Origin of the sequence: Streptomyces sp. NRRL B-24484 (assembly GCF_000717715.1) — a bacterium.
Taxonomy (GTDB): Bacteria; Actinomycetota; Actinomycetes; order Streptomycetales; family Streptomycetaceae; genus Kitasatospora.
The window spans coordinates 1-41882 of sequence record NZ_JOAI01000061.1; the positions used below are offsets into that span (position 1 = coordinate 1).

Annotated in this window: 36 protein-coding genes; 20 read left to right on the top strand and 16 right to left on the bottom strand. The window is 74.8% G+C overall.

The window, feature by feature from the left end:
- The 3 genes from IE98_RS48595 to ddaH all read right to left on the bottom strand — a co-directional run.
- On the bottom strand, positions 1-395 hold a 395-nt coding region (locus tag IE98_RS48595; RefSeq protein ID WP_030276425.1), incomplete at its 3' end, for a hypothetical protein.
- Positions 396-547: 152 nt separating this feature from the next.
- On the bottom strand, positions 548-1957 hold the full coding sequence (locus IE98_RS0136890) for a family 2B encapsulin nanocompartment shell protein (protein WP_030276427.1): 1410 nt from the start codon (positions 1955-1957) through the stop codon (positions 548-550).
- 376 nt (positions 1958-2333) lie between these two features.
- A complete protein-coding gene (gene ddaH / locus IE98_RS0136895) occupies positions 2334-3158 on the bottom strand; it encodes a dimethylargininase (RefSeq protein ID WP_420706260.1) in 825 nt (274 codons plus the stop codon).
- Positions 3159-3411: 253 nt separating this feature from the next.
- On the opposite strand from ddaH, the gene IE98_RS0136900 reads away from it, so the two are divergent.
- Together IE98_RS0136900 and IE98_RS0136905 are read left to right on the top strand one after the other, a co-directional pair.
- Positions 3412-4629, top strand: a complete 1218-nt coding sequence (locus tag IE98_RS0136900) for a 4-hydroxybenzoate 3-monooxygenase (protein ID WP_234443823.1) — start codon at positions 3412-3414, stop codon at positions 4627-4629.
- A gap of 59 nt (positions 4630-4688) precedes the next feature.
- Entirely contained in the window at positions 4689-6380 is a 1692-nt protein-coding gene (locus IE98_RS0136905) for a methyltransferase (RefSeq protein ID WP_030276433.1), read from the top strand.
- A gap of 63 nt (positions 6381-6443) precedes the next feature.
- Here IE98_RS0136905 and IE98_RS0136910 read toward each other — a convergent pair whose 3' ends face one another.
- A complete protein-coding gene (locus tag IE98_RS0136910; RefSeq protein ID WP_043176007.1) occupies positions 6444-7040 on the bottom strand; it encodes an HdeD family acid-resistance protein in 597 nt (198 codons plus the stop codon).
- A 191-nt stretch (positions 7041-7231) separates the two neighbouring features.
- On the opposite strand from IE98_RS0136910, the gene IE98_RS0136915 reads away from it, so the two are divergent.
- The gene (locus IE98_RS0136915; protein ID WP_030276438.1) at positions 7232-7633 is read left to right on the top strand and encodes an SHOCT domain-containing protein; all 402 of its coding nucleotides are present in this window, start codon (positions 7232-7234) and stop codon (positions 7631-7633) included.
- Positions 7634-7937: 304 nt separating this feature from the next.
- On the opposite strand, the gene IE98_RS0136920 is transcribed toward IE98_RS0136915, so the two are convergent.
- The gene (locus IE98_RS0136920; RefSeq protein WP_052391462.1) at positions 7938-10544 is read right to left on the bottom strand and encodes a helix-turn-helix transcriptional regulator; all 2607 of its coding nucleotides are present in this window, start codon (positions 10542-10544) and stop codon (positions 7938-7940) included.
- 317 nt (positions 10545-10861) lie between these two features.
- On the opposite strand from IE98_RS0136920, the gene IE98_RS45425 reads away from it, so the two are divergent.
- The 7 genes from IE98_RS45425 to IE98_RS0136955 all read left to right on the top strand — a co-directional run bounded on the left by IE98_RS45425 (position 10862) and on the right by IE98_RS0136955 (position 19376).
- Entirely contained in the window at positions 10862-11305 is a 444-nt protein-coding gene (locus tag IE98_RS45425; protein ID WP_052391463.1) for a DUF7144 family membrane protein, read from the top strand.
- A 55-nt stretch (positions 11306-11360) separates the two neighbouring features.
- On the top strand, positions 11361-11783 hold the full coding sequence (locus IE98_RS0136930; RefSeq protein ID WP_043176011.1) for a DUF6325 family protein: 423 nt from the start codon (positions 11361-11363) through the stop codon (positions 11781-11783).
- A 40-nt stretch (positions 11784-11823) separates the two neighbouring features.
- A complete protein-coding gene (locus IE98_RS0136935; RefSeq protein WP_030276446.1) occupies positions 11824-12126 on the top strand; it encodes an SHOCT domain-containing protein in 303 nt (100 codons plus the stop codon).
- Positions 12127-12157: 31 nt separating this feature from the next.
- Positions 12158-13795, top strand: a complete 1638-nt coding sequence (locus IE98_RS0136940; RefSeq protein ID WP_106976814.1) for an MFS transporter — start codon at positions 12158-12160, stop codon at positions 13793-13795.
- A gap of 39 nt (positions 13796-13834) precedes the next feature.
- Positions 13835-14659, top strand: a complete 825-nt coding sequence (locus tag IE98_RS0136945; RefSeq protein WP_234443824.1) for an IclR family transcriptional regulator — start codon at positions 13835-13837, stop codon at positions 14657-14659.
- Between the two features lie 46 nt (positions 14660-14705).
- Positions 14706-15032 (top strand): putative quinol monooxygenase, encoded by a 327-nt coding sequence (locus IE98_RS0136950; RefSeq protein ID WP_030276451.1) that lies wholly within the window; start codon positions 14706-14708, stop codon positions 15030-15032.
- A gap of 213 nt (positions 15033-15245) precedes the next feature.
- Positions 15246-19376, top strand: a complete 4131-nt coding sequence (locus IE98_RS0136955; RefSeq protein ID WP_052391464.1) for a bifunctional nitrate reductase/sulfite reductase flavoprotein subunit alpha — start codon at positions 15246-15248, stop codon at positions 19374-19376.
- A gap of 22 nt (positions 19377-19398) precedes the next feature.
- Here the strand turns inward: IE98_RS0136955 and IE98_RS0136960 are convergent, their stop codons facing one another.
- Positions 19399-20208, bottom strand: a complete 810-nt coding sequence (locus IE98_RS0136960; protein WP_030276453.1) for a hypothetical protein — start codon at positions 20206-20208, stop codon at positions 19399-19401.
- 56 nt (positions 20209-20264) lie between these two features.
- Positions 20265-21197: a hypothetical protein gene (locus IE98_RS48600; RefSeq protein WP_159401172.1), complete on the bottom strand. Its 933-nt coding sequence runs from the start codon at positions 21195-21197 to the stop codon at positions 20265-20267.
- Between the two features lie 245 nt (positions 21198-21442).
- Between IE98_RS48600 and IE98_RS0136970 the strand changes: the two genes are divergently transcribed.
- Entirely contained in the window at positions 21443-22210 is a 768-nt protein-coding gene (locus IE98_RS0136970) for a crotonase/enoyl-CoA hydratase family protein (RefSeq protein WP_030276459.1), read from the top strand.
- Positions 22211-22258: 48 nt separating this feature from the next.
- Here IE98_RS0136970 and IE98_RS0136975 read toward each other — a convergent pair whose 3' ends face one another.
- On the bottom strand, positions 22259-23809 hold the full coding sequence (locus IE98_RS0136975) for a PucR family transcriptional regulator (RefSeq protein ID WP_030276460.1): 1551 nt from the start codon (positions 23807-23809) through the stop codon (positions 22259-22261).
- A 242-nt stretch (positions 23810-24051) separates the two neighbouring features.
- On the opposite strand from IE98_RS0136975, the gene IE98_RS0136980 reads away from it, so the two are divergent.
- The 4 genes from IE98_RS0136980 (at position 24052) to IE98_RS0136995 (ending at position 28641) form a co-directional block, all read left to right on the top strand.
- Positions 24052-25518: a sodium:solute symporter gene (locus IE98_RS0136980; RefSeq protein ID WP_030276463.1), complete on the top strand. Its 1467-nt coding sequence runs from the start codon at positions 24052-24054 to the stop codon at positions 25516-25518.
- A 41-nt stretch (positions 25519-25559) separates the two neighbouring features.
- Positions 25560-26522 carry an agmatinase gene (gene speB, locus IE98_RS0136985; protein WP_030276465.1) on the top strand — a complete coding sequence of 321 codons (963 nt, stop codon included), beginning with the start codon at positions 25560-25562 and terminating at the stop codon, positions 26520-26522.
- Positions 26519-28147, top strand: a complete 1629-nt coding sequence (locus IE98_RS0136990; protein WP_030276468.1) for a thiamine pyrophosphate-binding protein — start codon at positions 26519-26521, stop codon at positions 28145-28147. The genes speB and IE98_RS0136990 overlap by 4 nt, the downstream gene beginning before the upstream one ends.
- A gap of 74 nt (positions 28148-28221) precedes the next feature.
- Positions 28222-28641, top strand: a complete 420-nt coding sequence (locus IE98_RS0136995; protein ID WP_030276469.1) for an acyl-CoA thioesterase — start codon at positions 28222-28224, stop codon at positions 28639-28641.
- An 18-nt stretch (positions 28642-28659) separates the two neighbouring features.
- Here IE98_RS0136995 and IE98_RS0137000 read toward each other — a convergent pair whose 3' ends face one another.
- The 3 genes from IE98_RS0137000 to IE98_RS0137010 form a co-directional block, all read right to left on the bottom strand.
- Positions 28660-29583, bottom strand: a complete 924-nt coding sequence (locus tag IE98_RS0137000) for a LysR family transcriptional regulator (protein WP_030276471.1) — start codon at positions 29581-29583, stop codon at positions 28660-28662.
- An 85-nt stretch (positions 29584-29668) separates the two neighbouring features.
- A complete protein-coding gene (locus IE98_RS0137005) occupies positions 29669-30097 on the bottom strand; it encodes a DUF7144 family membrane protein (protein ID WP_030276472.1) in 429 nt (142 codons plus the stop codon).
- A gap of 275 nt (positions 30098-30372) precedes the next feature.
- Positions 30373-30801, bottom strand: coding sequence for a DUF7144 family membrane protein (locus IE98_RS0137010; RefSeq protein ID WP_030276473.1), 429 nt, complete (start codon positions 30799-30801; stop codon positions 30373-30375).
- A 206-nt stretch (positions 30802-31007) separates the two neighbouring features.
- On the opposite strand from IE98_RS0137010, the gene IE98_RS0137015 reads away from it, so the two are divergent.
- Both IE98_RS0137015 and IE98_RS0137020 read left to right on the top strand, forming a co-directional pair.
- Positions 31008-32396 carry a glutamate decarboxylase gene (locus IE98_RS0137015; RefSeq protein ID WP_030276474.1) on the top strand — a complete coding sequence of 463 codons (1389 nt, stop codon included), beginning with the start codon at positions 31008-31010 and terminating at the stop codon, positions 32394-32396.
- 42 nt (positions 32397-32438) lie between these two features.
- Positions 32439-33149: a pyridoxine/pyridoxamine 5'-phosphate oxidase gene (locus IE98_RS0137020; RefSeq protein ID WP_078661606.1), complete on the top strand. Its 711-nt coding sequence runs from the start codon at positions 32439-32441 to the stop codon at positions 33147-33149.
- 95 nt (positions 33150-33244) lie between these two features.
- Here IE98_RS0137020 and IE98_RS0137025 read toward each other — a convergent pair whose 3' ends face one another.
- The 3 genes from IE98_RS0137025 to IE98_RS0137035 all read right to left on the bottom strand — a co-directional run bounded on the left by IE98_RS0137025 (position 33245) and on the right by IE98_RS0137035 (position 37086).
- A complete protein-coding gene (locus IE98_RS0137025; RefSeq protein ID WP_030276476.1) occupies positions 33245-35260 on the bottom strand; it encodes a PTS fructose transporter subunit IIABC in 2016 nt (671 codons plus the stop codon).
- A 123-nt stretch (positions 35261-35383) separates the two neighbouring features.
- On the bottom strand, positions 35384-36328 hold the full coding sequence (gene pfkB, locus IE98_RS0137030) for a 1-phosphofructokinase (RefSeq protein WP_030276477.1): 945 nt from the start codon (positions 36326-36328) through the stop codon (positions 35384-35386).
- Positions 36325-37086, bottom strand: coding sequence for a DeoR/GlpR family DNA-binding transcription regulator (locus tag IE98_RS0137035; protein WP_030276478.1), 762 nt, complete (start codon positions 37084-37086; stop codon positions 36325-36327). Before IE98_RS0137035 ends, pfkB begins: the two co-directional genes overlap by 4 nt.
- 293 nt (positions 37087-37379) lie before the next feature.
- Here IE98_RS0137035 and IE98_RS0137040 point away from each other — a divergent pair, with 293 nt between their 5' ends.
- Both IE98_RS0137040 and ptsP read left to right on the top strand, forming a co-directional pair.
- Positions 37380-37658, top strand: coding sequence for an HPr family phosphocarrier protein (locus tag IE98_RS0137040; protein WP_030276479.1), 279 nt, complete (start codon positions 37380-37382; stop codon positions 37656-37658).
- On the top strand, positions 37655-39322 hold the full coding sequence (gene ptsP / locus IE98_RS0137045) for a phosphoenolpyruvate--protein phosphotransferase (protein ID WP_030276480.1): 1668 nt from the start codon (positions 37655-37657) through the stop codon (positions 39320-39322). The genes IE98_RS0137040 and ptsP overlap by 4 nt, the downstream gene beginning before the upstream one ends.
- 32 nt (positions 39323-39354) lie before the next feature.
- Here the strand turns inward: ptsP and IE98_RS0137050 are convergent, their stop codons facing one another.
- Together IE98_RS0137050 and IE98_RS0137055 are read right to left on the bottom strand one after the other, a co-directional pair.
- A complete protein-coding gene (locus IE98_RS0137050) occupies positions 39355-40542 on the bottom strand; it encodes a hypothetical protein (protein ID WP_030276482.1) in 1188 nt (395 codons plus the stop codon).
- Between the two features lie 38 nt (positions 40543-40580).
- Positions 40581-41111 carry a SigE family RNA polymerase sigma factor gene (locus tag IE98_RS0137055; RefSeq protein WP_030276484.1) on the bottom strand — a complete coding sequence of 177 codons (531 nt, stop codon included), beginning with the start codon at positions 41109-41111 and terminating at the stop codon, positions 40581-40583.
- Between the two features lie 109 nt (positions 41112-41220).
- Here IE98_RS0137055 and IE98_RS0137060 point away from each other — a divergent pair, with 109 nt between their 5' ends.
- Positions 41221-41781 (top strand): SLATT domain-containing protein, encoded by a 561-nt coding sequence (locus IE98_RS0137060; protein WP_030276486.1) that lies wholly within the window; start codon positions 41221-41223, stop codon positions 41779-41781.
- Positions 41782-41882 lie beyond the last annotated feature (101 nt).

The following is a 41882-nucleotide window of genomic DNA, read 5'->3' on the forward strand; positions in this document are numbered from 1 at the left end:
GGGTGTGCCGGATGGGTCGGGTGCGGCGGATGGGCCGGGTGCGTGGGGTGCGCCGGGTGTGCGGGGTGCGTGGGGTGCAGCACCGGGTGCCCGGGGTGGGGCTGGCCCGGATGGGCGGGCAGGGACGGCTGCCCGGGGTGGTGGACGGCGGCCGTCACCGCGTCCATGTCCACGTCGATCCAGACGTCCGTCCGGACGTCCACCTCGATGTCGACCGCGCCGCCGCCGGTCACCGACACGGAGACCCGGGCGCAGGACTCGACGTCCGTGTCGACCCCGGGGGCGGCGGACCGTCCGCACGCCGCACCGGTCAGCAGGGCGCAGGCGGCGGTCGCGCCCAGCACGGTGCCGGCCAGTCGGACGCCGCGGGCCTGCGGGGTGATCGGTCCCGGCATGGTGGATCTGGTGCCTTTCGTTCCGGCGACGGCGCATCGGCGGTGGTTCGGTGACGATCGGAGGGCGGACACGAGGCGGTGCCGGGCACCCGAACGGGGCCCGACACCGTGTCAACTCGATCTTGTACAGCCGGGTTACGGCCGTCACCCGGTCAGCCGCGGCCACCCGCGATCTCGACGTTCTCCAGTACGCCGACCGCGTCCGGTACCAGGATCGCCGCCGAGTAGTAGGCGGTGACCAGGTACGAGATGAGGGCCTTGTCGTCGATGCCCATGAAGCGCACGGACAGGCTCGGCTGGTACTCGTCCGGGATGCCGGTCTGGTGCAGGCCGATCACGCCCTGGTTGTCCTCGCCGGTCCGCATCACCAGGATCGAGCTGGTGTGCTCCCTGGTGATCGGGATCTTGTTGCAGGGCAGGATCGGCACCCCGCGCCAGGCCGGCACCTTCTGCCCGCCCAGGTCGACGTGGTCCGGGTACAGCCCGCGGGAGTTGAGCTCCCGGCCGATCGCGGCGATGGTCTTCGGGTGGGCGAGGAAGTACTCCGAGTCGCGGCGGCGGCTCAGCAGCTCGTCCAGGTCGTCCGGGGTGGGCGGGCCGGAGTGGGTCTGGATCCGCTGGTCGAAGTCGGCGTTGTGCAGCAGGCCGAACTCCGGGTTGTTGACCAGCTCGTGCTCCTGGCGCTCGCGCAGCGCCTCGATCGTCAGCCGCAGCTGCTGCTCGATCTGGTTCATCGGCTGGTTGTAGAGGTCGGCGACCCGGGTGTGCACCTTGAGCACGGTCTGCGCGACGCTCAGCTCGTACTCGCGGGGGCGCAGCTCGTAGTCCACGAAGGCGCCGGGCAGCTGGTGCTCGCCGGTGTGGCCGGCCGACATGGCGATCTCGGCCTCGCCGCGCTCGTTCTGCCGCTGCGCGGGCAGCGAGCGGAACTCGTGGATGTGCGCCTGCAGCGCGGGGGAGCCGGCCAGCACGGCCTCGAACTCGGTGCGGGAGAGCGAGAGCATGGTGCCGGCGGTGAGGGACTTCGCGGTGTACTCCCAGACGGCGTCCGGGTCGAGCAGCGCGGACTCGCCGAAGCGGTCGCCGTCGCCGATCACACCGAGCTCGGTCTCGTCGCCGTACCGGCCGCTGCCGACCCGGCTGACCTTGCCGTGCGCGATCAGGTGGATCCGGTCGGACGGGGTGTCCCGCTCGGCCAGCACCTCGCCCGGACCGAAGTCCCGCTGGACGCAGCGGTCGGCCAGCACGGTGAGCACGTCGACGTCCTCGAAGCCGCGGAGCAGGGCGAGTTCGCCGAGCTCCCGGGGGATCACCCGGACCTGGGAGCCGGTCTTGACGAACTCGATCCGGCCGTCGCCGACCGTGTAGGTCAGGCGGCGGTTCACCCGGTAGGCGCCGCCGGAGGTCTGCACCCAGGGCAGGACCCGCAGCAGCCAGCGGGAGGTGATCTCCTGCATCTGCGGGACGGACTTGGTGGTCGTGGCGAGATTTCGGGCGGCAGCCGTGGTCAGGCTGGACTGCTGCTGCACCTGCGGTGCCTCCGGGCTCGCGTCCACGGACATCGGCAGGGTTCTCCTTCGTATGGGTGCGCCACCTGCACACGGGCATGGCGGAGCGTCAGATCCTGTTCAGGGAAGGGAAGGCGGCGCCTGTCGCGTGCGGCGGACGGGTGCCCGGAACGGAACACTAGATCGTCACGCACCCTTGATCCGTCCGGAGGGCCGACAGCCACCCCATCAGGTGAAATCACGTGCAGAAAGGATTGATCGGTGATCGACACGGCCGGACGGCGGCGGACAGAACCGGGCGCGCGGAGCCGGTGCGGGGCGCGCCGGGAGGCCCGGGCGACGCCGGACGCGCCGGGGCCCGCCGCCTGCTCCGCGAGCCGTCCGGCGGGCCCCGGCTGCCCCGCTGCCTGCTGCTTCTCCCCGGGCGGGATCAGGCCGTCCGCAGTTCCAGGGTGCAGCACTTGACGCTGCCGCCGGCCTTCAGCAGCTCCGACAGATCGAGACCGATCGGCTGGAAGCCGCGCTCGCGCAGCCGTTCGGCGAGCGCCGTCGCGTTCTGCGGCAGCACGACGTGGCGGCCGTCCGAGGTCGCGTTGAGGCCGAAGACGGCGGCGTCCTCGGCGGTGGCGACCACCGCGTCCGGGAAGAGCCGCCGCAGCACCGCCCGGCTGCCCGGGGTGAACGCCCCCGGGTAGTAGGCGACGGTCCGCTCGTCGAGTACCGCGAGCGCGGTGTCCAAGTGGTAGAAGCGCGGGTCGACCAGGGTCAGCCCGATCACCGGACGGCCGAAGAACTCCTGCGCCTCGGCGTGCGAGCGCGGGTCGCTGCGGAAGCCCGTGCCGGCCAGCAGCAGGTCCCCGCAGAGCAGGTAGTCGCCCTCGCCCTCGTTCACGAAGCCGGCGGTGGCGACCTCGGCCAGGCCGAGACCGAGCAGCTTCTCGCGGTGGGCCGGGGCCTCGTCCGCCCGCTCGCGGTCGCGGAACCGCGCGACCAGCGCCCGCCCGTCCAGCACCGTGGCGCCGTTGGCGGCGAAGACCATGTCCGGCAGGCCGGGCACCGGGTCGATCGTGTCCACGGTGTGCCCGAGGTCCAGGTACGTCCGGCGGAGCTGCTCCCACTGGGCGACGGCGAGCGCGGTGTCGACGGGCTTGCCCGGGTCCATCCACGGGTTGATGGAGTAGACGACGTCGAAGTGCGTGGGACGGCACATCAGGTAGTGCCGGGGCTGGGCGAGGCGCATGGTGGTGACCCCCAGGACGTGGCGGCGGGCCGTCGGGTGTGCGGCCGCGCCGCGAACGCTACGCGCCGTCCGCCGAACGGCGGGTGAACCGGCGGCGGCAGTGCGGTGACATCCGGCCACCTGGGTAAACCTTTCTCCGCCACCCGAAACCCGTCGGCGCCCCCGGCCGTTGGAGGGATGTTCGGCGGCTCGGGGGCCGCCGGTCACCGGCTGCGGGGCCGCACCTGACAGCCTGTCGGAGGAACACGTACGGGGGGAACACACCACCATGTCCGGAACCACCATGCCCGGAACCGCCGCGGCCGAGGACACCGCCGAGGTCGTGATCGTCGGCGCGGGGCCGGCCGGGCTGGTCCTCGGCAACCTGCTGCTCGCCGCCGGGGTGCGGTGCACCGTCCTGGAGCGGCAGAGCCGCGCCCACGTCGAACAGCGCGCCCGGGCCGGGTTCCTGGCCGCCAACACCGTCCGGGTGCTCACCGGGAACGGTCTCGCCGACGGCCTGCTGAAGGACGGCAGACAGCACGGCACCTGTGCCTTCCGCACCGACCGCGGCGAGTTCCACCTCGACTACGGCAGCCTCGGCCGCGGCGAGGCGCACACCGTCTACCCGCAGCAGCACCTCGTCCGGGACCTGATCGCAGAGTTCCTCGCCCGCGGCGGCGACCTGCGCTTCGAGACCCCGGTGGTCGGCATCACCGGCCTCACCGGCGACCGCCCCGCGGTCACCGCGCAATCGGCGGACGGCACCCTGCACCGCCTCTCCGCCCGGTTCGTCGCGGGCTGCGACGGCCGCCACGGCACCGCCCGGACGGCCGTCCCGGCCGGTGCCGTCCGCCGCTACCGCCGCGACCACGGGGTCACCTGGCTGGCCCTGCTCGCCGCCGCCCCGCAGAGCACGGCCGCCGTGGCCTACGCCGTCCACGAGGACGGCTTCGCCGGCCACATGGCCCGCACCCCCGACATCACCCGCTACTACCTGCAGGTGCCGCGCGGCGAGTCCCCGGACGCCCGGTCGGACGACCGGATCTGGGCCGATCTCGCCCACCGGATGCGCGCCGACCGGCACGGTCCGCTGAACGAGGGACCGATCGTGGAACGCCGGACGGTCGAGATGACCTCCGACGTCCTCGACCCGATCCAGTACGGCCGGCTCTTCCTGGTCGGCGACGCCGCCGGCCTGATCAGCCCGGCCGCCGCCAAGGGCGCCAACCTCGCCGTCATGGCGGCGGAGATCCTCGCCCGCGGCCTGGTGGCCGCCCTGCGGGGTGGGGACGAGCAGCCGCTCGCCCGCTACTCCGCCGACTGCCTGCCGCGGATATGGCGGGCACAGGAGTTCTCGCACTGGATGATCAATCTGCTGCACGGCCCGGCGGGCAGCGACGACGGCGCCGTCTTCCTGCGCGCCCTGCAGCAGGCCCGGCTGGAGAGTCTGCAGACGTCCCGCCGCCACCAGGACCACTTCGCCGAGAACTACGTCGGCATCTGACATCACCTCACCGCACACCACACATCCCTGACCGCCCGCTCCACGGGGGAGACCACCGCATGGGCAACCCGCCCGGCGCGGCACAGCCGCGCCTGCATCCGCACGACCTCGACCGCATCCGCCGGGCCGCCGCCTTCGTCGCGGCCAACGACACCGCCACCGTCCTCGCCGAACTGCTGCCCGGCCTGTCGCCCGCCGAACGGGACGCCGTCGCCGCGCACAGCCGCTTCACCCACGCCGCCGTCCTGGTCTTCCCGCGCTCGCTCGGCGACCTGCGCGCCCTGCTCCGCGCGGAAGGGCTGCACGCCGGCCCGGTCACCCCCAGCACGGTCGTCCGCGAGCGGCTCGCCCGCCGCTACGGGCGCAGCGCCGACAGCCTGGAGGTCGGCATCCTGCGCGCCCCGGTGACGGCGGCCGACGGCAGCCCCTGCGAGATCGAGGTCTTCGGGCTCGCCGTCCCGCCCGGATCCGGTCTCGACACCCTCGCCGCCGGTGAGCGCGCCCACGACAACGAGGCGCACCTCGCCCTGGAGGTGACCACGCCCGACCCGGTCGTGCTCGCCGGGCTGCGCGCCACCCTGCTCGACGGCGGGCGCACCACCGCCGACGGCGGCGGGCACAACGCCCACGAGGACACCACCGTCCTCTACTTCCGCACCGGCGCGGAGTCCGGCCACCGGCGGCTGGAGCTCAACAGCAGCGGGCAGCACCCCGCCGTCCTCGCCGCCCACGGCAGCACCGGCGACCGCCCCGCCGACCGGCTGCTGCACCTGATGACCGGCGCCTGGGCCACCCAGGCCGTCGCCGTCGCCGCCGAACTGCGGCTCGCCGACCACCTCGACACCGCCCCGCGGCCGACCACCGAGCGGCTCGCCGAACTCACCGGCACCCACCCCGACCGGCTGCAGCGCCTGCTGCGGTACCTCACCGCGCTCGGCGTGTTCGCACCGGACGGCACCGGCTCGCACCGCCCCACCGAACTCGGCCGGCTGCTGCGCAGCGGAGCCGACCGGTCGCTGCACCCGCTCGCCCTGCTCTACGGCGGCCCGTTCTACCGGTCCTTCGGCGCCCTCGGGTACGCCGTCCGGACCGGCCGGGACGCCTTCGAGCACACCTACGGCGCCCACCACTTCGCGCACTTCGCCGCGGACCCGCAGCTCGCCGACCTGTTCGACCGGTCGATGGCCGCCAGCACCCAGATGTTCGACCCGATCGCCGAGCTCGTCGACTTCACCTCCGCCCGGGTCGTGGTCGACGTCGCCGGCGGCAACGGAGCCCTGCTCTCCGGGGTGCTGACCGCCCACCCGCACCTGGAGGGCGTGCTGCTGGAGCGCCCGCACGTGGTGGAGGCCGCCCGGGAGACCCTGACGAAGGCGGGCTGCGCGGACCGCTGCCGCCTGGTGCCCGGCGACTTCACCGACGGGGTGCCCGCCGGCGGCGACGTCTACCTGCTCTCCCGGGTGCTGCACGACTGGGACGACCGGCAGTGCCTGGCCATCCTCCGCCGGCTCGCCGAGGCGGTGCCCGAGCACGCCGAACTCCTGGTGGTGGAGCGGCTGCTGCCCGCGGACGAGGAGGCCGGGCCGTCGCTCGCCGTGCCCTGGGACGTCCACATGCTGTGCAACGTCGGCGGCCGCGAGCGCACCGCCGAGCACTACGGCCGACTGCTCGCCGAGGCCGGCTTCGAGCTCACCGGCGTCGCCGAACTCCCGCTGGACGGTGCCCTGCTGGCCGCCCGCCGGACGCGCTGACGGCGTACCCGGCACAGCACGGCCGGGCGGGACGGTCCGCAGACCGTCCCGCCCGGCCGCGCCTCACCGCACCTGCACGTCGGTGCGGCGCAGCGCCGAGCGGAGCACGAAGGCCCCGCCGATCTCGATCAGCCCGAGCAGCAGCAGCCACAGCCCGAGCAGCCTGGCCAGCGCGACGGCCGACTCGACCGGGTAGGCGAGCACCACGATGCCCGCGATCACCCCGATCGCGCCCAGGAAGACCGCGAGGCCGCGGCCCGGCATGGCCTTGTTGGAGATCGCCACGAACAGGGTGACGATGCCGGCCACCAGCCAGTAGAGGCCGACCACGATCGCCAGGAAGCCGACGGTCTGCAGCTGGTGCCGCAGCACCAGCACACCGGCCACCACCGACAGCAGGGCGATCAGCACGTGCAGCACCCGGCCGCCGGTGCCGTCCTCGTGCGTGAAGGCGGTGACGAAGCGGACCGCTCCGGCCACCAGCAACTGCAGGCCGATGATGATCGCGACCACCCGGGTGGTCTCCTCGGGCCAGGCCAGCATGACGATGCCGGCCACCACGGTCAGCACTCCGAAGGACAGCGGCCACAGCCACGACCGGCCGAGACCGGTCAGCAGGTCCTGCGGGTCCGCGGGGGCGGGACGGGAGGGTGCGGTCATGGTGTGCTCCCTCGTTCGGCGGAGCCGGCGCACGGCGCGCCCGGAGTCCCCAGTCTCCCCCCGCCCCGGCCTGCGGAGATCACCCGCGCAGGGTGGTGCGGCGGCGCCCCGCTCCGGGGACGGTTGATCCGGAGTACCCCGCCTGCCGCACCCCCCGGGGCAGGCAGGCCGCCCGAGACGGGAGACGCACGGTGAACGACTACCCGCTGCTCAACATCTTCTGGACGATGCTGTGGTTCTTTCTGTGGATCCTCTGGTTCTTCCTGCTGTTCCGGATCTTCGGTGACCTCTTCCGGGACGACTCGGTCGGCGGCTGGGGCAAGGCCGGCTGGTGCATCTTCCTGATCCTGATCCCCTTCCTCGGTGTGTTCGTCTACCTGATCGCCCGCGGCAGGGGCATGGGCGAACGCGAGATGCGGATGCGGATGCAGGCCGAGCAGGACTTCCGCTCCTACGTCCAGGAGGCCGCGGCCGGCTCCGGCCCGGCACCCTCCGGCCACGTCGACGAACTCGCCAAGCTCGCCGAGCTGCAGAAGAGCGGCGCGATCACCGACGCGGAGTACCAGAAGGCCAAGGCGAAGGTCCTGGCCTGACCGTCCGCACCGGCCGAGGCGCCGGACCGCCACATCGGCGGTCCGGCGCCCTCGTACGCCGGTGAGAGGGGCGGGTCCGGCAGCTGCCGGACCCCCCCCCCTTCCCCGCGGACGAAGGGGCCGGGGCCCCGGTGTGGGGGGGCGGGGGCCCGGCCCAGAGCATCGTCTCCGACATCGTCCCGGCGACGCGGATCTCGTAGTGCATGGGCACACGCTCCCTCGGTACCCCACGGCCTCGGACCCCCTGCTCCACCGTCCCCGGTGCGGCCGTCCGGGTCATCACCCGGCCGGAGTGAGACCTTCGCTAGAGCAGGTGCAGCTGCCGGGCCCGGCGCACGGCCTCGCCGCGGCGGGTCGCGCACAGCTTCCGGTTGATGCTCTTCAGGTGCGTCTTCACTGTGTTCACCGAGAGGTGCAGGTCGGCGGCGATCTCGTCGGTCGACATCAGCTGCGCCACCCGGACGAGCACGTCGTGCTCGCGCTCGCTCAGCCGCTCCACCACGGCGACGGGCGCCGGTGCGTCACCCGGGCGGGGGAGTCCGGCGACGAGGTCCCGGGGCAGCCAGCCGTGCGCGTGGGCGAGGGCCGGCCGCTCCTGCAGCAGCCGCCGCACCCACGGGCCGGCCTCCCGGAACGGGCGCCGCAGACGGTCCGGCCGGGCCGCGGCCAGCGCCTGCGCCAGCAGCCGGTGCGCCGTCGCCGGGTCCCCGAAGGCCGAGGCGGCCCGGGCCCGGACCAGCTGGGCCCGGACGGCGACCGCCGGCCGCGCCCCGCAGGCCGGCACCGCGTCGAGGGCCGCCAGGGCCGCCCGCGGATCGTTCGCGGCCAGGTGCGCCTGTGCGGCGGCGACGGCCGGCTCCGGACCGTCCCCCGCGGCGGGCAGCACCCGCAGCGCGGCCGGCGGATCACCGGCCGCCAGCTGCGCGGCGCACTGCCCGAGCACGATCCGCTCCCGGGCCCACGGCGAGGGCTTGTCGGCCGGTGTCGGCCGCTCCGCCGCGGCCAGGGTCAGCAGTGCGCCCCGGGCGTCCCCGGAGGTCAGCAGCAGCTTCGCCCGCAGCACCGCCAGCCCGACCACCAGCAGCGGGTCGTGCCGGGCGCCCGCGCCGGCCTCGGCCCGCTCCAGCGCGGACCGGGCGACGGCCAGGTCGTCCCGCTCGAAGGCGATCTCCGCCAGCACCAGGTGGCCGACCCCGCTGTGCGCAGAGGGCGGCAGCCCGCACCGGGCGGCCTCCGCGATCGCCTCCACCGCCTGTGCCTCCGCCCGTGCCGGCGAGCCGAGCAGCAGGTCGATCAGTGCCAGCCGGCCCAGCGACTCGTGCCGGACGGCCGCCTGCGACGCACCGCCCGCGGCCCCGGCCGCCGCCGTCAGGCCCGTCCGCGCCGACTCGAACCGGCCCTCCCACAGCTGCGCCGAACCGAGCTCGGCCAGCAGCAGCGCCCGCAGTTCCGGGTGCGCCCGAAGCCGTTCCTCCGGCACCTCGCGCTCCAGCTCGGCCGCGCTCTCGGCGGCGTTCTCCGCCATGTCCGCCGAGCCGAGCAGCCGGGCCGCCAGCACCCGCAGCACGGCGCTGCTCAGCCGGGCGGCGGCGCTGCCGCTGCCGGGCGGCATCAGCTCGTCGGCCCGGCCCAGGTGCGCCAGCCCGCGGTCGACGTCCCAGCGGGCGAGCGCCCGCGCGGCCCGGACGAGGGCCACGGCGGGGCCGTCGGCCTGCTCCGGCATCCGGGCGAACAGCGCGCCCAGCCGGGCGGCGTCCAGCCCGGCCAGCAGCTGACCGATCGCCAGGTCGTCGACCAGCCAGCCGGCCGCCGTCCCCCACTCCCCGGCCGCCACGGCGTGCGGCAGTGCATCGGCGAGCCGCCCGGCCTCGTGCAGCCACCGGGCCGCCCGGAGGTGCAGCTCCTGCTCCAGGCCCGGGCACCGGGCGCGCAGGTGCACCCGGAGGATCTCGGCGAACAGCGTGTGCTGCCGGTACCAGGCGTGCCCGAGCGGGGTGACGAAGGCGTTGGCGTGCCGCAGCTCCTCCAGGATCCGGGCGGCGTCCTGCCGGCCGGTCAGGGCGTCCGCCAGCCCGGTGTGCGTCCGCTCCAGGATGCTGGTGCGCAGCAGCAGGTCCTGGGTCTCCGCCGGCTGCGCCTGCAGCACCTCGGCCAGCAGGAAGTCCGCGACGGTGCTGTTGCCGGCCTCGAACCCGCGCAGGCAGCCCTCCGGGTCCTCGGCGTTCTCGGTGGCCAGTGCACACAGCCGCAGGCCCGCCGCCCAGCCCTCCGTCCGGCGGGTCAGCGCCTGCACGCCCTCCTCGGAGAGGGCCAGTCCGTGCCGGGCGAGCAGGACACCGGTCTCCTCGGCGGTGAAGGCGAGGTCGGTGCCGCGGATCTCGGCGACCGCGTCGGCGGCCCGGTAGCGGTGCAGCGGCAGCAGCGGCTCGTCCCGGCTGATCAGGACCAGTCGCAGCCCGCCTGCCGCGTGCCGGACCAGTCCGTCCAGCGCCTCGGCGACCGCCGGGGAGGTGACGTGCTCGAACTCGTCCAGCACCAGGACGACCGGTGCGTCGCGCCCGTTCAGTCCGGCCGCCAGCCGGTCCGGCAGGGCGAGGTCCACCTCGGCGGCGCGGGCGGGGCCGCCGACGTCCGCGGGCAGCGGGATGCCGGTGTGCCGCAGCGCCGCGAGCAGCTGCGCCCAGAACACCCCGGGCGCCTCGTCGCCGCGCTCCAGGGTGAGCCAGACGACCGGACCGGGCAGGGCGGCCCGCGCCGCCCAGTCCGCGACCAGCAGGGTCTTGCCGGCCCCGGCCGGACCGTTCACCAGGACGAGCGGCCGCTCAAGGCCCGCGGTGAGCCGTTCGGCGAGCCGGTCGCGGCGGACGAAGGTGCCCGGGACGGGCGGCGCGGCGAAGCGCGCGGCCAGCACCGGGTCACCGTTCGGAGCAACGGGTGGACCGGCGGGGGGGCCGGCGGGGGGAAGAGGTGCGGCCGGGGCCGGAGCGCCGACGGCGGGCGGCCGCCGATTTCCTGAGCTGTCTGGCATGGCGACCACCGGAGTCCAGGGCGCGCGCCGGGTGCACACGTCGTCCCGGCTTCAATCATCGGTACACCCCCGGGCCTCCGCAACGCACGGAGGGTGACCGCCGGGGCGGCCGGTCACCCGCGCCGGGTGGTGCGGAGCCGCCCGCTTGACCGCACCCTGATCTGGGGGACTGTCCAGGACACCCCGACACGGAGGTCTCGATGGCGACCGCACCCTATCCCGCCGGAAGCTTCCGCCCGACGCCGCCGCGGGCGACGCAGCAGGGCGAGTCCATGCGGATGTTCGCCGCCGTCATGCTGGGCGTCCTCGCCCTGTTCAACGGTCTCGACGGCATCGCGGCGATCGCGCAGTCCAAGGTGTTCGTCGGCGACGCCCGCTTCGTCTTCGGCGACCTGCGCGCCTGGGGCTGGGCGATGCTCGCCCTCGCCGTCGCGCAGGGTTTCGCCGCGGCCGGCGTCCTCGCCCGCAACCAGCTCGCCCGCTGGTTCGGCGTGGCCGTCCTCGTCCTCAACGCCTTCGCCCAGATGGCCTTCATCCCGTCCTACCCGGTCTGGTCCGTGCTGGTCATCGCCATCGACGTGATCGCCCTGTACGCGCTGATCGCCTACGGCGGCCGCCCGGAGCCCGGGCCGCCGGCCTCCTGAGCCCCCACCCGCACCCGCACCCGAGGAGCCCGAAGTGACCGACGAAATCAACGAGATGGGCCCGATCGACTACGTGGTGATCGAGTTCCCCGGCAGCAAGATGACCGGGGAGGGCCTGCCGCTGCTCGTCGACCTGGTCGACCGGGGCATCGTCCGGATCATCGACCTGATGTTCATGAAGAAGGAGCTCGACGGCTCCGTCGTCGGGCTGGAGATCGCCGACATGACCGGCGACGGCGAACTCGACCTCGCGGTCTTCGAGGGTGCGGCCTCCGGCCTGCTCGGCTCGGAGGACCTCGACGAGGCCGCCGCCGCCCTGGAGCCCGGCAACTCGGCCGGCCTGATCGTCTACGAGAACCTGTGGGCCGCGCCGTTCGCCGCCGCACTGCGCCGTGGCGGCGCCCAGCTGGTGGCGAGCGGCCGCATCCCGCTGCCGGACCTCGTCGCCGCGCTCGACGCGCTCGAGTCCGAGGAGTGACCGGCCACCCGCCGGTACCGGAAGACCGAAGGAGAGAACCATGCCCGGACTGATCCGAGGAGTCGCCCGCACCGCCGTGGTCGCGGGCACCGCCACGGCGGTGTCCAACCGCGTGTCCCGGCGGCAGGCCGGCCGGTGGGCCGATCAGGAGGCCCAGCAGGCCCCGCCCCCGCAGCAGGTGGTCTACCAACAGGCACCGCCGCCGCCCGCGCCGCCGGCCGCCGCCCCGGTCAGCATGGACAGCAAGATCGACCAACTCAAGGAGCTCGCCACGCTCAAGGAGCAGGGCATCCTCACCGAGGCCGAGTTCGAGGCGCAGAAGGCCCGGATCCTCAACGGCTGACCGACCCGCTGTCAGACCCCCTGGAGGCACGGTGAACCGGTGGAAGCCGCTGATCGTCCTCGGCACGGGCCAGTTCCTCATGGTGCTGGACGCGTCGGTGATGAACGTGTCGATCAGTCAGCTCGTCGAGGACTTCGACACCGAGGTCACCGCAATCCAGGGGGTCATCACCCTCTACACGCTGGTGATGGCGGCCTTCATGCTCACCGGCGGCAAGATCGGTGACATGTACGGCCGCCGCCGCACGTTCGTGGTCGGCCTGGTCGTCTACGCGGTCGGCTCCGGCCTGACCGCGGTCGCCCCCGAGCTGTGGGTGCTCGCGCTCGGCTGGTCCGTGATCGAGGGACTCGGCGCCGCCCTGGTGCTGCCGGCCCTGGCGGCCCTGGTCGCCGGCGCCTACAAGGGCCGGGACCGGGCCGTCGCCTACGGCGTGATCGGCGGCCTCGCCGGCGCCGGCATCGCCGTCGGCCCGCTGCTCGGCGGCTGGGTCACCACCTACCTCACCTGGCGGCTGGTCTTCGCCGGCGAGGTCGTCCTGGTGGTCGCGATGCTCTGCCTGATCGGCTGGATCCCGGCCGAGGAACCGCCGAAGGAACGGCCGAAGATCGACCTGGTGGCGGTCGCGCTCTCCGCGCTCGGCCTCGCCCTGGTCGTCCTGGCCGTGCTGCAGAGCAGCAGCTGGGGCTGGCTGGAGCCGCGGAACCCGCCGTTCACCGTGTTCGGCTTCTCGCCGACCCTCTTCGCGATCACCCTCGGCGGCCTGCTGCTGTTCCTCTTCGCCCGCTGGGAAATCGGCCGGGAGAGGGCGGAGAAGCCGACCCTGGTGCACCTCGGCCTGTTCCGCGTCCGGTCGCTGCGCTCCGGTCTGGTCACCCTGTTCAACCAGAACACCATCCTGCTCGGCCTGTTCTTCGTGATCCCGCTCTACCTGCAGGTGGTGCTGGGCGAGGACGCCTTCGAGACCGGCCTGCGGCTGCTGCCGGTGTCCATCACCATGCTGGTCGCCTCGATGAGCGGCTCGCTGCTGCTGCGGATCGCCTCACCGCGCACCATCGTCCGGGCCGGGTTCCTGGTGCTGCTCGCCTCCATCGTCTGGCTGCTCGCCACCATCGACCCCGAGCTGAACGACCTCTCGTTCGCCCTCGCCATGGCGGTGATGGGCCTCGGGATGGGCATGCTCGCCTCGCAGCTCGGCAACGTCGTGCAGTCCAGCGTCGGCGCCGCCGACCGCAGCGAGGCCGGCGGACTCCAGTACACCGCCCAGAACCTGGGCTCCTCGCTCGGCACCGCACTGATCGGCGCCATCCTGATCGGCGCGCTCGCCGCCTCGCTGGGCAACCTGATCAAGAACGACCCGAGGATCTCCGACGAGGTGGCCCGGCAGGCCGGCACCCGGATCGAGGCCGGCCTCACCTTCGTCCCCGCGGACGGCGTCGCCGACGCCCTGGCCCAGACCTCGATCCCGCCCGCGGAGCAGGACGCCATCGTCGACAACTACCAGGACGCCCAGATCACCGGACTCAAGGTCGCCGTCCTCGCCAGCGGCGGCATCGCCCTGATCGGCTTCCTCTGCACCACCGCGCTGCCCGCCCACGTCCGCGGCAAGGGGCCGGGCGGCGAGGAGGCCGGGGACGAGGACGGCGAGGACCGCGAGGACGTCGCGGCCTGATCTCCCCGCACCGCACATTCCGGCAGCGCCGGAATGACCGTGCGGCGGGTTTGGGCGGCGGGCCCGGGCTCGGGCAGGCTGTGGGGCGACCGGCCCGTACGGGCCCCGCGCCGAGAGGAGCCCGCCATCGCCGCCGCCGCGCACGGCCCGCAGTCGCTCGACCGGGCGCTCGACCTGCTCGACGCCGTCGCCGACGCACCCGGCCCCGTCACCGCCCGCGACCTCGCCGACCGGCTCGGCTGCTCGCTCTCCACCGTCTACACCCTGCTCGGCCCGCTCACCGCCCGCGGCCACCTCGCCCGCACCCGCGGCGGCTACGTGCTCGGGCCCCGCATCCCCGCCCTGCACCGGGCCTACCGGCGGCGGGAGCCCGCCGAACCCGACGTCCGCGACCTGCTGCTGCGGGTGGCCCGCGCGGCCGGCACCCCCGCGTACTACAGCACCTACCGGGACGGCCGGATCGCCGTGGTGGAGAGCACCGGGCCGGCCGCGGCCGACGGCGACCCCTTCGAGGCCGGCACCGAGCCGCACGCGCACGCCACCGCCCACGGCAAGGTGCTGCTCGCCGCGCTCTCCCGCCCGGCCCGCCGCCGCTACCTGGCCGAGCACGGCCTGCCGCGGTTCACCGAGCACACCATCACCGACCCCGACCGGCTGGAGGCCGAACTCGGCCTCGTCCGCAGGCTCGGCCTCGCGGTCTCGGTCGGCGAGTACGACCCCGACTGGATGTGCCTGGCCGTTCCGCTGCCGCCCTCCGGCGGCGGCCCCGCCCGGGCGCTCTCCGTCTCGCTGCCCACCGCCCACCGGGCCGCCCGCGGCCGGATCGGCGACGTCCTGACCCGCGCCGCCCGGCAGTTCGGCTGAGCGGTCGTCACCGCACCACCACCACACCACCCTTGAGGAGTCCGCCGTGATCCTGATCAACGTCAAGTTCACCGCCCGCCGCGAGTACGCCGACAGCTGGATGGCGCGGGTCGACGCGTTCACCCGGGCCACCCGCGAGGAGCCGGGCAACGTCTTCTTCGAGTGGTCCCGCAGCGTGGACGACCCGCAGGTGTACGTTCTGCTGGAGGCCTTCGCCGACGCCGAGGCCGGCGCCGCCCACGTGAACTCCGAGCACTTCAAGGCCGCGATGGCCGAACTGCCGCAGGCCATCGCCGCCAAGCCGCAGATCATCTACGTCGAGGCGCCGGTCGACGGCTGGGGCGAGATGGCCGAACTCACCCCCGCGGAGTGACCCCGGACGGGCCTGTGCGATCCGCCCCCGGGGCCTCACACCCGGAGGTACCATCCGTGCGGCAGGCGTAACGGCCGGGGAACCCCGCACGACACCTCCGCGCAACAGGGCCTTCCTACGTTGGACACAGGTGGGAGCGTCCCACCGGGCCGGTCGGCGCGACCCCGCCACCGCGGGCGGGGGCCCGGACCGGCGGCCACGAGAGGGGCAGCCGTGACGGTGCCGACGCCGCAGCAGGAGACCAGCCGGGTGAGGACGGCCTGCTCGTACTGCGGGGTCGGCTGCGGCATCGTCCTCGACGTGGCCCGGGGGGCCGACGGCCGCCGGAGGGTCATCAAGGCCTCCGGCGACCAGGCCCACCCGGCCAACGCCGGCCGGCTCTGCACCAAGGGCGCCACCCACGCCGATCTGATGGCCGCACCCGGCCGGCTCGGCACCGCCCTCGTCCGCACCGGCCGCGGCGAGGAGCCGGCCGAGACCGACGTGGACGCGGCCGTCACCGCCGTCGCCGGACGGCTGCGCGCCATCGTCGACGAACACGGGCCGGACGCCCTGGCGTTCTACGTCTCGGGCCAGATGTCCCTGGAGGCGCAGTACTTGGCGAACAAGCTGGCCAAGGGCTTCGTGCGGACCTCCCGGATCGAGTCCAACTCCCGTCTGTGCATGGCCAGCGCGGGCTCCGGCTACAAGCTCTCGCTCGGCGCCGACGGGCCGCCCGGCTCGTACGAGGACTTCGAGCGGGCCGACGTCTTCCTGGTCATCGGCTCCAACATGGCGGACTGCCACCCGATCCTCTTCCTGCGGATGATGGAGCGGGTCAAGGCCGGCGCGAAGCTGATCGTCGTCGACCCGCGCCGCACCGCCACCGCCGAGAAGGCCGACCTCTTCCTGCAGGTCCGCCCCGGCACCGACCTGGCGCTGCTCAACGGCCTGCTGCACCTGCTGGTCGCCGGCGGGCACACCGACGAGGCGTTCATCGCCGAGCACACCGAGGGCTGGGAGCAGCTGCCGGACTTCCTCGCCGACTACCCGCCCGCCGCCGTCGCCGAGCTGACCGGCCTCGCCGAGGCCGACCTGCGGAAGGCCGCCGAGTGGATCGGCACCGCGGGGGAGTGGACGAGCTGCTGGACGATGGGCCTCAACCAGTCCACCCACGGCACCTGGAACACCAACGCCCTGGTCAACCTGCACCTGGCCACCGGCGCCATCTGCCGCCCCGGCAGCGGACCGTTCTCGCTGACCGGCCAGCCCAACGCGATGGGCGGCCGCGAGATGGGCTACATGGGCCCCGGACTGCCGGGCCAGCGCTCCGCCCTGGTCGAGGCGGAACGGGCCTTCACGGAGGACCTCTGGGGCATCGAGCGGGGCAGCCTGCGCGCCGAGGCCGGCGCCGGCACGGTGGAGATGTTCGAGCGGATGGCCGAGGGCGAGATCAAGGCCTGCTGGATCATCTGCACCAACCCGGTCGCCTCGGTGGCCAACCGGCGCACCGTCATCGAGGGCCTGGAGGCGGCCGAACTCGTCATCACCCAGGACGTGTTCGCCGAGACCGAGACCAACGCCTACGCGGACGTGGTGCTGCCTGCCACGCTCTGGGCCGAGTCCGACGGCGTCATGGTCAACTCCGAGCGCAACCTCACCCTCGTCCCGGGCGTGGTGGACGCGCCCGGCCGGGCCCGGCCCGACTGGCGGCTGATCGCCGACGTCGCCTGCGCCATGGGCTACGCCGAGGCCTTCAGCTACGCCTCCGCCGAGGAGGTCTTCGAGGAGCTCAAGCAGGCCTGGAACCCGAAGACCGGCTGGGACCTGCGCGGCACGAGCTATCAGCGGCTGCGGGAGGGCCCCGCCCAGTGGCCGTGCGCCCCCGGCGGCCCGGACCGCAACCCGGTGCGGTACCTCAACGACGGCGTCAGCCAGGAGCCGCTGGTCCGCGAGGACGGCTCCCGGCCGCGGCTCGCCTTCCCCACCGACACCGGCCGGGCCCGGTTCTACGCCCGCCCGCACCTGCCGCCCGCCGAACTGCCCGACGAAGACTACCCGTTCGTGCTGAACACCGGCCGGGTGCAGCACCAGTGGCACACCCTCACCAAGACCGGCAAGGTCGCCAAGCTCAACAGGCTCAACCCGGGCCCGTTCGTGGAGATCCACCCGGTGGACGCCGCCGCGCTGCGGGCCGCCGACGGGGACCGGCTGGAGGTCGCCTCCCGGCGGGGCCGGGCCGTACTGCCGGTGGTGGTCACCGACCGGGTGCTGCCCGGCACCTGCTTCGCGCCCTTCCACTGGAACGACATGTTCGGCGAGTACCTGGGCATCAACGCGGTCACCAACGACGCGGTCGACCCGGTCTCGTTCCAGCCCGAGTTCAAGGCCTGCGCGGTCTCGCTCACCCGGGTCGCCGCCGTCGCCGACCCCGCCCCGGCCGCCGTGCCGGCGCCGGAGCCCGGCCTCAGCCCGGCGGCCGCCGAGGGCGGTACCGCGGTCGCAGCCCTCACCCGGCTCTTCGCGCTCACCGACCTGGCCGCCCCGCCTGCCTTCGCCGACCACGAACGCCGCTATCTCGCCGGGTACTTGGCGGGCCTCGGCGCCACCGCCCCGGCCGGCGCGGTGCCGGTGCTGCCGGCCGACGCCCCCTTCGACCCGGCCCACGCCCTGTGGGTGGACGGCGTGCTCGCCGGGATGTTCTCCCGCTCCGCCCTGACCGCCGCCGTCCCGGCGCCGGCCGCCGCACCCGACGCCGCCGCACCCGGCCGCCGCCTGGTCGTCCTGTACGCCTCGCAGACCGGCAACGCCGAGGAGATCGCCACCGGCGCCGCCGCCCGGCTCGCGGGGGCCGGCCGGTCGGCGACCGTCCTCCCGATGGCGGACTGCGCCCCCGGCACCCTGACCGCCGGGACGGATCTGCTCGTCGTCACCAGCACCTTCGGCGACGGCGACGCGCCGGACAACGGCGCCGACTTCTGGCAGCAGCTTGCGGACGGCGACGCGGCGCGCCTGCAGGACCTGCGGTACGCGGTGCTCGCCCTCGGCGACTCCAGCTACCACGACTTCTGCGGCCACGGCCGCCGCCTCGACGAGCGCCTCGCCGAACTCGGCGGCGTCCGCCTGCTGCCCCGCGTCGACTGCGAACCGGACTACGAGGAGGCCGCCGCCGGCTGGCTGGAGCAGGTGCTGACCGCGCTCACCGCGGAGCCCGCCCCGGCGCCGGCCGCCCCGCGCAGACCCACCAAGGCCGAACCGTTCACCGCCACCCTCACCGGCAACCGGCTGCTCAGCCTGCCCGGCGCCGCCAAGGAGGTCCGCCAGTTCACCTTCGACCTCGGTGCGAGCGGCGCCCTGGAGTACGAGGCCGGCGACGCGCTCGGCGTCTGGCCGGTCAACTGCCCCGAACTGGTGGTGGAGTGGCTGGAGGCCACCGGCCAGCACCCCGACACCGAGGTCGACCTCGCCGGCGTCGGCCGGACGACGCTCTCCGAGGCGCTGCACCGGCACCTCGACCTGACCCGGATCACCCCAGACCTGCTCCGCTTCGCCGCCGAGCGGACGGCCGACGGCCGGCTGCTCCGCAAGCTGCTCCGGCCCGACAACAAGGACGAGCTGGCGAAGTGGAGTTGGGACCGGCAGGCGGTCGACCTGGTGGCCGAGTACCCGGTGAAGGCCGCCGCCCAGGAGTGGGTGGACGTGCTGAAGAAGCTGCAGCCGCGGCTCTACTCGATCTCCTCCAGCCCGCTGGTCGACCCGGCGAAGGTCCAACTCACCGTCTCCGTACTGCGGTTCGACAACCGGTCCGGGCGCCGCCGCAAGGGGGTGGCGTCGAGCTTCCTGGCGGACGCGGCCCCCGACACCCCGGTGCAGATCTTCGTGCAGCGCTCGCCGCACTTCCGTCCGCCCGCCGACCCGGCGGTGCCCGCGGTGATGATCGGGCCGGGCACCGGCGTCGCCCCGTTCAAGGGCTTCCTGGACGAGCGGCGGGCGCGCGGCCACCACGCCGGCAACTGGCTGTTCTTCGGCGAGCAGCGGCGCGCCACCGACTTCTACTACGAGGACGAGCTGGCCGCGCTTGGCGAGGCCGGCGTGCTCTCCCGGCTGGACCTGGCCTTCTCCCGCGACCAGCGGAACAAGGTCTACGTCCAGGACCGGATGCGCGAGCACGGCTCGCGGCTGTGGAAGTGGCTGGAGGCGGGCGCGCACCTCTACGTCTGCGGCGACGCCGGCCGGATGGCCAGGGACGTCGACCGCGCCCTCCACGAGATCGTCGCCGCCCAGGGCGGGCTGAGCGAGGAGGGCGCGGCCGTGTACGTCAAGCAGCTGGCCGCGGACAAGCGCTACGTCCGCGACGTGTACTGACGTACCGTCAACGGATGCGTGATCAGCAGTTCTTGAAGGCGTCGCAGAGCGGCGCCCCCAGCAGGCGCAGGACGGCGGTGTCGTCCTTGACCGTCCAGGCGGCCTTGGGCTTCTTGGTTCCGTAGGGGCCGTAGACGGTCAGCTCGGCGACCGTGGTCGAGGTGGTCGTCAGGTACTCGTGGACGGTGATGCCGCCACTGCCCTGCTTGAGGGTGATGGTGGCGGCCAGGTACGCCGGGTCCTCGGCGGTGACCTTCACGCTGGGGGTGGCGCCGTCCGGGGCGCAGGCCTTGACCTCCCCGGTCAGGGCGCGCAGCAGCGCACCGGCGGACTGCACGGCGCCGCTGGAGGTGCCCTTGAAGTGGACGACCGTCTGCTGGACCTGCCACTCGTCGGTGCCGCCGCTCAGCAGCGACTGCGCGCCGTCGGCGCCGGTGCCGAGGCCGGCGAGGTCGGAGGAGCGGGCCGAGTCGCAGAGCGTCTCGAAGGCGAACGGCTCGCCGTTCTTGACCGCCTTGGCCTTCCCGGCCTGCGCGGGCCAGTGGTACGCGGCGTTCAGCGGCAGGTCGTTGCCCTTCATCCAGGCGGAGGCGGGAACGCCGTTGACGGCCGGGCCGGTGGCGCCGCCCGCCTTGGCACTGGGGGAGGCGGCCGCGGAGGCGGCGTCGCCGGCGGGCGAGGGGTCGGCGGCGGACGGTGCGGCCTGGCTCGCGGCGGCGGTGCTCGGCGCGGCGGCCGGCTCGGCCGGGTCGCAGGCGGTCAGCACGCCGACGGCGAGGACGGCGGCACAGACGGCGGTGGCGGCGCGCAGCGCCGTGGTGTGTCGGGACACGGTGAGGTGGCTCTTCCTGGTTTCGACGGCCGGCCGCGCGGGCCGGCCGCGGACGGTCAGTAGCCCTGCGGGCCGTGGTTCGGGTTGGCCTGGGCGACCTTGGCGGCCAGGTCGTGGCCGTCCGGTGAGACGTGGTAGCGCGCCATCATGTAGTTCATGGACGCGCACGCGCTGGCCACCGGGTCGTAGATCTTGGTGGAGGTGCCCGGCTGGTGGTAGGCGGCGAAGGTGTCCGGGATGCACTGCCAGGGGCCGCGCGAGGAGTGCAGGGGCGCGCCGTCCGCCTGGGTCGGGCCCCAGGCGTTGCTGTCGTTCTTGTTCACCAGCCAGTGCGAGTCGTTGTACGAGGACTCGCGCTGGGTCATGGTGAGCAGGCCGCGCATCCAGTTGGCGCGGGCCTGCGGATCCTTGATGCCCATGGTGTCGAGCGCCTGGTTGACGTAGTCCTCGCAGGCGGCCCGGCCGCTCTTCCACGACCCGGCGCCGCCGTAGTCGACGTCGGACATCGGGATCTTGCCGTGCGGGTTGGGCGAGGAGGGCATCGGGTGGTGCCCGCCGCTGCCGCCGCCGTCGTGGCCGCCGCTGCCGCCCTCGTGGCCGCCGCCCTGGTGCCCGCCGTTGCCACCGGGTTTTCCGGGGGACTTGGGCGGCGTGTGGTGGCCGCCGCCGGGCAGCTGCCTGCCGGCGTGCTCCTCGGCCTCGCGGTAGTTGTCGGCGCAGTGCTTGATCCCGGCCGCGTCCTGGTGCATCGCCTTCGCGGTGGCGGCGGCGCTCTTCCCGGCGTCCTGGACGGACTCCTCGGCGGCCAGCACGATGCCGGTGGCGAGCACGCCGCGGGTGATCAGGGTCTCGATCTCGGCCGTGCGGAACTTGCCCGACAGTGACCCGACCTTGGCCGCGACGCGTTCCAGGCGTGCGGCCTGGGCCTGCCACTCCGCGGCGAGCCGGTCGAGTTGTTCGGGCGACACTTTGTAATGGCTGCCTGCCATGGCGGTCCTTCCCCCGTCGGACGGCTTCCCGTCCGCGCTGTCCCCGTCGGGTCGGACGGCCCCGACGGTGCGGCCGCCGGATCGTGTGCCACCCAATCCCCGGCGGCAGATCATAGTATGAGCGGCTGTCAGTGGGTCGGCCGGACCCCACCGCGCGGCGGCCTCGTCCGGGCGGCGCCGTTCTGGTTCGATGGGGTCCGTCCACCGGTCGGCGGTGGCCGCGGCAGCGAGGAGGACCGGCACAGATGCCCGTACGCACCGAACGCAGCGGACCGGTGACCACCGTCGTGCTCTCCCGTCCCGAGAGCCGCAACGCCGTCGACGGACCCACCGCCGAAGCCCTCGCCGAGGCCTTCCGTTCCTTCGACGCCGACCCCGAGGCCTCCGTTGCCGTCCTGTGGGGCGAGGGCGGCACCTTCTCCGCCGGCGCAGACCTCAAGGCCTTCGGCACCGCCGACGGCAACCGGGTCGCCCCCGAGGGCGACGGGCCGATGGGCCCCACCCGGATGCGGCTCTCCAAGCCCGTCATCGCCGCCGTCTCCGGCCACGCCGTCGCGGGCGGCCTCGAACTCGCCCTCTGGTGCGACCTGCGGGTCGCCGAGGAGGACGCCGTCTTCGGCGTCTTCTGCCGCCGCTGGGGCGTCCCCCTGATCGACGGCGGCACCGTCCGGCTGCCCCGGCTGATCGGCGCCGGTCGTGCCATGGACCTCGTCCTCACCGGCCGCCCGGTCGACGCCGGGGAGGCCAAGAGCATCGGGCTGGTCGACCGGGTCGTCCCCCGCGGCACCTCCCGGCAGGCGGCCGAGCGCCTCGCCGCCGAGATCGCCCGCTTCCCGCAGACCTGCATGCGCGGCGACCGGCTCTCCCTCCTCGAACAGGACGGGATGAGCGAGCACGACGCCCTCGACAACGAACTCCGGCACGGCCTGCGGTCCCTGCCCGAGGCCGGCGAGGGCGCCGCCCGCTTCGCCAAGGGAGCCGGCCGCCACGGCTCCTTCACCGACCGGCACTGACCCCCGCCGGCCACGCCCCTGCGGACGGCCGAGCGGTGGCGCGCCGCTTCACGTGTCGAGGTGGCGGAGGGCGAACCAGAGTTCCATCCGGACGTCGGGGTCGTTGAGGTCGGCGGCGAGCAGGTCGGCGGTGCGGGCGATGCGCTGGCGGACGGTGTTGCGGTGGAGTTCGAGGGCGGCAGCGGTGCGGTCCCAGCTGCCGTGGTGGGCGAGCCAGGCGGTGAGGGTCTCCCGCAGGACGTCCGGGCCGGGGGCGCCGGCCTCCGCGAGCGGCGCCAGCAGGGCCCGGGCGTGGGCACGGGCCTCGTCCTCGGCGACGAGGGCGTGCATGCTCAGGGCCTCGTCGCGCTGCCGCGCGGCACCCCGGCCGGCCGCCAGGGCCCGCCGCAGCGCGCGGTCGGCGTGCACGGCGGCGTTCCCGAGCCCGTCCGTCCCGGTCGGGGCGCTGAAGCCGAGCGTCCAGCCGAGCCCGACGGCGGCGGCCGGATCGGGGGCGGTGGCCCCCGGGACGAGGGCCCGCAGCTCGCTCCCGGAGACGTCCAGGTAGGGCGTGCCGAGGGCGGTGCCGAGCGCGGCGACCTGCACGGGGTCGTCCCCGCGGCCGGACCGGGTGCGCCGCCCGGCGACGACCGTCCAGCGGCCGTCCGCGGCGCCGTCCGGCTGCAGCAGCGCGGCGACCTCGGCCGGCGCGGCACCGAGCAGCAGCCGGACGAGGGCGCCCGCGCCGCGGGTGTCGGCACCGAGGGCGTGCCGCGGGCTGGTGAGCAGGGCGAGCAGGACGGCGGCGACGCCGGTGACCGAGCGGTGGACGCTGCTCGGCGGGGTGCCGGCGGCGATGCCCAGGGCCAGGCCGCCGGGCAGGGTGTGCACGGTGAGGTGGCGGCCTTCGAGGTGCTCGGCGGCGGCCGTCGGCGGTGCGGTGCGGCCCGGCCGTCCGGGGCGGCGGGCCGCGGTGCGGGCGGCGAGGTCCCGCACCTGCCGCGGCGCCGGCGCGGCGGGGCGCTCCCCGGCGGCGAAGAGCTCCTGCCCGGCGGCGTCCAGCAGCACCGTCCAGGAGCCGGTGCGCACGGCCAGCTGGTGCAGCACGGCCTGCAGCGCGTCCGGCCGGGCCGCCGCCGAGGCGAGGGCGGACTGCGCCTCGGAGACCACCCGCAGGTCGCGGTTGCGGGCCTCGGCCATGAACGCGTACGCGGCCCGGTTGACCGCGACGAACGGCGTCGCCGGCGGCACCCGCACCAGCGGCAGCGCGTGCCGCTCGCAGGCCTCGACGAGCACCGCCGGCACCTCGTCGTGGACGGGCGCGATGCCGAAGCCGAGCGCCGCGATCCCGGCCGCGGCGACGCTGCGCACGTACGCGTCCACCGCCTCCTCGGTCGGCGGGAAGCGGACGCCCGCGGTCAGCAGCAGTTCGCCGCCCGACAGGTACGGTGCCGGATCGGGCAGTTCGGTGGTGCCGATGGTGCCGATCAGCCGGTCGTCGCGGGGCCCCGCGACCTGCTCCAGGCCGAGGCCCGGGGCGCCGAGCAGCACCCGCAGCGGCAGGGCGGGCGTCCCCGGCTCCGGGGCGCGCGGAGCCGCCGGTACGGGCGGTGCGGACATGCCCGGTCTCCCTTCGGTGGACACTTCCTCCATTCGGAGCATAGAGAATGGACGGATCCGACACTTCATCCGCCCCGGCGCTGCTCCTACCGTTTCAGCACGGGCCGAGGACGCCGTCCGGCGGCGGTGCCCGTACCGTCCCCCCTCCGGCGCCGCGTCCGGCCCCCTCCGGCCGCGGCAGCCGTCCCCCACGAGCACCCCGGCCCCGCACCCGCAGCGCGGCGGCCGGATCGGAGGACCACATGGCCATCGACTACGTCGTGATGACCTGCTACCTGGCGGGCATCGTCGCCGTCGGCTGGTGGGGCAGGAGGCGCGCCCGCTCCAAGAGCGACTTCCTGGTCGCCGGCCGCCGCCTCGGCCCGCTGATGTACACCGGGACGATGGCCGCCGTCGTGCTCGGCGGCGCCTCCACCATCGGCGGCGTCCGCCTCGGCTACACCTACGGCCTGTCCGGCGCCTGGATGGTCTTCGCGATCGGCCTCGGCCTGCTCGCCCTGAGCGCCTTCTTCTCCGCCCGGATCGCCCGGCTCAAGGTCTACACCGTCGCCGAGATGCTCTCGCTGCGCTACGGCGACGCCGCCAGCGTCATCTCCGGCGTGGTGATGTGGGTCTACACCCTGATGCTGGCCGTCACCTCCACCATCGCCTACGCCACCGTCTTCGACGTGCTCTTCGACGTGCCCCGCTGGGCGGCCGTGGTGATCGGCGGCACCATCGTCGTCGGCTATTCCGCGCTCGGCGGCATGTGGTCGATCACCCTCACCGACATGGTGCAGTTCGTGGTGAAGTCGATCGGCGTGCTGGTGCTGCTGCTGCCGATCGCCGTGGTCAAGGCCGGCGGCTGGAGCGCCATGGCCGACAAGCTGCCCGTCGGCTACTTCTCCTTCGGCTCCATCGGCGGCGAGTCGATCCTCACCTTCGTGCTGATCTACACCTTCGGCATGCTGATCGGCCAGGACATCTGGCAGCGGGTGTTCACCGCCCGCACCGACAAGGTCGCCTCCTACGGCGGCACCGTGGCGGGCGTCTACTGCCTGGTCTACGGCCTGGCCGGCGCCGTCATCGGCATGGCCACCAAGGCCCTGCACCCGCAGCTCGCCGGCGCCGACAGCGCCTTCGCCACCATCGTCAAGACCACCCTGCCGACCGGTGTGAAGGGCCTGGTGCTGGCCGCCGCGCTCTCCGCGATGATGTCCACCGCCAGCGGCGCGCTGATCGCCTCCGCCACCGTCGCCAACAACGACATCTGGCAGTGGCTGCGCACCCGCGGCGGCCGGGTCCGCCCGCAGGGCGACGACCACGACGAGGTCGGCGCCAACCGGCTGGCGATCATCGTCCTGGGTGCCGTCTCGATCGGCCTGGCCTGCCTGCTCGACGACGTCCTCGCCGCCCTCACCGTCGCCTACAACCTGCTGGTCGGCGGCCTGCTCGTGCCGATCCTCGGCGGCCTGGTCTGGCGCCGCGGCAACCTGCCGGGCGCGCTCGCCGCGATGACCGCCGGCGGTGTCACCGTGATCACCCTCATGGTGGTCGAGGGCACCCTCGCCAACGAGCCGATCTACTACGGCCTCGGCGCCAGCCTGGTCGCCTACCTGTCCGTCAGCCTGACCACCCGGCCCACCGACGCCCGCCTGCTGGAGCGCTGGCGCGACCGGCTCGACGGCCGCGCCCCGGCCGAGCCCGAGGCCGTCCCCGCCGCTGTCTGACGGCACCCGCCACCGCACCCACCGACCCTCCCGAGGAATCCATGAGCACCACCGAACCGCGCGGCCCGATCGACTCGTCCCGCGTCCCGCGCTACGCCGGCCCCGCCACCTTCGCCCGGCTGCCCCGCCTGGACGAGGTCGGCAGCGCCGACATCGCCGTGGTCGGCGTCCCGTTCGACACCGGGGTCTCCTACCGGCCGGGCGCGCGGTTCGGCGGCAACGCGATCCGCGAGGCCAGCCGCCTGCTGCGGCCCTACAACCCGGCACAGGACGCCTCGCCGTTCGCCCTCGCCCAGGTCGCGGACGCCGGTGACATCGCGGCCAACCCGTTCAACATCAACGAGGCCGTCGACACCGTCGAGGCCGCCGCCCGCGACCTGCTCGCCACCGGCGCCCGGCTGATGACCCTCGGCGGCGACCACACCATCGCCCTGCCGCTGCTGCGCGCCGTCGCCGACCGGCACGGCCCGGTCGCCCTGCTCCACTTCGACGCCCACCTCGACACCTGGGACACCTACTTCGGCGCCGAGTACACCCACGGCACCCCGTTCCGCCGGGCCGTCGAGGAGGGCATCCTCGACACCTCCGCGCTCAGCCACGTCGGCACCCGCGGCCCGCTCTACGGACGCCAGGACCTCACCGACGACGAGAAGCTCGGCTTCGGCATCGTCACCTCCGCCGACGTGATGCGCCGCGGCGTCGACGAGGTCGCCCAGCAGCTCCGCGAGCGGATCGGCGACCGCCCGTTGTACGTCTCCATCGACATCGACGTCCTCGACCCGGCGCACGCCCCCGGCACCGGCACCCCCGAGGCCGGCGGCCTCACCTCCCGCGAACTCCTGGAGATCCTCCGCGGACTGGCCGGCTGCAACATCGTCTCCGCCGACCTCGTCGAGGTCGCCCCCGCCTACGACCACGCCGAGATCACCTCCGTGGCCGCCTCCCACACCGCCTACGAGCTGACCACCCTGATGGCCCGCCGGATCGCCGAGGAGCGCGCATGACCCACGTCCGCAACGGCGGCGACCTGGTCGTCGAGTCCCTCGCCAACCTCGGCGCCGAGACCGTCTTCGGCCTCCCCGGCCAGCACGCGCTCGGCCTGTTCGACGCCCTGCGCCGCTCGCGGCTGTGCTACGTCGGCCTGCGGGTGGAGAACAACGCCGGCTTCGCCGCCGACGGCTACGCCCGCACCGCCGGGACGGTCGCCCCGCTGTTCCTCTCCACCGGCCCCGGCGCCCTCACCTCGCTCGCGGCCCTCCAGGAGGCCGCCGCCGCCTCCGCCCCCGTCCTCGCCGTCTCCTCGCAGATCCCCTCCGCCGGGCTCGGCGGCCGCCGCCGCGGCTACCTGCACGAACTCGTCGACCAGCAGGCCAGCTTCCGCGACGTGGTGAAGTCCGTGCACACCGCGCGGACCGCCTCGCAGATCCCGTCCGCGCTCGCCGCCGCCTGGGAGTCCGCCCTCACCGCCCCGTACGGGCCGGTCTGGGTGGAGATCCCGCAGGACGTGCTGCTCGCCCCGACCACCGTGCCCCGGGTCACCGGCCTGCGCGCCGAACCCCGGCCGCTCGTCCCGCGGGCCGAACTCGTCGCCGAGGCCGCCGTGCTGCTCGCCGAGGCCGAGCACCCGGTGATCCTCGCCGGCGGCGGGGTCGTCCGGGCCGGCGCGACCGACGAACTGCTGCGCCTGGCCGAGCTGTTGCGGGCCCCGGTGGCCTGCACCTTCGGCGCCAAGGGCGCCTTCCCGTGGGAGCACCCGCTCTCGCTGCAGTCCTGGCTGGAGGACCGGCACACCACCGAGCTGCTGGAGAACGCCGACGTGCTGCTGGTCGTCGGCTCCGGCCTCGGCGAACTCTCCAGCAACTACCACACCTTCGCCCCGCGCGGTCAGCTGATCCAGGTCGAGGCCGACCTCGGCAAGCTGGAGTCCAACCACCCCGCCTTCGGCATCCACGCCGACGCCCGGCTCGCCCTCCGCGCCCTCGCCGACTCCGTCCCGGCACGGGAGCCGGACGGCCGGGCCGAGGCCGTCGCCGCCGACCTGCTCAAGCAGGTCCGGGCCCGGATCGACGGCCAGGGACTGGAGTTGGAGCAGCAGCTCCTCGCCGACGCCAGGGCCGCGCTGCCCGACGACTCCCCGGCCTTCTTCGACATGACCATCCTCGGCTACTGGGCCTGGTCCGCGTGGGACGCCCGCCGGCCGGGCGCCATGCACTCCGCGCAGGGGGCCGGCGGCCTCGGATACGGCTTCCCCGCCGCGCTCGGCGCGGCCGCGGCCCTGCCGGGCCGGCCCGTCCTCGCCGTCTCCGGGGACGGCGGCGCGATGTACTCGCTCGCCGAACTGGCCACCGCCCGCCAGCACGGCCTGGACGTCACCTGGCTGATCGTGGACGACGGGGGGTACGGGATCCTCCGCGAGTACATGACCGACACCTTCGGTGAGGCCACCGCCACCGAACTCGCCCGTCCCGACTTCCTCCGCCTCGCCGAGTCCTTCGGCGTCCCGGCTGTCGCCACCACCCCCGAAACCCTCCGGACCGACCTCACCCGGGCCCTCGCCACCCCCGGCCCCACCGTGGTCGTCCTCCCCGCCCACCTCCGCATGTTCGCCCCCACTCACCTGGAGAACTGAGAACACGTCAGAGGCGGCACCCCAGGGGCGCGGGGGACTGCGCAATCCGGGGGTGTCGCCGTACTGTTCGGAGCATGACCGAATTCAGTGTTCCGATCACCGTCCGCGGCTACGAGACCGACTCCCAGGGCCATCTCAACCAGTCGGTCTACCTGCAGTACGCCGAGCACGCCCGCTGGTGCTACCTCGAACACGCCGGCGTCCGCCAGGCCGACCTGCTGGCGAAGGGCGTCGGACCCGTCGTGCTGGAGACGACGATCCGCTACCGGCGCGAGCTGCGGGCCGGCGACGAGGTGACGGTCAGCTGCCGCTTCGTGTGGGGCGACGGCAAGACCTTCGGCGTCGAGCAGACCGTCGTGAAGGCGGACGGCACCCTCGCCGCCGAGGTCACCGGGGTCGGCGGCTTCCTCGACCTGACGGCCCGCCGGCTGGTCGAGGACGCGCGCGAGCCGATGCGCGCCCTCGCCGCGGACCCGGCGGCACTGGGCCTCTGACGCCCGCCGCAGGCGCCCTCACCAGGCCGGGGCCGCCGCCAGCAGCCGCGCGCGGACCTGCGCGACGGCAGCCGGTTCGGCGGCCCCGGCCCGTCCGACCAGCCAGGCCGTGTTGATCGGCGGGTCCTCCGGCTCGTGCAGCGCGACCAGTGCCCCCGAGGCGAGGCCGTCCGCGCACAGGTAGCGGGGCAGGACGGAGATCCCGGCGCCCCCGGCCACCGCCGCGGCCACCCCGCGCAGGTCGGGCACGACGGCCGCGGCCGGTCCGCTCAGCCGGGTGCCGAAGACGTGCCGCCAGTAGCGGCGGGCGATCGGCAGGTCCTCGGCGTACGTCACCAGCGGTACGCCGCGCAGGGCGGCCTGTCCCTCGGCGGCGACCCGGCCGGCGCCGATCCGGGTCGCCCAGTCGGGCCCGGCGACGAGGACGAACTCCTCGTCGGCGAGTGGGACGGCGTGCAGCGTCCGCCCGCGCGGCCGGGAGGTCGCGACGACCAGGTCGTAGCGGCCGGCCCGCAGTCCGGTGAGCAGGTCGTCGGTGAGTCCGGCGGTGACCCGCAGCCGCAGTCCGGCGCCGATCAGCGGGGCGAGTGCGGGCATGGCGCAGACACCGAGGAACTCGGCCGGCCCGGCGAGGTGGACGGGCTCGGCCGGGGCGCCGCCGTCGGCGCCGCCGCGTTCGGCCACCGCGGCGAGTGCGTCCAGCGGGGCGGCGACCTCCGCGGCGAGCGCGTCGGCCGCGGCGGTGGCGGCGACCCCGCGCGGCAGCCGTTCGAACAGCGGGCGGCCGAGCTGCTGCTCCAGGGTGCGGATCTGCGCGGTGACGGTCGGCTGGGAGAGCCGCAGCAGCCGGGCCGCGGCGGTGAAGGAGCCGGACCGGTGCACGGCGAGGAAGGTCCGCAGCAGGCCGAGGTCGAGCGGTCCGGGGGCGTCACCACTGGGCATGCCCCGCAGCCTAGGGCCTGCCCGCGCACACGGAGCGGCCGCGGCACCCGCCCCGGGTGCCGCGGCCGGTCCGCGGAGACCCTGCTCAGTCCTCGTGGTACAGGGCCAGCGCCCAGATCACGAGGGTGTCCAGCGTGATCAACACCCCGCTCCACACCGGGTAGTACGGCAGCCACAGGAAGTTGGCGATGGCGCTCAGCGCGGCCAGTCCCATGCCCGCGTACCGGGCCCAGGCCATGCCGCGCAGCACGAAGGCGCCGATCACGGCGACCAGGGTGCCGAGCACGATGTGGGTCCAGCCCCAGGCGGTCACGTCGAAACGGAACACGTACCGCGGCGTGGTCACGATCAGGTCGTCCCGGGCCACGGCCACGATCCCCTGGAACACGTCGAGCAGGCCGGTGACCAGCATCACCACGCCCGCGAACAAGGCCAGGCCGGTGACCCAGCCGCTGTACGAACGCGCGGGCGGGCCGCTCGCGGGGGCGCCCGGAGGGACGGAGGCGGAGGCCATGGCGATCTCCCTTTCGGAGACGTGCGGATGTCCCGACCGTCCGTCCGGTCGCCGGGCCGGGCAATCGGGACTGGGCCGTCCGGGTACCGGGGGCGCCGCAGGTGGCGCAGCACCGCCCGGTACGGAGTACACCCGCCGCCGGGCACCGGTGCCGACGCGAGGGGTGCCTCGGTGGCTCTGCACTGCACTGCACCATGCTCAGGAACCGGTGGCCGACCCGGCCGTCGACATCCTCGCCTCGCCGCTGAGCCGGCGGCCGCTCCGCGGAGGACCGCTCAGTCCTGCCGGTACACCGCCAGTGCCCAGATGACGAAGATGTCCAGGGCGATGATCACGATGCTCCACAGCGGGTAGTAGGGCAGCCACAGGAAGCTGGAGATGAGGCTCAGCGAGGCGACCGCGATGCCCGTGTACCGGGCCCAGGCCATGCCGCGGAGCACGCAGAGCCCGACGAGGGCGACCACCAGGCCCAGGATGATGTGGATCCAGCCCCAGGAGGTCACGTCGAACTTGAAGACGTAGTTCGGTGTCGTGACGATCAGCTCGTCCTGCGCGACGGCGACGATCCCCTGGAACAGGTCGAGGAGACCGGTGACCAGCATCACCACGCCGGCGAACAGCACCAGGCCGGAGACCCAGCCGCTGTTCTGACGTGGTGGCAGGCCCCCCGTGGCGGGGCCCGGAGGGACGGAGGTGGACGCCATGGCGATCTCCCCTTCGGAGACGTACGGATGTCCCGACCGTCCGTCCGGTCGCCGCGCCGGGCAATCGGGACTGGGCTGTACGGGTGCCCGCACGGCCGAGTGCCCGGGCCGCCGCTGCCCGGTATGGAGTACGTCCGCTGTCGGGTGCGGGAGGGCGCCCGTAGGGTCCGAGGGAATGCTGTCGGACGACGCGAGAGGTGCCCTCGGTGGCTCTGCACAACGCTCAGGAACCGGCGGCCGACCCGGCCGTCGACATCTTCGCCTCGCCGCTGAGCGAGCGGCCGCTGCCGAAGCGGGCCATGCCGGACTTCCCGGCCCCGCCGTCGGTGGTCTTCCAGCTGCTGCGCAACGAACTGCTGCTGGACGGCAACGCCGCGCAGAACCTGGCGACCTTCTGCACGACCTGGGCGGACGACGAGGTCCGCCGGCTGATGGACCTGTGCCTCGACAAGAACATCGTCGACAAGGACGAGTACCCGCAGACCGCGGAGATCGAGTCGCGCTGCGTGAACATCCTCGCCGACCTGTGGCACGCGCCCGCCGGTGCCGAGGGGGCCAACGCGGTCGGCTGTTCGACCACCGGCTCCAGCGAGGCGGCGATGCTCTGCGGCCTCGCGCTGAAGTGGCGCTGGCGCGACCGGCGCAAGGCCGCCGGGCAGTCGACCGAGCGCCCGAACCTGGTCTGCGGCCCCGTCCAGGTGTGCTGGGAGAAGTTCGCCCGGTACTTCGACGTCGAGCTGCGCCAGGTGCCGGTGGAGCCCGGCGCGACCGGCCTGCAGCCGCACCAGCTGCGCGAGTACGTCGACGAGAACACCATCGGCGTCGTCGCGATCCTCGGCGTGACCTACACCTGCACCTACGAGCCGGTCGCGGAGATCGCCGCCGAGCTGGACCGCATCCACACGGAGACCGGCATCGACGTGCCGCTGCACGTGGACGCGGCCTCGGGCGGGTTCATCGCGCCGTTCCTCCACCGCGACCTGGTCTGGGACTTCCGCCTGCCGCGGGTCTCCTCGATCAACGCCTCGGGCCACAAGTACGGCATGGCCCCGCTCGGCGTCGGCTGGGCGCTGTGGCGGGACAACGACGCGCTGCCGGACGACCTGGTCTTCCACGTGTCCTACCTCGGCGGCGACATGCCGACCCTCGCGCTGAACTTCTCCCGCCCCGGCGGACAGGTCGTCACCCAGTACTTCATGTTCCTGCGGCTCGGCCGCGAGGGGTACCGGCGGGTCTACCAGGCCTGCGCCGACACCGCGCAGCACCTGGCCCGGCAGGTCGCCGGGATGGGCCCCTTCACCCTGCTGTACGACGGCGTCGGCGCGCTGCCGGCCGTCTCCTGGACGCTCACCGACCCGGACTCGGTCGGCTGGAGCCTGTACGACCTCTCCGACCTGCTGCGGATGCGCGGCTGGCAGGTGCCCTCGTACCCGCTGCCGCCGGACCGGCAGGAGACGGTCATCCAGCGCGTCCTGGTCCGGCACGGCGTCGACCGCGACGAGATCGAGCTGCTCGCCGAGGACATGCGCCGGGCGATCAAGCGCCTCGAACAGGGACACCCGCACGAGGCGGACCGCGTCGGTTTCCACCACTGAGTACGGTGGGGTCGGGGGTCGGGACGAGCGAACGGGAGGCCGATGGTGGCGGGCGACGACGGGTTCGACAGGTACCGGCCCAGTGCGGTCGGTGAGATGCTGCGGGACCGGCCGCCGATGGCCCGCGAACTGCCGGTCTTCGACCCCGACCTGGCACCGGCCGAGCCGGGACCGCTCTTCGTGGACTGGCTGGTGCAGGCCCTGGAAGCAGGGGTGCTCGACCCGCAGGTGATGACGCTCTCGACGGTCGACGCGGACGGTGTGCCCGACGCCCGCGCGCTGGTGCTGCGGGACGTCGACGCGGCCGAGGGCGCCTGGCTGTTCGCCGCCGAGGCGAACAGCCCGAAGGGCCGTCAGCTCGCGCTCAGCCCGATGGCCGCGCTCAGCGTGTACTGGCCGCCGCTCGGCCGTCAGGTCCGCGTCCGCGGCTCGGTCGAGGCCGCCCCGCCGGCCGTCTCGGCGGAGGAGTTCCGCGGGCGCTCGCCGGGCGCCCGGGTCGCCTCGCTGGTCGGACGGCAGAGCGAGCCGCTCGGGTCGCTCGCCGCGTACGACCTGGCGGCCGACGAGGCCCAACTGCTGCTGGACGCCGACCCGGCGCTGGTGGCCGCCGGGCACACGGTGTACATGCTGCGCGCCGCCGAGGTCGAGTTCTGGCAGGGCGACCCGAGCCGGCGCCACGTCCGGCTGCGGTACACCCGCACCGGCCTCGGCACCGGTCGGATCGCCTGGACCAGCACCCTGCTCTGGCCGTAGGGGAGATGCACCGGGGGTGCGTGGGCCCTCCCGGCCTTCGGCCGGAGGGCCCACGCACCCATGTGTTGCTGCCCCTGATGTCCCTCGCCCGACTGTCAGGCCGCGGTGCCGGCCAGCACGCGGTCGGCGGGGTCGGGCTCCTGGGCGGCCGCCGGGGCGGGGCGTCGCAGACCCTTCAGCAGGATCACCAGACCGGCGGTGACGACGGTGCCCGCGGCGATCGCCACCAGGTAGAGCACCGGGTTGCCGATCAGCGGCAGCACCCAGATGCCGCCGTGCGGTGCCCGCAGGGTCGAGCCGAAGGCCATCGTCAGACCGCCCGCGACCATGCTGCCCGCCATCGCCGAGGGGATCACCCGCAGCGGGTCGGCCGCCGCGAACGGGATCGCGCCCTCGGTGATGAACGAGGCCCCGAGCACCCAGGCCGCCTTGCCGTTCTCCCGCTCCTCGCGGGTGAACAGCCGCCGCACGGTGGTCGCCAGGGCCAGGCCCAGCGGCGGGGTCATGCCGGCGGCCATCACGGCGGCCATCACCTTCAGGCTGCCCGCGTCCGGCACCGAGCCCGCGGTGGTCAGCGCGCCGGCGGCGAAGGTGTACGCCACCTTGTTGAGCGGGCCGCCCATGTCGAAGGCCATCATCGCGCCGAGCAGCAGGCCCAGCAGGATCGCGTTGGTGCCCGACAGGCTGTTCAGCCAGTCCGTCAGCCCCTTCATCGCCGAGGCGATCGGCGAGCCCAGCACCACGAACATCAGGAAGCCGACCGCGGCCACCGACAGCAGCGGGATCACCACCACCGGCATGATCCCGGCGATCGCCCGCGGCACCTTCCAGCTGTTCATCCAGCGCACCAGCAGGCCCGCGGCCAGACCGGTGACGATGCCGCCGAGGAAGCCCGCGCCGACCGTCACCGAGACCGCACCGCCGACGATGCCCGCCGCCAGCGCCGCCCGGTCCGCGATCGCGTAGGCGATGAACCCGGACAGGACCGGCACCAGGAAGGCGAACGCCGCCGCGCCGGTCTGGAAGAGCAGTGCCGCCCAGCTCAGGTGGGAGGTCCAGTCGAAGTGGCCGACCACCGACGGCGCGGAGGAGATCGTGTAGCCGCCGATCGCGAAGCCCAGCGCGATCAGCAGACCGCCGGCCGCGACGAACGGGATCATGTAGCTGACGCCCGTCATCAGGTAGCCGCGCAGCCGCTTCGCCCAGTGCTCCTGCCGCTGCACCGGCGCCGGGGCGGCGGACGGTCCGGCGGTGCGGGCGGGGGCGGCCGCGGCGAGCGCGACCGCCTCGGCGACCAGCTCGTCGGCCCGGTTGACGCCGGCCTTCACCCCGGTGTCGACCGTCGGCAGTCCGGCGAACCGGGCCCGGTCGCGGACCTCCACGTCGTGCGCCAGGATCACCGCGTCCGCGGCGGCGATCACCGCCGGGTCCAGCGGGGTCGAACCCGCCGAGCCCTGGGTCTCCACGTGGATGGTGGCGCCGGCCCGGGCCGCCGCCTGCTCCAGCGCCTGGGCGGCCATGTAGGTGTGTGCGATGCCGGTCGGGCAGGAGGTCACCGCGACCAGCCGCGGGCCGCCGGCCGAGGAGGCGGCGGAGGGTGCGGGGGAGGGCGCGGCCACCGGTGCGGCGGTCGCCGCGGGCTCCGGTGAGGGGGCTGGCTCCTCGTCGTTGACCAGGGCGGCGACCGCGCTCGGGTCGGTCGCCGCGCGCAGCGCCCCGGTGAACTCCGGGTTCATCAGCCGCCGGGCCAGCGAGGCGAGGATCTGCAGGTGGGCGTCGTCCGCGCCGTCCGGGGCGGCGATCATGAAGACCAGGTCGGCCGGGCGGCCGTCCGGGGCGTCGAAGTCCAGCCCGCGGGTGCTGCGCCCGAAGGCCAGGCTCGGCCGGGTGACGTGGGCCGAGCGGCAGTGCGGGACGCCGATCCCGTCGCCCAGGCCGGTCGGCGCCTGCGCCTCGCGGGCGGCCACGTCGGCGAGGAAGCCGTCGAGGTCGGTCACCCGGTCCTCGGCCGCCAGCCGCTGGGCCAGGGCGCGGAGGGCCTCCGCCTTGTCGTCGGGGGCGAGGTAGAGATCCACGAGCGCAGGTGTGATCAGTCTGCCGTTGTCGCTCATCGTGTCGGTCCTTCACCAGTCGTGCATCGGTGGTGCGTGGTCGGTTCCCTGTGCCCCCAGGTCCTTCCGATCGGCCGTCACGACGGCCGGTGCGCGTCTGCGGCCCTCGCGGCCGCGTCCGGTTCAGCGGCCCAGCGGCAGTTCCCGCGGGACGTCGGCGGTCACCACGACGGTGTCCGGTTCGAGATCGGCCGGGATCGGCATCACGCTGCCCGGCAGCCGGACGGCCGCCGCGCCGTGCGCCAGTGCCGAGGCCAGTGCCTTCGGCCCGTTGCCGCCGGCGCCGAGGAACCCGGCCAGCGAGGCGTCGCCGGCGCCGACGTCGCTGCGGACCTCGCCCACCGGCGCCGTGCCGTACCAGGCGCCCTCCTCGGCGACCAGCAGCATGCCGTCCGCGCCCAGGCTGGCCAGCACCTGCTGGGCGCCGAGTTCGCGCAGCCGGTGGGCGGCGTCGAGGGCCGCGCCGAGGGTGGTGACCGGCCGGCCGACCGCCTCGGCGAGTTCTTCGAGGTTGGGCTTGACCACGTCCGGGCCGGCCGCCAGCGAGGCCAGCAGCGCCGGGCCCGAGGTGTCCACGGCGATCCGGGCGCCGCCCAGGTGGGCCTCGGCGACCAGGTCGGCGTACCACGCGGGTGCGAGGCCGCGGGGCAGGCTGCCGCAGCAGGCCAGCCAGTCCACGTCCGCCCCGGCGGCCTGCCGGCGGACGGCGGCGAGCAGGGCCGCCGACTCCTCGGCGGACAGCTGCGGACCGGGTGCGTTGATCTTGGTGAGCGGGCCGTGCCGCTCGACGACCGACACGTTGATCCGGGTGTCGCCGGCGACCGGGACGGCCGCCACGTCGATGCCCTGCTGGTGCAGCAGCTCCGCCAGCAGCCGGCCGGGCGCGCCGCCGAGCGGCAGCACGGCGGCGGTGGGGTGGCCGGCGGCGGTGAGCGCACGGGCCACGTTCACGCCCTTGCCGCCCGGGTCGAGCCGGTCCCCGGTGGCCCGGTTGACCTCGCCGCGGGCGAGCTCGGACAGCTCGTAGGTGCGGTCGAGGCTGGGGTTGGGGGTGATGGTGACGATCATGCGCGGATCACTTCCGGTCCGAGTTCTTCGATCTCTGCGGCCTGCCGGTCGGTCAGCCCGCTGTCGGTGACCAGGACGTCGACCTGCTCCAGCGAGCCGAACCGGGCGAAGTGCCGGGTGCCGTACTTCGAGGAGTCGGCGACCAGCACGATCCGGCGGGCACCGGCGACCATGGCCCGCTTCACCGCGGCCTCGGCGAGGTCCGGGGTGGAGAGGCCGCCCTCCGGGGAGAAGCCGTTGGTGGCGACCACGGCCACGTCGGCGTGGACGTCGGCGAGCGCGCGCAGCGCCCAGTCGTCGACCGCGGCGTGGGTGCGGTGCCGGAGCCGGCCGCCGACCAGGTGCAGCGAGAGCGAGGGGTGGTCGGCCAGGCGGGCCGCGACCGGCAGCGCGTTGGTGACCACGGTCAGCGTGCTGTCCGCGGGCAGCAGCGCCGCCAGCCGGGAGACGGTGGTGCCGGCGTCCAGCAGCACGCTGCCCTCGGTGGGCAGCAGTGCGAGCGCGGCGCGGGCGATCCGTTCCTTCTCGTCGGCGGCGGTCGAGTCCCGCTCGGCGAGGCCGGGCTCCAGGTGCAGCGCTCCCGCGGGCAGCGCCCCGCCGTGGACGCGGCGCAGCAGCCCGGCCCGGTCGAGGGTGCTGAGGTCACGCCGGATGGTCTCCTGCGTGACGTTGAACTCCTCGGCGAGGGAGGGGACGTCGACGCGGCCCCTGGTCTGGGCGAGCTGCAGGATCTGCTGCTGGCGCTCGGGAGCGTACATGTGGATTCGGGTCCGTTCATGTCTGTTTACGCCTGGATGACTCCGACGATACGCCCGGGCCGCGGAAAAGCAAGAGTCCGAACATGTGGGATTTCTGCCCGAATGCGTTGACATGCCGAGTGAACCGGGCGTAAAACCAAATGAAACCACCCGATGACGGGTGCGTCGCCAGCCCCGACCGCCCGGTACCCGCGGACCGCCCCCACCGCCGGTACCGGGCCCGCGGCCCCCATCCGGACCGCCCGTTCGGGCACTCCCGGACGCGATCCCCGTGAATCCCGAAGGACACCCCCATGCCCCAGCTCCTGGTCACCGTCGGCTCGCAGAGCGGCCTGCACGCCCGACCCGCCTCCCTCTTCGTCCGGGCCGCCGCCCGGCAGGGCGTCAGGGTTGGCGTCGGCCGCCCCGGGCAGACCCCGGTGGACGCCCGCAGCCTGCTCTCCGTCCTCGCCCTCGCCGCCGGCCACGGCGACACCCTGGAACTCACCGTCGACGGCGAGGACACCGCCGCCCGCGCCGCGCTCGACGAACTCGCCGCCCTGCTCGCCGACGACCTGGACGCCGTCCGGTGACGGCCGCCCCGCTGCACGGCATCGGCGTCGGCCGCGGCAGCGCCGCCGGGCCCGTCGCGCGGGCCGCCCCGCCGCCGACCCTGCCGCCCGCCCGCCCGGTCACCGACCCGGACGGTGAGATCGCCGCCGTGCGCGCCGCCCTCGCCGCCGTCGTCGCCGACCTGGAGGGCCGCGCCGCCCGGGCCGGCGGGGCCGCCGCGGACGTGCTCACCGCCCAGGCGATGATCGCCGCCGACCCGGCGCTCGCCGACCGGGCCGCCGCACTCGTCGCCGCCGGCACCGACGGTCCGCACGCCGTCACCGCCGCCTACCAGGGGTTCCGCGAGGCCCTGCTCGCCGCGGGCGGCTACTTCGCCGAACGTGCCGCCGACCTCGACGACCTCCGCGACCGTGCCGTCGCCCGACTGCTCGGCCTGCCGATGCCCGGCCCGCCCGACCCCGGGCACCCCTACGTCCTGGTCGCCGACGACCTGGCACCCGCCGACACCGCCGACCTCGACCCCGCACGGGTCCTCGCCCTGGTCACCGTCCGCGGCGGCCCCACCAGCCACACCGCGATCCTCGCCAAGGCCCTCGGCCTGCCCGCCGTCGTCGGCTGCCCCGGCGCCGCCGCACTGCGGGACGGGCAGAACGTGCTCGTCCTCGCCGCCGACGGCGCCGTCCACCCCGACCCGGAGCCGGAGACCGTCCGGTGCGCGGCCGAGCGGCAGCGGGCCAGGCTGGAGCACGCCGGCCGCAGCTCGGGCCCCGGCCGCACCGCCGACGGACACCCCGTCGCGCTGCTGGTCAACCTCGGTGCCGCGCACGAACTGACCGCCGCGGCCGCCGCCGACTCCGAGGGCGTCGGGCTCTTCCGCACCGAGTTCCTCTACCTCGACCGGGCCGAGGCCCCCGGCGCCGCCGAGCAGACCGCCGCCTACCGGGCCGTCTTCGAGGCCTTCGCCGGACGCCGCGTCACCGTCCGCACCCTGGACGCCGGCGCCGACAAGCCGCTGCCCTTCGCCACCGCCGCCGACGAGGAGAACCCCGCCCTCGGCGTCCGCGGCCTGCGCACCGCCGCCCGCGACCCGCAGCTGCTGGAGACCCAGCTCGCCGCGATCGCGGCCGCCGCCCGCGGCAGCCGCGCGGACGTCCGGGTGATGGCCCCCATGGTGTCGCTGCCCGCCGAGGCCGCGGCCTTCGCCGAACGGGTCCGCGCCCACGGCCTCGCCCACGCCGGCGCCATGGTCGAGGTGCCGGCCGCCGCGCTGCGCGCCGAACGGCTCGCCGAGGTCTGCGACTTCCTCAGCATCGGCACCAACGACCTCGCCCAGTACGCCTTCGCCGCCGACCGTACCCTCGGCGCCCTCGCCGACCTGCTCGACCCTTGGCAGCCGGCCCTGCTCGACCTGGTCGCGGCCACCGCCGAGGGCGCCGCCGCCCGCGGCGTCCCGGTCGGCGTCTGCGGGGAGGCGGCGGCCGACCCGGACCTCGCGCCCGTCCTCGTCGGCCTCGGCGTCACCGGGCTCTCCACCGCACCGGCCTGCCTCCCCGAGGTCCGGGCCGCCCTCGCCGGGCACACCCTCGCCGACTGCCGCCGCCTCGCCGGGCTCGCCCGCAGCGCCCCCGACGCGGCGACCGCGCGGGAACGGGTGCGCGGGTCGCTGCGGACGGCCGGGGGCTGACCGGCCCGTCGGCCCCGCCCGTCAGCGCTGCGTCAGCCGCGCCAGGCGGGGGCCGTCGCCAGGGCCCGGAGCCGGTCGACGGTGAGGGCGGGGGCGCCTGGCAGGAAGGTGCGGGCGTCGGGGCCGTTCCACTCGTTGACGGTCACCCGGGTGCCGTCCGGGTGGAGGGCTTCGGCGCTCCACTGCACCTCCGGGCCGTCCGCCCCGTCGGACTCCCGGTGGCCGCCGGCCACCACGGAGGTGCCGTCCGCGGTGTGCGTCAGCTCCGGGCCGCGACCGGACTCGAAGACCGTCCGCGGGTCGGCCTCGCCGCCCTGCTGCCAGTGCGGCTCGACGTCGACGGCCACCCAGCTCGTCCGGCCCTCCAGGGAGACCTGCAGCCGCACCCGGCCCGGCATCGCGAGACCGTCGGCCGGGCCCGCCACCGCGCCGGCCGGCAGCAGCTTCGCCACCGCGTCGTGCAGCGCGGCCGCCGGCGGCAGGGACACCCCGGGGTTCGGCGGGTCGGTCACCCGCACGCCGTCGAACGCGACGTCCCAGGCACCGCTCGTCACCACCGCGACCGCCTGCTCGACGGTCAGCGGGGGCTCCGGCCGCCCGTCGCGGTTGTAGGTGTCGACGCGTACCTGGCGTCCGTCCGGCCTCGTGTACGTGGCGACCAGGACCTTGCCCGCGCCGGACCGCTCCGGCAGCAGCACGTTGACCATCAGCACCGACCCGTCCGGCCGCACCGTGCGGCTGCAGCTCTGCGTCGGCCGCTCCGAGGGGTCGAAGCAGTGCGCACCGCGCGAGGACTCCGTCACCGGCGTGGCGATCCGGTCGACGCCGAGGCTGATCTGCCCGCCGGTGTGCGCCGTCTCCAGGTCGACGACGGCGGACGGGCCCAACGTCACGTCGCCCTCGTTCCCGGTGAAGCCCATGGCGCCGGTGACCCGGCCGTTCGGCAGCAGCGAGACCAGCGCGTCGCGCATGTACTCCCCGCTGACCGAGGACCAGGGCTGCGCGGCCGGTGCGCGGTCGCCGTGCAGGGCCGGCAGCGAACCGGCGGCCAGGACGGCCGCGGCGACCGCCGCCGCCCCGGCCAGCACGGCGGCCCGGCGCCGCCTGCGCCGGCGCACTCCGCGGGTCGCCGCACCCTGCGCGAAGAACAGGGCGTTCGGCTCGGGGGCCAGTTCGGCGGCCGACCGCAGGGCGGTGGTGAAGCTCTCCTCGACGGGCATCGTCGTTCTCCGCATCCTCTCGTACTGCCGGTGGTCGGTCAGGGGTGGACGAGCGCTTCGAGGTCCTCGCCGAGCACCGTCCGCATCCGGGCCAGCGCCCGGCTGCTGCGCGAGCGCACCGTGCTGGGGCTCAGCCGCAGCACCGCCGCGGTCTCCTCCGCGCTGCGGTCCTCCCAGTAGCGGAGCACCAGCACCGCCCGGTCCCGGGGCGGCAGTTCGCCGAGCGCCTGCAGCAGGGTCACCCGCAGCGCCGGGTCCGGTGCGGCCTGCGCCGTCTCGGCGAAGGTGTCCGTCACGTGCTCGCTGCTGCTGCGCCGACGGCGGTGCGACAGGAAGGTGTTGACCAGGACGGTCTGCGCGTACCCCGCAGGGTTCGCCATCCGGGACACCTTGCGCCACCGGCCGAACAGCCGGCCGAGCGCCTCCTGCGCGAGGTCCTCGGCGAGGTGCGCGTCACCGCCGGTCAGCAGGTAGGCCGTTCTGACCAGGTGGTGCCCCCTCGCCGCAGCAAAGTCGAGGAAGGCCGGCGGCTCGGTGGGCGCCGGGCGCGTCGTCGTTGTGCGGTCCATGACCTTCTAACGCGGTGGGGCGGGCACCGCGTCCCACCGGATTCCGGACGGAGGTCCGGGCGGCCTGGCAGACTGGCCGCTCCGGAGGCGGGGGGAGAGGACGCGGGCGATGGCGGGGAACACTGCGGACGGCGCGGACGGGAGCCCGGTCGGTCGTCAACTGGCCTTCGTGGAACAGGAGGTGCGCAGTGAGCTGCGGATCCGGACCCGGCGGCGGGACGCCGACCGCAGGCGGGCGTTCGCGCTGCAGATCTCCACGGTGGGCTTGTCGGCGGTGATCACCGTGCTGCTGGGTGTCCAGGTGGGCGAGCCGACCCGGCAGTGGCTGTCGGACGTCGCCCTCGGCCTCGGTGCGGCGATCACGGTGCTCGCCGCCTGGCAGGCGTTCTTCTCGCACCGTGCGCTCTGGCTGCAGCGCTCCGACACGGTGCACCGGCTGGCCGCGCTGGAGCGCCGGCTCGCCTTCCACCGGGCCGGGCCGGCCGGGGCCGACCCCGAACCCGCACAGGTGGCGGAGTTCCTCGCCGCGTACGAGGAGATCGTCCAGGCCGACCACGACGCGTGGGCGCGGGTGCGCAGCGCCTCCGACCCGCAGGTGGCCCAGTCGCCCGTCGCGGCGCCCTCGCGGACGCCCGTCCTGCCGGCCGCCCGGCAGGAACCCCCCGCCTGAACGACTCCGTTGGGAAATCCACAAACTGGGTTGGGTGATCAAGCTGCCAGGTCGAGAGCGGCGAGGTGCGAGGTTCTCGTCTTGCCGAGCGGTGTGCCGTT

What these genes read in the sequence shown, in the direction of transcription:
- IE98_RS0136990 (WP_030276468.1), top strand. Translation starts at nt 26,519, where the DNA reads ATGACCCACGTCCGCAACGGCGGCGACCTGGTCGTCGAGTCCCTCGCC.
- IE98_RS0136900 (WP_234443823.1), top strand. Translation starts at nt 3,412, where the DNA reads ATGTCCGGAACCACCATGCCCGGAACCGCCGCGGCCGAGGACACCGCC.
- IE98_RS0136970 (WP_030276459.1), top strand. Translation starts at nt 21,443, where the DNA reads ATGCCCGTACGCACCGAACGCAGCGGACCGGTGACCACCGTCGTGCTC.
- IE98_RS0136890 (WP_030276427.1), bottom strand. Translation starts at nt 1,957, where the DNA reads ATGTCCGTGGACGCGAGCCCGGAGGCACCGCAGGTGCAGCAGCAGTCC.
- IE98_RS0136935 (WP_030276446.1), top strand. Translation starts at nt 11,824, where the DNA reads ATGCCCGGACTGATCCGAGGAGTCGCCCGCACCGCCGTGGTCGCGGGC.
- IE98_RS0136905 (WP_030276433.1), top strand. Translation starts at nt 4,689, where the DNA reads ATGGGCAACCCGCCCGGCGCGGCACAGCCGCGCCTGCATCCGCACGAC.
- IE98_RS45425 (WP_052391463.1), top strand. Translation starts at nt 10,862, where the DNA reads ATGGCGACCGCACCCTATCCCGCCGGAAGCTTCCGCCCGACGCCGCCG.
- IE98_RS0137055 (WP_030276484.1), bottom strand. Translation starts at nt 41,111, where the DNA reads ATGGACCGCACAACGACGACGCGCCCGGCGCCCACCGAGCCGCCGGCC.
- IE98_RS0136930 (WP_043176011.1), top strand. Translation starts at nt 11,361, where the DNA reads ATGGGCCCGATCGACTACGTGGTGATCGAGTTCCCCGGCAGCAAGATG.
- IE98_RS0137000 (WP_030276471.1), bottom strand. Translation starts at nt 29,583, where the DNA reads ATGCCCAGTGGTGACGCCCCCGGACCGCTCGACCTCGGCCTGCTGCGG.
- IE98_RS0137020 (WP_078661606.1), top strand. Translation starts at nt 32,439, where the DNA reads ATGGTGGCGGGCGACGACGGGTTCGACAGGTACCGGCCCAGTGCGGTC.
- IE98_RS48600 (WP_159401172.1), bottom strand. Translation starts at nt 21,197, where the DNA reads ATGGCAGGCAGCCATTACAAAGTGTCGCCCGAACAACTCGACCGGCTC.
- IE98_RS0136995 (WP_030276469.1), top strand. Translation starts at nt 28,222, where the DNA reads ATGACCGAATTCAGTGTTCCGATCACCGTCCGCGGCTACGAGACCGAC.
- IE98_RS0137005 (WP_030276472.1), bottom strand. Translation starts at nt 30,097, where the DNA reads ATGGCCTCCGCCTCCGTCCCTCCGGGCGCCCCCGCGAGCGGCCCGCCC.
- IE98_RS0137050 (WP_030276482.1), bottom strand. Translation starts at nt 40,542, where the DNA reads ATGCCCGTCGAGGAGAGCTTCACCACCGCCCTGCGGTCGGCCGCCGAA.
- IE98_RS0136910 (WP_043176007.1), bottom strand. Translation starts at nt 7,040, where the DNA reads ATGACCGCACCCTCCCGTCCCGCCCCCGCGGACCCGCAGGACCTGCTG.
- IE98_RS0137035 (WP_030276478.1), bottom strand. Translation starts at nt 37,086, where the DNA reads ATGTACGCTCCCGAGCGCCAGCAGCAGATCCTGCAGCTCGCCCAGACC.
- IE98_RS0136975 (WP_030276460.1), bottom strand. Translation starts at nt 23,809, where the DNA reads ATGTCCGCACCGCCCGTACCGGCGGCTCCGCGCGCCCCGGAGCCGGGG.
- IE98_RS0137010 (WP_030276473.1), bottom strand. Translation starts at nt 30,801, where the DNA reads ATGGCGTCCACCTCCGTCCCTCCGGGCCCCGCCACGGGGGGCCTGCCA.
- IE98_RS0137040 (WP_030276479.1), top strand. Translation starts at nt 37,380, where the DNA reads ATGCCCCAGCTCCTGGTCACCGTCGGCTCGCAGAGCGGCCTGCACGCC.
- IE98_RS0136980 (WP_030276463.1), top strand. Translation starts at nt 24,052, where the DNA reads ATGGCCATCGACTACGTCGTGATGACCTGCTACCTGGCGGGCATCGTC.
- IE98_RS0137025 (WP_030276476.1), bottom strand. Translation starts at nt 35,260, where the DNA reads ATGAGCGACAACGGCAGACTGATCACACCTGCGCTCGTGGATCTCTAC.
- speB (WP_030276465.1), top strand. Translation starts at nt 25,560, where the DNA reads ATGAGCACCACCGAACCGCGCGGCCCGATCGACTCGTCCCGCGTCCCG.
- IE98_RS0137060 (WP_030276486.1), top strand. Translation starts at nt 41,221, where the DNA reads ATGGCGGGGAACACTGCGGACGGCGCGGACGGGAGCCCGGTCGGTCGT.
- pfkB (WP_030276477.1), bottom strand. Translation starts at nt 36,328, where the DNA reads ATGATCGTCACCATCACCCCCAACCCCAGCCTCGACCGCACCTACGAG.